Genomic DNA, 57,671 nt, shown 5'->3' on the forward strand with positions numbered 1-57,671 from the left:
CAACTTTACCTGGTGGGTCAATCAAAAAGATAGCGAAGGTAAAAATATTTTTGAAGGAGGATTTTTGGGTTTGGATAATATTTCATTAATAGACCGAAGCCATGCCCATCATTACAGTGGTAAACTTGAACAGGCTGATGCCACTTCTTGGATGGCTATGTTTTCACTTAACATGTTGCGAATTTCGCTGGATCTCTGTGAATTCAATAAATCTTACCAATATACAGCCATAAAATTCCTGGAACATTTTCTATATATCGCAGGGGCTATGAACAATATCGCAGGAGAAAGCATCAGCCTTTGGAACGATGAAGAAAATTTTTTCTTTGATGTCTTTCACTTACCCGGGAAGGAGCCTAAAGTGATGAAGGTTAAATCAATTGTCGGAATTATTCCTCTTTTTGCAGTAGAATCAATTCGCTTGGATATGTTTGACAGTCTTCCCGATTTTAAGAAAAGAATGGAGTTTTTTCTAAAGGAAAAACCAAAACTTGCTTCATTAGTATCAAGTTGGATCAAACCTGGTTTCGAAAAAAGAAGGTTGTTTTCCTTATTACGGGGACATAGGATGAAAAGCATCCTAAATAAAATGTTGGATCCAAATGAATTTTTGAGCGAATATGGGATTCGGTCTTTATCCAAATTCCATGAGAAAAAACCTTATAGTCTAAAAATTAACGGAGACACCTACACCATCAAATATACCCCTGGGGAATCTGACTCATTGATGTTTGGAGGAAACTCAAATTGGCGGGGCCCGATTTGGTTTCCGATCAACCATTTAATAATTGAATCCTTAAGAAAATTTTATTACTATTATGGGAATGAGTTTTCCATTGAATACCCAACTGGTTCAGGTAATTTTTTAACAATGGATTTAATCGCAAAGGAGCTTTCATTTAGATGCATAAAAATCTTCATGAAAGATGAAAATGGCAAAAGACCTGTCTATGGCAAAAATAAAAAAATGCAGGAAGACCCCCATTTCAAAGATCACATTCTTTTTTATGAATATTTCCATGGAGATAACGGAGATGGTTTAGGCGCTTCTCATCAAACGGGATGGACTGGATTGGTTGCAGAAATGATCCATAAGTATTATAAAAATATAGACGAACCAAAAGAAGATGCTGAGTCCATATTTAGAATCTACTAGAATAGAAGCCGGTTGTGACGAAGTAGGAAGAGGATGTCTTTGTGGCCCAGTGGTAGCTGCAGCAGTTATCTTGCCTGTAGATTACGCCAATGAATTCATCAATGATTCTAAAAAATTGAGCAAATTCAATCGAAATAGCCTTGTTAATGAAATAAAATCCAGTGCGATTTCCTGGTCGGTGGCTGAAGCAAGTGTTGAAGAGATTGACAAAATCAATATCCTCCATGCGTCCTTCCTTGCGATGACAAGGGCAGTGGAAAAACTCACTAAAAGACCGGATCATTTACTCATTGATGGAAATCGTTTCAAAAGTACCTTAACCATCCCTTATTCCTGTATTGTTAAAGGGGACTCAAAATTTGCCAGCATAGCCGCTGCCTCTATCTTGGCAAAAGTTTACCGTGATGAATTCATGGAAAAAATGGCACAAGATTACCCTGGCTATGGTTGGGAAAAAAACGCAGGATATCCAACGAAAATGCATAGAGACGGAATAAGAAAATTCGGGCTGACACCACTTCATAGGAAATCATTTAGATTGCTCCCTGAACAGATGAAACTTGAATTTTAAAAACGCATTAAAGTATATCCTTGAGGCACATATTTGGTCAGGGTAGTTAACATAGATAATGCTAATTCCGCACCTTGCCACATATCTGATGGCATCATATTCCTGGCAATCAAAGATTGGCCACAGATATAAAATTCAACACCGGAATTTTTGAGTGCTTCATAAACAGGTAAATTTGGATTTTTGACTCCATAAAATTTTTCATAATTGGAATCATCCAGGATAGAAAAAATTGCTCCTCCATGTACTGCTACTTTCACTTTAATATTTTCCTTTGGCACACCAGCAATTCCGTGAAGATTTACCATACGGGCAATATTATCGACCATTCGGTTTACCTGTTTTGGATCATCAGCAGCAGAAACAAGGTCGATGATGATTTTAAATTCCGTCTTGGGATCGGGTCTTTCTGTTGCCTCAGGGATTTCATAAATTCCACCAAAACCTTTTACAATAGGAAATTGTGGGGTTTGGCAATTTGCGGAAATTGATAATGCGGTAAGAATTACCGAAGCAAGGAACTTCTTTGCAGATAGAAACATGATTTTGAAATGGTTGATTCCGAAAAATTACATAAAAATCATTCCTTCTCAAACTGTTATTTGGATTGAAATCATCGGCTATTTCGATACCCGACACAAAATATCATTATAGCTTCCCAATATCAATACTTAAACTTTTTCAATTTTGAAAAATCCTGTACCCCTTTCAAGAGCTTGGAGCCGGACTTTCTTCGGCTTTTCCTTTGGGTCTAGGAACAAACCTGGGAACACGGGCCTGGTAAGCTTTATACGCATCATATTTTGAAGCGCTTATTTCCTCACTGAAATTGGAGCTTCCCTGAAATAAGATCAGTAACAACAGGCAACCAACCACTGACCAATTGAGCCATTGGCCTGATGCCACTACTGAGAAAAAGTAAAAAGAAACCCAAAATCCCTGTTCACCGAGGTAATTTGGATGCCTCGAAATTGCCCAAAGTCCTTTGTCCAAAAATCCTTTTGCAAAATCACCTGTCAGCAACTTCCCTTCTTTTATCAATCTCCATTTTTCCTTTTGGTAATTCCATTGTTGTTCATCGGCGACAGTTTCAATAGCCAAGAAAAATAAAACTATACTTGCCACCAAATAATCCACCAAGCCAATACTCCCATCATCAAACTGCATAGTGACAAGCATTGGCAGAGTAAATAACAAAATCAATACATTTTGATAGCCAGAAATGAAAAAGAGATTGAATAAAGTCCATTTCCATTTGGGCTGGAATTCTGGCTTATTTCGCAAAATTTCCCAACGGTAGTCTTCTTCCCCTTCCCAAAATCTCCACTTATAGGCACCTTTACGTGCAAAATTATAAGTCAGCCTTGCTCCCCAAGCAGTGACAAGCAGTGCAAGCAAAACCATCCTTAAAGAAAATTCGCCGAAATAAGCCATTACCCAAGCATAGATTATGGGCAATATACTCCAATATTTATCCACCTGACTATTATTACCGGTTAGCTCTCCCACCAAAAAACAATAGCTGATTGAAACCGCACAAATCTTTATCAGGATTCCAAGCGCCTCCCATTCACGTTCTCCTAAAGATATTCCGAAAAAATAGGTGAAAATTGGTACAACTAATAAGGTGAAAACCAAAAGAATCGCTGTTTGGAGTATTTTCATAAAACGATTTTTCTTTCTAAAATAGAAATAAATTCGAAAATTAAAAAAACTGACTTCTTTCTAAAATCCACTTTATAAAGACCTATAAAATAGAAAAAGCCCCAGAAAAGTCTGAGGCTTTGTGCGCACGAGAAGAGTCGAACTTCCACGCCCGAACGGGCACTACCCCCTCAAAGTAGCGTGTCTACCAATTTCACCACGTGCGCATTTTGGGGTCTGCAAAAGTAGAAAGAGTTGTTTTTCCCTGCAAGTGAAATCCAAAACTTTCAAAATTATTTTAACTACCAATCCTTTGGCTTAGACTTCAACCAACATGTTGACTTAAACCAAGGTTTTTATTTTATAAATTACGGATAAATTTTCCTTTCTGCTGCCAATAAGGTGTTATACAATAATGAAGCAATGGTCATTGGGCCTACCCCTCCAGGAACAGGAGTAATTGCTGAAGCTTTTATTGCCACTTCATTAAACTTAACATCCCCGATTAATTTAAATCCGGATTTTTTGCTGGCATCATCTACCCTATGGATTCCCACATCGATCACGACTGCCCCTTCTTTCACCATATCAGCAGTCACAAACTCAGGTTTACCTAATGCAACAATAAGAATATCTGCAGTCCGGGCGATTTCAGGAAGGTTTTTGGTCCTACTGTGCGTCAGAGTCACAGTGCAATTCCCAGGATAGTCATTTCTTGCCATAAGAATACTCATCGGAGAGCCTACAATATGGCTGCGACCAATTACCACACAATGCTTTCCAGATGTTTCTATATTATAGCGTTTCAACAATTCTACTATTCCGTAAGGTGTGGCAGCTACATAGGCCGGCCAGCCTAAAGTCATTCTCCCAACATTGGCAGGAGTGAAGCCATCCACATCCTTTTGAGGTTTAATCTTATTGGTGACTTTTTCAACAGAAATATGCTTGGGCAAAGGAAGCTGTACTATCAAACCATCTATAGATGGATTTTGGTTGATATCTTCTACTACTCTCAATAATTCTTCCTCTGAAACAGTTTCTTCCAATCTGACCAAAGTAGATTCAAACCCCACTTGTTCACAGGCTTTTACTTTAGCACCAACATAAGTTTGACTTGCCCCATCATTTCCAACCAAAACGGCCGCTAAGTGAGGTATTTTACCCCCTTCAGCTTTAATTTCCTCTACCCTTGCTGCAATTTCTGTCTTGATTTGTTCCGATGTCTTTTTTCCGTCTATAAGTGTTGGCATGGCAAGAGGAAGTAATTATTAGTTAAAGTTAAAGTGCTAAATGCTTAATGTTGTCTTTCAATAAAATATTCAAAAAACTATCTTGTTTCTTAAATATTTGATCATTCTAAACTCTTCAATCTTGTTACTCAGTACTTGGTACATTGTACTTGGTACTTGGTACTATTAATTTATTGTTTTGCCTTTGAATTCCACCTTCCGACTTTCGCCTTTCCTTAGGCATTGTCTCTTATTCCTAGCCTCAATAATCTCGCCTCTAGATTCTACAATCTTAATCCAACTTCAATACTGCCATAAACGCTTCCTGAGGCACTTCCACATTTCCTACTTGCCTCATACGCTTTTTTCCTTTTTTCTGCTTTTCAAGCAGTTTACGCTTTCTGGAAATGTCACCGCCATAACATTTTGCCAATACATTTTTACGCAAGGCTTTAACAGTTTCCCTAGCAATAATTTTAGTCCCAATAGCAGCCTGAATCGCAATTTCAAACATTTGCCTTGGAACCAGTTCCTTCAGTTTCTCACACAGCCTTTTGCCCCATTCATAGGCTTTGTCCCTATGGACAATGGCAGACAAAGCATCTACCACTTCACCGTTCAACATCACATCCAAACGAACCATATTGGATTGTTTAAAACCTATCAACTCATAATCCAAAGAAGCATATCCTCTTGAAATGGTCTTAAGTTTGTCGAAAAAGTCAAAAACTATTTCTACCAAAGGCATATCAAAAGATAATTCTACCCTTTCAGAAGTGAGATAAACCTGGTTTTTAATTTGCCCCCTTTTCTCCATACAGAGTTGGATCACGGGCCCCACATATTCAGAAGCTGTAATTATAGTGGCTTTGACAAAAGGCTCTTCAATATGCTTGAACAAATTGGGTTCCGGCATATCTGAAGGTGCATTGACAACTTTATATTCATTATTATTCATCAAAGCCCGAAACTGAACAGAAGGTACCGTCGTTATAACGGTCATATCAAATTCACGCTCCAATCGTTCCTGAATGATTTCCATATGGAGCATCCCAAGAAAACCACAACGGAAACCAAATCCCAATGCTGCTGAAGTCTCCGGTTCCCACACCAAGGAAGCATCATTGAGCTGCAACTTCTCCATGGAGGCCCTTAATTCTTCAAACTCTGTGGTATCTACGGGATAAATTCCCGCAAAAACCATAGGCTTAACGTTCTCAAAACCTTTTATGGCTGATGCACAAGGGCGTTTGATATGAGTAATGGTGTCTCCCACTTTCACTTCTTTGGCCACCTTGATGCCTGAAATTAAATAGCCAACATTGCCTGCTGCTAGAGTCTGCTGTGGTATCTGATTGATGCCCAAAACACCGATTTCATCTGCATCATATTCTCTTCCGGTATTGACAAATTTGATTTTATCCCCTTTGTTAATGGTACCATTAAAGATCCGGAAAATAACTTCTACTCCTCTGAACGGATTGTAGACAGAATCAAAAATCATGGCCTGAAGGGGTGCCTCCGTATCCCCCTTAGGTGCCGGAATCCTCTCCACTACAGCATTTAAAATATCCTCAATTCCAATTCCCTCTTTACCTGATGCCAGGATTATATCGTCATGATCGCAACCAATTAGGTCAATTACCTCATCTGCCACCACCTCAGGATCTGCACCTGGCAAATCTATTTTATTCAACACAGGAATGATTTCCAGATCATGCCCTATGGCTAGATAAAGGTTGGAAATAGTCTGTGCTTCAATACCCTGGGAAGCATCCACAATCAATAAAGCCCCCTCACAGGCAGCAATTGACCTGGAAACTTCATAGGAGAAATCCACGTGACCAGGGGTATCAATTAGATTAAGGATGTACTCTTCACCTTTATAATTATATTTCATTTGGATAGCATGTGACTTGATAGTAATACCCCTTTCCCTCTCCAAATCCATATTATCCAATAACTGGTCTTGCATTTCGCGATCACTTACCGTATTGGTAAACTGAAGCAAGCGATCTGCCAATGTACTCTTCCCATGATCAATATGGGCAATGATACAGAAGTTCCTAATTCTTTGCATGTTCATACTGGCCGCAAAAATAGATAAAATTGTGGGTTTTATTGATATACCTTTCAAGTATCAAAAGAATTTTACAGATACTGTCTCTAAGTATAAGGTCCTAACTCCTAAAATGCTTTGTGGAAGTCTATTGTTCAATTACAAAATAAAAGATTCATATAAACTTTTACCCTTAATCCTATTAAAGTTAACTAATTTTCAAACCTCTTCATTATTTTGAATTTAATTATCATTGATTGACATGAAAGCAATAGCAGATAAGAAAAAACAGCATAACATCGGTGAATACATCCTATATATGTACCAAATGGAAGACCTTCTGAGGGCATATGAATTAAATTTGGATGACATCAGACAATATGTTGTGTCCCACTATCCTATTTCAGAAAAAGAGAAAGAAGAAGCCATGAACTGGTTTGAAGAATTATGTGAAGACATGAAAAGTCAAAACATTACCGAAAGGGGACATTTACTAAATACCCAAAAATTAGTTTACCAATTGGCGGAATTACATTGGTCCTTACTAAAAAGAGATAAAGACTATTTTATAATCTATCAAAAAGCAAAACCATATGTTTTCCAGTTGGTAATGGAGGCAGGTACTTCGGTCCCTGGAAATGAAATCCAGATATGCATTAATGCAGTTTATGGACTTTTGTTGGCGAGATTAAAGGGAAGAGATGTACCACAAAGCATCCTGGAAGCAACAGATGCTTTTGGCAATGTCTTAAGTTACCTAAATTGGGTATATTTTAAGGAAAATAAGGATATGGTATAAGCAAGGAATTCAATCAAGAAACTCATAAATACTTCGGTAGCATCCATTAAGGTCTATATAATCCAGGAATGCATGATAAAAAGGATGAACACTCAATGTAGCACTGTCCCCAATTACTACCAGTTTTCTTTTTGCCCTGGTGAGCGCAACATTCATTCTCCTGGTATCAGCCAAAAAACCAATTTCCCCCTTTGAATTTGACCTGACCAAACTGATAATGATAATATCCCTTTCCTGCCCCTGGAATCCATCAATAGAATCAATAGTTAATAAATCCGAAAACGATCTTAGATTGGGAAAATTGTAGGTTTCGAATAAAAACTCATTAAATTTCCTCACCTGTGCTTTATACGGAGCAATAAGGCCAATATTCCAATCATTGGTTTTGATTTTTGCTATACCGGTTCTTTTGACTAATTCTTCGAGAAATTTTAAGGCAAAATTTGCTTCTTCTGAATTGAAAGTACTTAAGGACTCTTCCTCTAGCTGCTCCATGTAGCCACTTCCTGCGGTATCTATAAACTCCAAAACAGGTTCATCAGGGTTGAGATAATGTTCCTGCGTATTTTCCGCAGCCTTTAGTCCTCCTCGGTAGAAAAATTGATTGGAAAAACCCATGATCAATTCCGGCATCCTATATTGTAATGTCAGCATTTTGGAGGCATGAGGCTGTCTTTTTATTATTTTTTCAAATAAAGTTTCGCTTAAACCACCTTTGGCGGCTTCATAGGATTTTATGGTTGGTGGCAATTGGCAATGATCCCCTGCCATCACCACTTTTTCAGCTTTTTGAATGGGTATCCAAGTGGCAGCTTCCAGTCCCTGCGCAGCTTCATCGATGAAAACAACAGGGAATTTCATCCCTTTAAGGGCTGGATTTGATGCTCCCACCAAAGTAGAAGCAAAAACTTTTGTCTGCTGAAAAACATCATAGGTAATATATTCCTCAAGATGTTCTGCTTCTTCTTTACATCGGTTTGCCTCATCAAAAAGCCTTCTTCTTTGCATGCGTTCTTCCGGTCCAAAAGACCTTTTGTATTTCTGTCCAAGTTTGCGGTACTCATCTGCCTTCTTCTTCAGTTTTTTAAGATCCTTGTAACTTTCGTGCATGGCAATTTTGGCATCAAGGGTTTGACTTAAAATATGATCTTCTACCCTTGCCGGATGACCTATTCTTATTGTATTCACTCCTGACCCACTAATTTTTTCCACCAATAAATCCACTGCTGCATTGCTCGGGGCGCATACAAGGACTTGTTTAAATTTTTCCACAGCCCTTTTTATGGAGGCAACAAGCGTGGTTGTTTTACCTGTACCAGGAGGACCATGGATAATCGCAACATCTTTTGCTGATGACACCAACTGTAATGCTTCCTCCTGGCCTGGATTTAATTCTACAAATAGACTCTCCGATTTTTCAAAGAAAGAAGCTTCTTTTTCCCCTAATAAAATTTCTTTTAACTCTCCTAACCTACTTTTTTCAGATTTAATCACTGCTTTCAAAGCAGACTCCATTTCCCGGTAACTTGCCTCATCAAATAAGAGATCTATTCCAATTTTTCCTTTATGAAGCCATTCCGGCAAATCCTCAACCTGGAGCGTGATGGTCATTACATCTTTTTTCACCTGGTTAATGACTCCATTGATCCTGAATGATGGCGAAGAATGATTTTCAAAATTGGAAAAAACTGAAACAGATTTACCGGATTGGAACATGTGGCTTTGATTATGATCAAATCTTTCCAAATCTATAATCCACCTTTCACCAAAACCCAACTTTGATTTTTTTAATTGAACAGGGTACCAACATATCCCCTCTTCTTTTTTGTCTGATATTGAGGTGTATAAGAATTTCTTTTTAAATTGATTCAAATCCTCCTCCCATTCCTCTTTTAAAAGTTTTAAAGAATTTTTTAATTCCTCGTGGATATTTGGCATGTTTAATTAAATTTAACGGTGAATTTAATTATAAATCATCACCCCAAGTACTCTGTTTTAATAATACTGTGAATTATCTAGCACACGCGTATCTGTCTTTTGGTGAACCAAAAGTATTGGTCGGGAATTTTATTGGAGATTTTGTGAGAGGATCAATTGAAAAATCCTATGAGAAAGAAATTGTCGTTGGCATTAAACTTCACTGGGCAATAGATAAATATACCGACAACCATCCCGTAGTCAAGGAAGCCCAGGAAATTTTGAAACCTGAATATGGCAGATATTCCACTGTGATCACAGATATGTATTTCGATTATTTTTTAGCAAAATACTGGAAAAATTACCACCATTTACCCTTACAGGATTTTGTACAGGATGTCTATGAAACCATAGACAGTTTTAGGGATGTAGTCCCTGAAAAATTCCTAAAAACCTTTGCCTACATGAGATATTATAACTGGTTGGGAGGATATGGGGAACTGGATGGAATAAGGAGGGCTATGACAGGTATGGCAAAAAGGACTAAATTCCAATCTAATTTGGAAACAGCCCATATATTTTTAGATGAACATCATGAATTTCTGAGGATTCATTTCGGGGATTTCTTTGAGGACCTTGTAAGTCATTCAAGAAGTAAACTCATTGAGCTTAGATCAGAATTAAAGCCTGCATGATTTATTGTAGACCAAAAACCAAAACTTATTTAGCATTGGGACTGGTCGTTGTGGTTCTGATCAGTGGCTTGATTTATATACTCAACCATTTCGCTACACAAAGGAGTTTTGGCATAGCTTTTTATTTAATCGCATCAGTAATATTGACTTTAGCCATTTTACTTCTTTTAGTGAAAATGATGGCTTCCTATAAATTTATTTCAATAGGGAAAGAAAAAATTAATATACGACTCCCATTAAGGGGCAAAAGTGTTTCCTATGGATTGGAACAGGTAATGCTTTGGGATGAAGAAAAAGTAATTTCCAATAAAAGGGAATTCAAACAGCTTACTTTAGTTTTTGAAGATAAGGATTCCTTTACCCTTAGCAATCATGAGCATTCGAATTATGATGAATTTACCAATTATCTCTGGAAAAAAATTCCCAAAAAGCATGTGAATAAACTTAAAAAAATTAAAATCTTACAGCAAAAGCCCCAGTAATTGCGGTATTTCCTTTGCTGAATTTTGCAGCCGGCAAGGGGAAAATTGCTTCAGGACTTGCAAATTGGCGGATTTCTATTCGAAACAAAGAGTTTTTCGCCAATTGATAATCCAAATTAGCAGAAAATCCTGTGACCCTCATCCCCTCATTCACAATCACAGCATTTGGGTCTGAATAATATTCATACCTGCCGGCAAGAACAAATTTCTCCCCAATAGACCTTTTCACGGAGGCGGTAATTCCATACCATTCATTGAAATCAACAAATTCGGCTTCCTGAATACCATAATCCACACCCAAGGTTAAACCCCAATTATTTTTCTCATATTGGGTATAAAAATTATTATAAAATCTCAGTATTCTATTCAGATCAGCACCTTCATTTCCAAAATAATTAGCATAATGAATGACCATTCCTTCAAATGGTCTATGATCTATCCCTAAGCCCAATCCAATCCCTTTTTTCTTGTCCTGCCTTTGCACATTTTGCCATCCATTTGTTGCCCAAAAAACAATATCCAATTTAGGTTTAAATTCGTAAGTGATCCTTGCACCCGTCAGAAAATAGGGGGAATTATCGGCCAATATACTTCTTGACAAATGCCAACAATCCATACCATACCAGCTTTCAAACCCTATATGAGAAGGCATTATACCCATATCAAACCAAATTTTCTTATGCAATTTGATTCCTACGGATGCCTCATTTATTACCTGCCCCCAAGCAGGTTCGTTAGCCAGATTATATTGCGCATAATTTCCTCCCATTAAGGCCAAATTCGCTCTTATTTTCTCTGATTCATAATTAGCTTTAAGTAGGGCTAAATTGATATTGAACTCATTGTGTCTGGCATAATTATACAAAAAGTCAGGTCTCTGGTTATTTTCAGGTTGGTTAAAATCATAAGAATAATAAGTTTCAATATATCCACTAAAGGTTACTTTGCCCTGTTCATCTTTTTGGGCAGAACTGTAGAAGGGTATAATAAAAAATAATAGAATGAAAGTCCTTTTCATGTTGGCCGAAAAAATAGACCTGGCAAAAGCACCAGGACTATTTTTATTTCTTTGTTCTGAAGTTTAAATCATATAAATCAATACTTTCTTTGATAATTTTATAAGCCTCCTCTTTTCCTAGGAAATCCTCCACTTTCACTTCTTTACTTTCTAATTTTTTATAATCTTCAAAGAACCTGTGCACTTCCTTCATCAAATGTGGAGGCAATTCATCAATGTCATTGATATAATTGACCGATTGGTCATCTGCTGCAACTGCAATTATTTTATCGTCTGCCTCCCCCCCATCTATCATTCGCATCACACCTATTACTTTAGCTTTAACCAGAGTCATAGAGGGTATATCAATTTGTGAAATGATCAAAATATCCAAGGGGTCTTTATCATCACAAAAGGTCTGGGGAATGAACCCGTAATTCGCAGGATAATGAACAGCTGAAAACAGAACCCTGTCCAATAGCAGCATACCCGTCTTTTTGTCCAATTCATATTTCCCCTTGCTACCTTTGGGTATCTCTATAATCCCCATCACATATTCAGGGGCTTCCTTACCTATTTGCACATCGTGCCATGGATTTATCATAATAAAAAACTGTTAAGATTTTTTTGATTTATTATGCAAATTACTTCCAAATACCTTTTTAACAAAGAATGGTATCGTTTTTGAGAACTAAAGATGCTAAATAATTCACGCTACCCATTAACTGTCATTAAATGACTAAAATTAAACACCCAATTATATCCTCTTGAATAAGGATTACAAATTCCAATAATCATGAAGCAAGTATTTCAAAAATCTTTTTTTGGTAGTTTGGTAAACCTGTGAAATAAGAAAAAATGATTAATCCATATTCCTGAAAATCAAGTATCAAGTAAGATATTGTCTTATTAAAACCAAAAATCATAATGCAAATTCATAAATATTTCGATATTTGGGTTAATAGTTATCAAAAATGGCTCATTTGCCAACAAAATTCAACATTCACCCAACCAACTACGTTATAAATTAAGCAGCCAATGATGTCTGAGATGAATCAAAGAAAGATTAAAATTTTATATGTTGACGATGAAGAAATTAATCTCCAGGCATTCCGATCTACATTTAAGAAAATTTTTGATCTTTTTCTTGCCGGGTCAGCCAATGAAGCCAGAAAAATTTTGACCGATCATGAAGTTGATATAATAATCGCAGACCAAAGAATGCCATCTGAAACAGGATTAAATTTTTTCACCTCAATTAGTTCTAAATATCCTGAGCCCATACGCATCCTATTGACAGCCTACACTGATATGCACTTGGTTACAGAAGCAGTTGAAAAAAAACTCATTTACCATTATTTGACCAAACCCTGGGATGAGGCTTATTTCAAAAACATCATTGAAAATGCGTATGAATCATATTTTTTGCGGAGACAAAACAAGTTTTTAGAGAAGCAGCTAAAAGAAGCAAGGGAACAATTAGAAACGCTTTCCAAGCAAATTGAACTTTCTTAATATCTTGCTGCCAAAAGCAGCTGCAATTCTTTATGGTTCATTGAGAATTTCCTTGCCAAATAAGCATTGGTCAAGCTACCTCTGTAGGTATAAACACCTTTCATGAACCATTTATAATTAAAAATCATTTCCTCAGCACCTCTTAAATCTGCCATTTGAAGCAATATTGGTGTAAAAATATTGCTCAGAGCTGCAGAAGCTGTTCTTGCTACCCTTGAAGCAATATTGGGGACACAGTAATGTATCACACCATGTTTGAGGTAGGTCGGATTATCATGAGTGGTCATTTCTGCGGTCTCAATACATCCTCCTTGATCTATACTTACATCGATTATAATACTCCCATCCATCATGGCCGCCACCATTTCTTCACTGACCACAATCTTATTTTTACCTTTTTCGGCCCTTAAAGCCCCGATCACCACGTCTGCTTCCTTCAGTGCCTGCCCCAAGGTATAGTTATCAATAGTTGAGGTGTATACTTGTTGACCTAATAATTGTTTTATCCTCCTCAATTTGTAGATATGATTATCAAAAATTTTTATACTAGCCCCAAGGCCCAAAGCAGTCCTTGCTGCATATTCCGCTACTGTTCCTGCACCGACAATAACTACTTCTGTGGGAGGAACACCGGTAATCCCCCCTAGAATCAACCCTTTCCCATCTTTGACACTGCTCAGGTATTCCGCTGCAATCAACATGACGGTGCTCCCTGCAATTTCACTCATCGCCCTAACTACAGGCATACCACCCACTTTATCTTCCAGATTTTCAAAAGCTACAGCTGTAATCCTTTTTTTATTAAGGCCATGAATAAATTCTGAATTTTGCTTTCCCAATTGTAATGCTGAAATCAAACAGGACCCGGGTTTCATAAATTCAATTTCTTCATTGCTGGGAGGCTCAACTTTTAAAATCACATCGGCTTCAAAAGCCTCCTTGGCAGAATAAACAACTTTAGCTCCTGCATCTGAATAGTCTTTATCGCTGAATTTAGACTTTGCTCCTGCATTAGCCTCAACAATTACCTGTTGACCGTTATTTACCAATAAGCTAACAGCCTCAGGAGTCAGGACAATACGTTTTTCCTGCAAAGCAGTCTCTTTGGGAATTCCAATTGCCAGAGAATTTTTGGAAGTTTTCACCTTCGACAATGACTCTTTTGGATAAATCCCTATACTTTCTGTTAACTCAACCATTTCTCTTGCCGTTTACAACCTTTTCTAAGGTGATAGTTCTTAAATCACTTTCATCGACCTTGATGGAGATTAAAGCAAAATCAAGGGGTAAATATTCCGCGATTTTCTCAGCCCACTCCAACCAACATAAATGACCGCTATCTAAATATTCATCAATTCCGATTTCCAAAACCTCCTTAGGATCCTCAATTCTGTAAAAATCAAAATGATAAAATATTTCATTCTTAAAATTTCTATACTCATTAACAATGGAAAAGGTAGGACTTGAAACCAAATCCCCAATTCCAAAACACTTGGCGATGGCTTTGATCAAAGTTGTCTTCCCAGCTCCCATATCTCCTTTGAATACCCATAAATGTTCCCCAGTACAATAACCTATAATTTCTTTTGCCACCTCATCGATCTGATGGATGCCTACATTTTGGATAATTTTCAAAACCAATCAAATATTCTTTGGAACAAGATGCACAATTGGAACAATTATTTCTTCCAAAGATACTCCTCCGTGTTGAAAAGTATCTTTGTAGTAATTTACATAATAATTGTAATTGTTTGGATATGCAAAGAAATAATCTTCCACGGCAAATACATAACTGGTGGAAACATTAAATTTTGGAAGTTTGGCTTCTTCGGGTTTTAAAACTTCAAAAACCTTTCCGCTTTCATAATTCAGGTTCTTTCCCTGTTTGTATCTTAAGTTGGTAGTAACTGTTTTGTCCCCCACTATTTTATAGGGTCTATTCACCCTTTTTGTTCCATGATCGGTGGTCACGATCACCTCAGCATGGGCATCATTGATCTTTTTGAACAACTCAAAAAGAGTGGAATGTTCAAACCAGCTTTTTGTCAACGACCTATACGCAGATTCATTTGGGGCTAACTCTCTTATCATTTTCATATCCGTACGGGCATGTGACATCATATCGACAAAATTATACACCAGTACATTTAAATCATTGTTAAGAAGGTTTTGAAAATGATCCAATACGGCTTTACCTTGATAGGCTTGAAGTACCTTATGATAGCTGAATTTTACATTGAGCCTGTTTTTATGGAGGTTTTCACTTAAAAATTCTTCCTCCTTGTTGTTTTTTCCTTCTTCAGTATCTTCCCCCTCCCACAGTTCTGGATGAAATCTGGCCATCTCTGATGGCATCAATCCGCTGAAAAGTGCATTCCTTGCATAGGCCGTAGTAGTAGGAAGAATACTAAAGTAACAAGACTCATCCTTTATGTTAAAATAATCTGTAATCAAAGGCCTGATTACCTCCCATTGGTCCAACCTTAAATTATCAATTACTACAAAAAACAAAGGTTTCCCAGTATTTAAATTAGGGAATACCTTTGTTTTCATGAGTTTATGCGATAAAATAGGTGCATCTGATTTGGCATCGTTCAACCAATCCAAATAATTGTTCTTAATAAATTTGGCAAAACTGGAATTTGCCTCAGTTTTTTGGGTATCAAGCACTTCCTGCATGCTCTTGTTCTCAGTCTTGTCTATTTCAAGTTCCCAGTAGGTCAATCTTTTATAAATATCTGTCCAATCCTGGTAATTGGAGGCCTCATCACAGGCGGTACTGATATTCATAAAATCCTGCCTGTATGAAAGATTGGTTTTCTCTGATATCAACTGCTTATTCTGAAGTATCTTTTTTACCGAAAGTAGAATTTGATTGGGATTGATTGGTTTAATCAAATAATCCGCAATTTGTCCCCCAATGGCATCATCCATGATATGCTCTTCCTCACTTTTGGTAATCATGACAACAGGAATTTGAGGTTTGAGTTTTTTAATCTGCTGCAGGGTTTCAAGCCCCGTCATGCCCGGCATCATTTCATCCAAAAAAATAACATCAAAATTATGCTCCTCCACCATATCGATGGCATCTAAACCACTATTGACTGTGACAATTTCATAACCTCTTTGTGTCAAAAAAAGAATATGGGGTTTTAGCAAATCGATTTCATCATCCGCCCATAGTATTTTAGATTTTTGCATAATTTTCAGTTTAATTCTTTTAAAATTATAATTACTTTTGAAACCAATCAAATGTCAAAGGCATTGAAAAGCCACAAAATTATTAATGATCCGGTTTACGGATTTATTACGATTCCGAGCGAACTGATTTTTTCCATAATCGACCATCCCTACTTTCAAAGATTACGACGTATCAAGCAACTTGGTTTAACGGACTTCGTCTATCCCGGTGCATTACATACCCGCTTTCATCATGCGATCGGTGCAATGCACCTGATGAGTATAACATTGGATAACCTTCGAAATAAAGGAAATGACATCTCTGATCAAGAATATGAAGCAGCATTAATTGCCATTCTTCTACATGATGTAGGACATGGCCCTTTTTCCCATGCTTTGGAATTCAGCCTTTTGCAGAATATCCCCCATGAATCCTTATCCCTTTTAATCATCGAAGAACTAAACATACAATTTGGAGGCCAACTTGAACTTGCATTAAGAATATTTAAGAACCAATACGAAAGAAAGTTTTTCCATCAATTGGTTGCTAGTCAGTTGGACATCGACCGGTTGGACTACTTGCAAAGAGATTGTTTTTTCACAGGGGTTTCTGAGGGAACAATTGGTGCCGATAGGATTATAAAAATGATGAATATTAAAAATGATCTACTTGTCGTCGAAGAAAAGGGTCTCTACAGTATTGAGAATTTCCTGAGTGCCAGAAGACTGATGTATTGGCAGGTTTATCTCCATAAAACCACTGTTTCAGCTGAAAAAATGCTCATTAATTTAATCATGAGGGCCAAAGAAGTTCAACAAAGCAGGGGCAACCTGAAAGCCACAGACGAACTGCTTCATTTTTTAGAACATGATTTCAGGTTGTATGATTTTCAAAATTCAAGTGAGATTTTGCAAAAATTCCTAGCTCTGGATGATTTTGATATCTGGGGAGCCATAAAATTATGGAAAAATGAATCTGACTATATTCTAAGAAACATTTCCAAAATGTTTTTGACCAGACAACTTTTTAAAATAAATTTAAGAAACGAGGTATTCAGTGAAAGCGAAATTGAAAGCTCCAAAAAGAAATTACTTAAAAAATTATCCATAGCGGAACGGGATTTCCACTATTTCTTCACCCATGGATCAATCAGTAATCACGCCTATTTGACAAAAGAAAGAATTCTGATTTTGACAAAAAAAGGCAAAATTATTGATGTAGCACAGGCGGCTGATTTACCAAATATCAAAGCCATGAGTAAAATTGTAAAGAAGCATTATATATGCCAGGCTAAAAGTATAATTTTGTAAACTCATATCCCTAATCTCAAAAATGGAATTCAATTTAAACCAAATCGCAGGATTAATTCATGGAAAGGTAGAAGGTGATGGAAACCAAACGGTCAGCCGAATAGACAAAATTCAGGAAGGTCAGCCAGGTGGCATCAGTTTTTTATCCAATGAAAAATATGAAAACTTCATTTATGAAACCAAAGCTACAGCAGTTATAGTTTCTGAAGATTTTGTTCCAGCAAAACCCATTTCCTGTAATTTAATTAGGGTTAAAAATGCATATACTGGTTTTACTCAATTACTGGAAGCTTATTCCCAAATGACAAAAAAAAGTAGCTTTGGTGTTGAGCAACCTTCGTTTTTTGGGGAATACAGTATCCAAGGTGAAGGAGGATTTCGAGGAGCGTTCTCTTATATAGGGAAAAACTGTACCCTTGGAAAAAATGTCCAAATCCATCCTCATACTTATATTGGAAACAATGTAAAAATTGGAGATAACACCATCATTCATCCCGGTGTAAAAATCTGTAGCGATTCTGTGATAGGAAATAATTGTGAAATACATCCTGGTGCAGTAATTGGATCAGATGGTTTTGGCTTTGCTCCTCAGGAAGATGGAACCTACAAAGCTATTCCACAAATCGGAAATGTAATTATCGAAGATGATGTCAGCATTGGCGCAAACACCACTATTGACTGTGCCACTATGGGAAGTACTATCATCAAAAGAGGGGTGAAAATTGATAATTTAGTGCAAATTGCCCATAATGTAATTATTGGTGAAAATACCGTTATCGCCTCTCAGACAGGGATTTCCGGTTCAACTGAAATTGGTAAAAACTGTGTGCTCGCAGGTCAGGTAGGAATAGTTGGACATATAAAAATCGCAGATAAAACTATTATCGGAGCGAAAACAGGAATCTCTAGAAGTATTGATGTCTCGGGGAGAACCCTATTTGGCCTGATCGGATTTGACATTAAAGATTTTATGAAATCCTATTCCATATTTAAAAATTTGCCTCAACTCCAGGATAGAATCAAAGAACTGGAAAAAAAACTTTAACTTTGTGGGCTATTTACCAAAGAATTGATTGAAATCCGATGAGGGCAAAACAACATACAATTAAAAAACAAGTAACTGTATCAGGTGTAGGGCTTCATACAGGTGTAATTTCAAACCTGACCTTTTTACCTGCTCCCCCAAATCATGGTTTTAAATTCCAAAGAATCGATATTGAGGGGATGCCGACAATTGATGCAGATGTTGACAATGTAGTGGATGTTTCCAGAGGAACAACTTTGGAACAAGGTGGAGCCCGGGTTTTTACCGTAGAACATGTACTTGCCGCCCTTGTTGGTTTAGAAATAGACAATGTGTTGATGCAGATTGATGGACCGGAACCACCAATTTTGGACGGGTCTTCCATTCAATTTATCGATATCCTTGAAGAAGCCGGCGTAGAAGAACAAAATGCCTTAAGAAGGTTTTTTGAAGTGCCGGAAAGCATTACATACAGAGATCCTGCGAGGGAAGTCGAACTTGCAGCCCTTCCTCTGGACGACTATAGAATAACTGTCATGGTGGATTATAATTCTCCGGTACTGGGAAGTCAGCACGCCTCTATCACCAACATCAGTCAATTTAAATCTGAGATTGCTTCCTGCAGAACTTTCTGTTTTCTTCATGAATTGGAAATGCTTTACAATCAAAACCTGATCAAAGGTGGTGACTTGAACAATGCCATCGTAGTTGTAGACAGGATTGTCGAGGATTCAGAATTGGAGAATCTGGCAAAAATGTTCAATAAGGATAAGGTTGAGGTCAGGAAAGAAGGGATTTTGAATAATGTAGAGCTTAGGTACAAAAATGAACCTGCCAGGCATAAGCTATTGGATGTAGTGGGTGACCTAGCTTTGGTAGGAAGACCTTTAAAAGCACAGATTTTGGCTGCAAGACCCGGCCATGCCGCTAATGTAGCTTTCGCAAAAAAACTGAAAAGAGCTTGGGAAAAAATCGGACCAACCCATATCCCCCACTATGACCCAAAACTTCCTCCTGTAATGGATATTGGCCAAATTAGTAATATATTGCCACATAGATATCCTTTCCAACTGCTGGACAAAGTTATTTACCTAGATGATACAGTGGTGGCTGGGGTGAAGAATGTAACGATCAATGAACCATTTTTCATGGGGCACTTTCCAAATAATCCGGTAATGCCAGGAGTCCTACAGGTTGAAGCTATGGCGCAGACAGGAGGGATATTGGTTTTGAGCACGGTTCAGGACCCAGAAAATTATTGGACTTACTTCCTGGGGATAGAAAACTGCAAATTCAGAAAAATGGTGTTACCTGGTGATACTTTGGTTTTTAAATGTGAATTATTGGCTCCGATCAGAAGAGGTATTGCCAAAATGAAAGGTGAAGCTTTTGTGGGAAATACCCTTGTTTGTGAAGCCGTTATGACCGCCAGTATTGTAAGAAAAGAACTATGATAAGTAAATTATCCCATATCCACGAAAGTGCCTTACTTGGCAACGGTGTTCATGTAGACCCATTTACCATGATCCATGAAAATGTGGAAATTGGAGAGGGCTCCTGGATTGGTTCCAATGTAACCATTTATCCTGGAGCAAGAATTGGAAAAAATTGTAAAATATTTCCCGGAGCAGTGATATCAGCTATTCCACAGGATTTAAAGTTCCAAGGTGAAGATTCAACTGTTGAGGTAGGTGACAATACAACTATCCGTGAATGTGTTACCATCAGTAGAGGAACTATTGACAAAAGGACTACTAAAGTGGGAAGTAACTGTTTGTTGATGGCCTATGTACACATTGCTCATGATTGTATGGTTGGAAACAATGTTATTATTGCCAATGCAGTTCAGGTGGCTGGACATGTGTCGATTGATGATTGGGCAATTATAGGTGGAAGCAGTGCTATACACCAATTTGTTAAAATTGGAATGCATGCTATGATTTCAGGAGGCTCTTTGGTTAGAAAAGATGTTCCCCCATATACCAAAGCAGCTAGAGAGCCTCTAAGCTATGCTGGCGTTAACAGTTTAGGCTTGAGAAGACGAGGATTTTCAAGTGAAACCATAAGTCTAATTCAGGAAGTCTATAGATATCTTTTTCTTAACAGCCTGAATAATAGCCGTGCCCTGGAGGAAATAGAAATAAATTTACCGGCAACAAAAGAAAGAGACGAAATCATAAATTTCATCAGATCTTCCGAGCGGGGTGTTATGAAAGGTTATATCAGCTAATAATGATAGAAATCAAACTGAAAGGCCTTGGTAAACGCTTCCAGTATGATTGGATTTTTAAAAATCTAAACTATAACATTTCCAGCGGATCAACATCTGCCATCACCGGAAGTAATGGGTCAGGAAAATCCACTTTATTGAAATGTATTTCAGGTATTAATCCTTTTACAGAAGGACAAATAGAATATAACCTAAATGGGAAAGAGATTCCAGCTTCAGATATATTCAAATACCTGGTGATCAGTGCCCCATATCTAGAATTACCGGAAGAATTAAGTTTAACAGAATTATTAAAGTTCCATTTCAAATTCAAAGACCCCATCCATGACCTTGATTTTGGGGGAATGATGCGCAAAATGTACCTTGAAGAGCACAGGAATAAATCAATATATCAATTTAGCTCAGGGATGAAACAAAGGTTGAAGTTGGGGCTTTGCCTGTTTTCTGATGTACCCTTAGTACTATTGGATGAACCAACTTCTAATCTGGATGAGAAGGGCAGTAATTGGTATCTTGAAATGATCGGCGAATTTGGAAAAAACAAAACCATTTTGATCTGTTCCAATGATTCCAAAGAGTACAACTTTTGCAAACACCATATTCACCTTGAAGATTATAAGCTAATTCAAAAACTTTGATTTTTCTTTCTTATCACTAAATTTACAGTCAGGTTATATATTAATTTCTTATGAAAAAATTGTTTTTTAACATTCTCATTTTGTCTTTATCTTTTGCTTTTTTATCCGCTTGTGAAGAAAAAACAAGCGATCCGCCTTCCCAAAAAACCCCAGAGGAACTTGCCACAGAAGACTTGACCGGAGGATCTTCTCAAGCCTGGGTCGTGGCAGGAGGTGGTTCTGTTATCAGGGATGGGCGTTCCGAAACCAATATTTACCAAACTTTTGAAATTATTTTTGCTGCAAATGAAACCAGCCGTACCTATCAGACTTTTAATAACAATAGCCTGTTTGAAGGAAGTGGTAACTGGATCTTTGCAGGATCCAGTGTTGATAAAATAATTCTTTCCGGATCAGCTCCTGCTTCAGGACAGGAAATTTCCTTCACAAGAACAGGAAATGATTTGAGACTACAGTTTTCAATTCCGATGCCTACTTCGGCCACCGGTGCAGTTGCTGGAAACTATGTTTTCAACTTAAAACGAAAACAATGATGAATAAGGGCTAGGGATATACAAAAAAAACGTTCAATTGGTCCTTTTTTTACATTTTCAGGGTGATCAATGTAACCCCAGAACCACCCCTATCTGCATGTTCATCCTCAATTTTTGCCACTTGGTTCATACCTTTCAGTAGGTTTCTTGTGATTTCCCTGAGAATACCGTCTCCTTTACCATGGACAATTCTCAAGTCTTTCAGACCTAACATATAGCCATCATCCACAAAATTTTGGACGATGGGTAAGACTTCCTCCCCCCTTTTTCCCCTGATATCCAGGTTGGGCGAAAAATCCAACATCTTTGAATTGGTGTCGTAACCTGTTCTTTTTGCAAATGATTTTTTTTCTTTTTTCATTTCCCCTAAGGAGATTTTTTCCAACCTATTGCTTTTCACAGTTGACTTCAAATCACCAATACTGATTTCCGCCTCCTTTTTCTTTAAGGCGATCACCTGGGCAATTGCTCCGTTATCTTTCAACCTGACATAATCTCCTACTTGAATTTCCCCTCCCAAAACCTTCATTTCCGGAGTATGAATTACTTTTTTTTCGGGCTTAACCTGAATTTTAAGGTCTTCGATCTCCTCTCTGACCCTTTTGGAAACCTCTTTATCTGCCTTGCTTTCTTTGATTTCCCTTATCGAAGCCTCAATTTTCCTATTGACTTGATCCAACAATGCTTTCGCTTCAGCCTTTGCTTCTTGTATGTACTTTTTTTGGTTTTTCTCTACAGTTTCTTTAAGCTGATTATATTCTTTCAACCTTTGTTCGAGCAATCTCTCCTTTCTTAGATTTTCAGCAATCATTTGCTCATATTTGGTCTTTTCATTTTCAAGCTTAGTCAATAACCTGTCGTATTTGACTCTTTCCTCTCCAATATGCTCTTTGGCATAGCCAATTATATCCTTGGATATGCCAATTTTGGAAGCAATCTCTAAAGCAAAGGAACTCCCGGGCTTACCTATCTCCAATTGGTATAAAGGTTCTAGTTTGTCCACATCATAACGCATGGCCCCATTGACCAAGCCTTGGTTTTTTGAAGCTACTTGCTTTAAATTACCATAGTGGGTTGTAATGATCCCATATGCCCCGGTATTGTTTAAGGCCAACAAAATTCCCTCTGCAATGGCACCTCCAAATTGGGGTTCCGTTCCGGTTCCAAATTCATCGATAAATAAGATGGTTTTTTTGTCTGCAAATTGGGTGAAATACTTCATGCTCAACAAATGAGAACTGTAAGTACTCAGGTCATTTTCTATATTCTGCTCATCCCCAATGTCTATGAAGAAACTATCAAAAACACTACAAACAGAATGAGGATCAAGCGGAACCAATAAGCCGCACTGCAACATATATTGTATCAATGCAACAGTTTTAAGAGTGACTGATTTCCCACCGGCATTCGGCCCTGAAATGACCAGTAGCCTTCTGTTGTGGTCAAGTTGGATATTGAGGGGAACTATTTTTTTTCCCTGTTGTCTTAAGGCAAAATCCAACAATGGATGTTTGGCGTTAAACCAATTTAATTGCCGCGTTTTTTCAATCAAGGGCCGATTGGAACCCGTTTTAATGGCAAACCTTGCTTTTGCCCTGATAAAATCCACCATTCCTAAAAAATGAAAAGCTTTCCTCAATTCAGGGATATATGGCCTTAATTGGTCTGTAAGCTGGGTTAGAATCTTTTGGATTTCCCTTCGCTCCATGTACTCCAGGTCCTTGAGCTCATTGTTGATATCCAATACTTCAGCCGGTTCCAAAAAAACAGTCTGACCTGTCGAAGACTCATCATGAATAAAGCCCTTTATTTTTCGTTTATTCTCAGCCAATACAGGGATAACCATTCGTCCTGACCGAATGGTAATAGAAGCATCATCGGGAGTTAAACCTTTTGCTCTGGCATCTTTAAAAATTCTTTCAAGGACTTTTCTAAGCCTATTTTCCTCGTAAAGAATCTGCGATCTTATCAATGAGAGCTCTTTGGATGCATTGTTCCTTATTTTTCCTTTTTCATCAATTATCCTTTCAATGGCCCGTAGAAGATCATTGTTAAGGTTGACCAATCCGAGAAGTTGAAATAAATTTGGGTATTCCTGTTCATGATCCAGGAAAAATTCAATGCATCTACTCAATGTAAATAATGCAAGCTTAACTTCATGGAATTCATCCTCATAAAGAAAGGTTCCTTCGATTTTAGCTTTTTCAAGAAAAGGATGAATATTGGTGAAATTGGAAGAAGGAAAAAACTCCCTTGATTCTATAATTTTTCTAAACTCTTCGGTTTGGTCCAGTAGTCTGTTGATCAGTTTTGATTCTTTTGAGAAGCTCATTTTCTCAACGAAATCTTGGCCCAAGGAACTGGTACATTCCTCTTTGATCAATTCTCTTATTTTTAAGAAATTTATTTTTTCTTCCAGATTCTTTGGGTAAAGCATCATGCACTATTTATTTCCTGATTTTTCAACAACATGCAGGGAATCAATTGTCCGTGCATACATCCTATCCATAATTTTGGTGTCTTTCATGTAATACTCAAAGCTATTCCTAAAAACTGAATCAGGAATTTGATGTTTTCTAAAGACTTCTTTTTCAAATAAAGGATAAAGTACACGGGAAGAATCATAATGAATAGGAAATGTACTGACAAGGCCTTCAGCTAAATGAATATCAATCAGTATCTCAACCATTTTATCTTCATCTAAAATTCCCGGAGGTAGTTTTTCTCTCCCGCATGAAAAAAGATTGAGTAAAATAAAGATAAATACAAGTGTTTTTTTCACTTTACAAAAGTACTACTTATAAATGTAATTTGTAGATTCCACATGCATTAGAAACACCTGAAATCTTAAAATATCTTAAATAAAAGCGGTTGTTGAATTTGATAGGACTGCCTATCAAATACATTTTTTATTATTCCTTTGAGTCCATTAAATTAGGCTCCTGAAATTACACCTGATGAACCAACTGCTCAAAAAACTCCGCAAGTACGAAATCATGATCAGAAAAGTGGCCAACAACCACCTTCAAGGAGATTATCAGTCCATTTTTAAGGGGGCAGGTCTGGAATTTGATGACCTACGTCCATATCAGTACGGAGATGACGTAAGAACTATTGAGTGGAAGGTTTCAGCCAAAGGCCATGGAACCTTCGTAAAAACCTTTCGAGAAGATAAAGACCAGTCAGTTTATTTTCTGTTGGATATATCAGGTTCTCAGGACATTGGGGAAAAAGGAAGAAAAAAAATTGACCTTGGTAAAGAAATTGCAGGAGTATTAACATTGGCAGCCGTATTTGAAGGAAGTCAGGTTGGATTAATATCATTTTCTGATCAGAAAGAAAAAATAATTCTTCCTGGAAAAGGGCCTAAACAAGGAGTCAAAATTGTACAAGGTATATTTGGTCACCACAACAAATCGTTGAAAACAAACCTCAGGGAAATGTTCAATTTTGCTTTGAACCTTGTCAAAAAGAGAAGTATTATTATAGTGATTTCCGACTTTATAGATGAGGGTTATGAAAGACCGTTCAAAGCCCTTGCCGAAAAACATGATCTTGTTGCTATTCAGATTACTGATCCAAGAGAATCCATCCTGCCTTCACTTGGGATTATCCCGATATATGATAAAGAAGAAGGGCGGACTACTTGGGTGAACACTGCTTTTGGTTCATTTTCCAAGAAAATTTCAGAAACCTTTACCACCGAAAGAACACATTTGCAGGATATCTGCAAAAAAAATCAAATCAATTATTTAAACATCAATACCAAAGAGGATATCGTGTTACCTTTGATAGAATTGTTTAAGAAACGAAATAGAACGATGAAGCGTGGATAAAAAATTATTTTATATTGTTTATTTATTTCTGTTCAATCTTATCGGAACTGTCCATGGTCAGGATCGGAAAATTGAGGTGGAAGGTTATTTCCAACAGGATTCGGCCATGCTGGGAGAAAGGGTGGCATATGTTTTAAAAGTCCAATATGGAGAAGGCAGCAATATTATATTCCCGGATTCAACCTATGACTTCTCCCCTTTTGTTCTACTGGAGAAAAAAACATTTATGTCAAACACCTCAGAAGGTGTCACACTAGACAGTGCTGTATATTTCGTTTCCAACTTTTCACTTGATCCCATTAGTAATTTTTCTCTTCCTGTATATGAAGTATTTAAATATGACAGTTTGGTTCACCGACCCTTGGAGGTATCTTTGGCTCTTAAGTTGATAATTGACAATATTCCTGATGAACTTTCATTCAAGGATAACAATATTTATCAGCCTATTGAAACAGAGTTCAATTTTCCTTTGATGATTGCCATCATTCTTTCCTTTGCACTTATTGGGCTTGGAATTTTATTCTTTTTTGGAAAAAAAATCAAAAGACGTTGGGAAATTTGGTTGGAGAAAAGAAAGTATAAACTATTCGCTTTAAAATGGAAAAAAGCCGAAGAGGAATTTGCGGCCCATCCGGATATGAACCATGCAGATGAGCTTTTAGGACTATGGAAGACTTACATGGAACATTTAAAAGCTAAGCCTTTTAGGGAATGGACGACAATTGAAATATCTGATTTCCTTGAAAACAAGGATATTATCAAAGATTTTAGGGAAATTGAAATGGTATTATATGCTGGAAAGGCCGGAAATAATATCCCAAAAGCCTGTCAGAATTTGTGGAACATCTGTTCAGACACTTACCAACAAAAAATAACAGCTACAGATGAACGCAAATAGTATTGCTGATTTTTTTTCATTCTATTGGTTTTCCCCTGAAACTTTCAAAAGTTATGAATGGGAGAATCTCTGGGCTCTGCATTTAATTTGGATTCTTCCTTTATTGTTCAGCCTCAGGAAATTTATCAAATTCCTAAAAAATCCTGTTTTGGAATTGTCCCTTCCAGGAAGTATTTCGCAAAGTAACCCGTGGACTTATTTACGTTTGATTCCTGGTTTATTTTTTCTTTTGGCTATGTGGATGATTGTTATTGCTCTGGCAAGACCTCAGCGTACCAATGAAAGGGTGGAACAATACACCGAAGGGATAGATATTATGATTGTTATGGACATTTCAGAGTCTATGGATTTGCAGGACTTCCAACCTAATAGACTGGAAGCAGCTAAAGAAACGGCTATTGAATTTATCAATGGACGTTTTGGGGATAGAATTGGAATGGTGATATTTTCAGGAGAGGCCTATTCTTTGGCTCCTCTGACAACAGATTATACGCTGCTTTCAGACCTGATTAAGGACATTTCATTCAATATGATGGATGCCAAAGGGACGGCTATTGGAAGTGCCCTTGCTGCAGGAACAAACAGAATGAGAGAATCTGAATCCAAGTCCAAAGTGATGATTTTATTAAGTGATGGGGAAAATAATGCAGGAAATGTTGATCCTATTTTTGCCGCTCAACTTGCTTCAGCTTTAGATATTAAAATTTATACTATTGCTGTTGGAAAAGATGGAATGGTCCCCTATGGTGTTGATTTCTTTGGAAGACCACAAATGATAGAAAGTTACCTTGACGAAAGTACCTTAAGGGAAATTGCCGAAATTGGAGGAGGACAATTCTTCAGGGCAACTGAAGACAATGCACTGGAGAAGATTTTTGACCAAATTAACAACATGGAAAAAGCTGAAATAATTGAATCAAGGTATAAAGAAACTGTTGATTATTACAGGGTTTATCTTTTCTGGGGAATACTGTTTTTCTTTTGCTGGTTAGGGCTTAAAAGTACATTTTTCAATAATTTCTTATTGGATTAGGCTGTTTCTTCTTCAAACACCTCTTTGGTAATATCTTCAAAAACTAAATAGGTGGCATAAAATGTTATAGGGACAGAAATAAGTAATCCCAAGCCTAAGGTTAAAATGCCTAAGAGATTAATAATTACCAAAAGGAGTGTGAAAACAAGGAACTTCCACCACCTAACGGTAATCAGTTTTCTACTTTCTTCCAAAGCAGTCCAAAAATCAAAACCACCAAAAATGGCCATAAGTACGGAAAAACTATAAGCTACAACAAGATAAATCCCTGGTAGGATAAAAGCAAAAATCCCAATAGCTGTTATTATTTGTCCTATAAGCCATATTGCAAAAACAGACCAATAGTAATTAAATCCTTTGAAAAAATCAGGGTAAACCAATGTTTCCCCTCTTGAAATCTTGTTGGCCGCTAAATAAAACCCAGAGTAAAAGGGAGGAGCTAAAAATAAAGCAAACAGGAAAGCCATATCCCCTAAATAGAGTACGGATAATAGCTGAATAGAAAATATCAGCATGCTGTAAGCCATACTTAATAGGGGCTGGTGCAAAAACATTTTCCAGGCCCTTTCAAGGATGTTTTGAATATCAAAATCGTATCCTTTGGCCCTGATCGATTCTAACTTTAATTGACTCATTTGGTGATTGCCTCCAAAATATCATGCTTGGTGATAATATGGATCTGATGATTATCGTCCCGGACTAAAACTGCCTTTTCCTTGTCCACCATAGAAGACAATACATCCAAAGTACTGTCCAATGCGACAAACTTCATGGAATCCTCCATTACCGATGCAACATCGGCATCCTTTAAATCCGGGTTTTCAATGATTTTGCTCAGTAATTTATTGTCTGTAATACTACCGACAACTTGACCGTCTTCCATTACAGGAATCTGGGAAACACTTCTGCTATTCATCAAAGCAATTGCCTCTTTCACCTTATCTGATTTATGGGAAACTACCAGATTATAATTTCCATTTCTGGAAGCAATAATATCCCGTGCGGTACCATAAGATTTGTCTTCCAGGAAACCATGGTTTCGCATCCAATCATCATTATAGATTTTTCCTAAATACCTTGTTCCATGATCCGGAAGTATGATTACCATCCTGTCCCCTTCTTCCAAATGTTCTTTTGCGTATTCCAATGCACCATGGACAGCAGAACCACAAGACCAACCCACAAATAAACCTTCCTCCCTCGAAAGCCTTCTTGTCATCACAGCTGCATCCTTATCGGTCACTTTTATGAAATGATCAATCACAGAAAAATCAACGTTCTTCGGTAGAATGTCCTCGCCAATACCCTCTGTCAGGTAAGGGTAAATCTCATTTTCATCAAAAATCCCTGTTTCCTTATATTTTTTAAATACAGAGCCATAGGTATCAATACCCACAGTAATGATTTCTGGGTTTTGTTCTTTCAGGAATTTAGCTGTACCACACATGGATCCTCCCGTTCCGACACCCGCCGCATAGTGCGTGATTTTACCCTTTGTATCTTTCCATATCTCAGGACCTGTCGTCTCATAATGGGCCAGGGAATTGGAAAGATTGTCATATTGATTGGGATAAAAAGAATTCGGAATATCACTATTCAATTTTTTTGCGACAGAATAATAAGACCGCGGGTCTTCAGGAGCGACATTGGTAGGACAAACAATCACTTCCGCTCCAACTGCCTTAAGGATGTCAATTTTTTCTTTTGACTGTTTATCTGCCATTGTAAAAATGCATTTATATCCCTTGGCAATAGCGGCTAAAGCAAGCCCCATTCCGGTATTTCCACTTGTCCCCTCAATGATGGTACCTCCTGGCTTCAAAATACCTTCATTTTCTGCATCTTCAATCATTTTGACAGCCATTCGGTCTTTCATGGAGTTACCCGGGTTAAAATATTCAACTTTAACCAGAATTTCTCCTTTTATCCCCTTGTTGACCTTATTCAACCTTACAAGGGGAGTATTACCAATGGTTTCAATGATGGAATTATAAATCATAACTATTTGGGTCAATTTTTCCCGCAAGTTACAATTATTTTCAAAGTCAAAGGAATAATACCAAGCATTTCCCAAATATTATTCCGTGAAATGTAATGGCATTTAAATTGAATTGACAGGAATGGCATATTCATCCACCAAGGCAACAGCCCCGTGAATTGCTGTCTCATCCAAATCGGAAATAAGAATTTTTAGGTTAGAACTTATGGAAGGATATTTGAAAGTAGCAATATTACCTATCATACTCTCTTTAAAAAATGGATACGCCTTTCTTATTGATCCCCCCAACACTATAGCTTGCGGCGCTAATACGTATAGAATATTTTTGATCAATTCTCCCAAATGAAAGCCATATTCCCTAAATGCTTCCAATGCCTTTAAATCCCCTTCTGTAGCTTTTTTAAATAAAGTTTTAGGCTTAACACCATATTTGGTAATAAAAAATTTACTACTGCAGTAATATTCAAAATCCTGATCCAAATACGGGGCCGAACACCATTCCCCTGCCGCACAGTTGAAACCACAATATAAATGTCCGTTCACAATAATTCCTGCCCCTAGACCAGTTCCCAATGTAACCCCTACCACATGGTTATAAACTTTTGCTGCACCAAATTTATACTCCCCTAATGCAAAACAATTCGCATCATTATTGATATAAACAGGTTTGCCAAATCTATTCTGCAGAAAATCCCTTAAATGAACTTTTCTGAATGAAGGGATATTTTCAAGATTCAGAACAATACCATTATCTGTATCAATCAAGCCTGGTATCCCAATTCCTATTGCAAAAAAATCATGATGTAAATACTCGCCAATAAAAGTAGCAATGGTTTCAAGAATAATATCCTGACTTTCCAAAGAGGGTGTTGATATAGTCCGGATATCAAGGAGTTTTCCATTAATCAATACACCGGCTTTGATACTGGTGCCTCCAATATCCATTCCCAAAATAGGTCGATCGGCTTTGAGCATACAGGTTTAAGGTTTTTGCTTGAAAAAAGGAAAAGAAGAATGTAAAAAGTTCCACTCTTCTTTTCTTTATTTAAATGGTTTGATTATTATATCATCCCCTCAATGGATTTTTCCAATTCCCTAGCATGAGCCAAAAATTCTTCCACATTCATGTCTTTAAAGAATATCAACCCATGACTGGATCTGACTTTTGCCGTATCATGTAAGTAAAAATAATTTTTACCAAGTAGGAGTTGTACATCATTTAACTGATTCACCCAGATTCTTTTCGCTACTGTACTGAATTTACCATTGTGGGAATAGCTTGGGAAAGATGCATTGACCTGACTAAGATAACAGTTGGCAAATGAATCTTCCATCACTGACATGTCACCCAGGGATACCGGAATGACGACATTGGCTTCATGAGGTTCAAACTTGAACCAAACATTTCTATACCCAATGATTCTCAACTCACTCAAATCCTTTTCTTCACTCCATTGGCGTACTGCTTCAGCCGTAGCCTGTAATACTTTGTAATGGGTATCAGGTCCTGATCCCTCCGGATCCAATGTTAAACTGATTTTTGTTGGGTTAACTTTACGGAACAATTCCACAATTGGCTCTACATCCCTCTTCTTGTCCGGTTGCTCGGTGAAAATATCCCCAGTATAAAATCCCAATCTCAAATGGTGTACATTTTTGACCTGTACCCCAAAGTGTGCCCAGACAAGTTCTTCCTCAAATTCCCTGATCATTCCTTTTAAGGTCTGGATTTTTGAAGGGTTCTTTTCCCCATCATAACTATTTCGCAAAATGCTGATCACATCATTAATGGTCTCGCGGAGTTTTTGCTTGTTTTTAATTTCATAAATTATCACCAATGCTCTGACCACCCTGTGACAAAGCCCCCTTATTCTTCCATCCGGATCCTCTGCTGCAACCTTGGTGAGGTAGTGATAGACATCTTTATCTGTTTTAAGTTTGTAACCCACCTCAAAAAAGTCATCGTAGTTGACCATTTGGATCTCCCCTTCGTCCAATAATTTCTTAGTTTGAAGTAAAGTATCAATTACGAAAGTATTGGTTACTGCAGTAAATCCAGAGGTCAGAACAGAGAAATGTGCCTCATTCGAATTTTCCTGTAATTGGTTCGTGATATGTGGCAATATACCCAGAGAAATATCATCATGATGGGGACCGGTATGAAGTAATACCTGGTTCTTTTCTTTTGCTGTCCCTCTGTTAATTTTTTCCACCATACTTTTCATCACCAGGTTAACTGTATCTTCAGACAGATTGGGAATCATGGAGGTATATTTGTCATTTTTCAGGTCATCCAACTTAAGTCTATGCCCATATTTCTTCAGCTTCTTACATAAGTCCAAGACTGACCTTTCTGTTTTTTCCCAAGTCCACTCACCGCTTTTATAGTAGCTATCCACTGAATCAGTCAATCGAACAGCAGCACCTTTAGTAAGATAAAATCGTCCGTTTTTAAGTTTTTGCAAAGCCGTTGCCGGATAAACATTATTCAAAGGCTGTTCTAAAGAGTCTTTTACAATTTGGGCCTTAGCCTCTCCTGCCGCGATAATTATGGCCACAGCTTCAGGATTGTAGGTAATCGTCTCTAATCCAATGGTGATGACCAATCTATTGGCAGATACTTCAATACCTCCCAAATCTCCTGCAGCAACTGCCTGGGTTTCAAAATTTGTCTCTGTTAATCGGGTCGGTGAAAACAAATGGGATCCCCTGGTATTGAATGCAATATGTCCATCAGGACCTATACCTCCTAAAAAGAATCCTATTCCTCCCAAATCCCTTATCCTCTGTTCGTATTCTGCGCACCACTGATCGATCATATAAATGGAATCCTGCTGAAGCTTTTCCATGGCATTTTGAGGATCCCTGAAACGCAAAGAAAGGTCCACTTTTAAATCCGGAAAAATATCTTTGTAATGCTTTCCATTCGCCAGAGGAATTTCGTCTGAGTTGATCAGAATTGCATTTTCTTTGCTCAGACCAAATCCTTCCAGATAGAATTTATTCACATAGTGGTAAAAACTATTGTTCTGCTTTGAAGAAATCGGATAAAATTCATCAATTTGAACAAATGTCAAATCTTTTAAAACCGGTTTTTTGGTGTTGGCAAGATGATACCTTTCACGAATTTCTTTGCCCTTCTTGGTATCCCAGTTTTCCAAAAGATATTGACTCCATTTGATGAAATACTCCGGAGTTTTACCTGTAGGTAAACTTATCACGCCTTTTGGGTTTTCTGAAGCCCATTCCAGAAAACGGCAAGCAGTAATTAAACCCAACTTTGGAAAGTTATCCACTGTAAGATAAGGGATTTTTGTACTGATTTTGGTAATGCCTGATTCTGCAAGGAATGCTTTTTCAACTTCGGAAAGTGGATAATTGCTGAGCATAAGATGGATTTTTTTAGTGTTTATATTTCTTCGGAAAGTAGCCCACTTCAAAATCAAAGGAAGCGTTTACCAACCCTAATTCAAGACTTATAAGGTAATATCAACCTTAAAAAATAAACCCAAATGTGCACAACTTTATACACAAAACATCCTTCAGATAATTAATCAATCGACTTGGGTTTATTTTTATACAAAATAAAAAAACTTTTGTTTAAAATCATAGACTTTTATAAAAAATTTAAAAAAGATATTTTCAATTCATTAAAATATATTCTTAGTGAATTCTAATTTAATTTTCAATTGAAATTCTTTAATGACCTTGAAAATTTCTATTAACGTCACCAATTGAACTTTAGTTAGTTGTTTAACAGATACATAATTTACTGGGTTTTGGCCCTTTTCGATAATTTGAAGCGCCTGTTTTTCCAACCTTAGGGCCATCAGATAATAATAAGCATGATTTAATTCCTTTGCTTCTTTCTCAGTAAAAACGCCTAGTCCCCTCAGTTTTTCTATTCTTTTACCTGTATTGGTTTCGAAAACCCTATGCTTCAAAGCAAAGACTCTGGCCAGATCCACAATAGGCGACATGGTTTTTTTTATGTTGAAATGGGCCTCACCATCTATATCAAAGGTTTTGATATTTCTTTTCAAAAAAGTAAGAGGGGGTTCATATTGAAGGGCATTGACCCCTAAGTTAAGAAAAAACTTCTCTGTAGGGTGCTGGAGCTGAATATCCATAAACTCCTTCAACTCTTCCAAAAGACTGAATTCCCCATAAATTGCCCTGCAATCAAAAAATGTTGAATATTTCATTACAGGTTCAGGACCGGAATCCTGTATCCAACTTTCATAATTTCTTTTCCAATGGGATAATGAATGTGTCCATTTCGGGTTCTTGGCCATAAAACCACCTTTACAAAAAACAATTCCTATGGTATTCAGCGCGGAAGACACCCTATCTGCAAATTCCAGAAAATAGGACCTCACCAATTCTCTTTGTTCATTGGCCTTATCTTCATAGATTATCGCATTGTCCTGATCAGTTTTCAAAGTCTGTTCCCCTCTTCCTTCAGATCCCAGAACAAAGAAGACAAACTTGGCCGGGGGATCCCCTAATTCTTTTATAGTATTTTCAATTATCCTCAAAGTGATGGAATCACTTATTGTCGTAATGATCTGGTTGATTATCGCGGATCTAACACCCCTTTCAATTAACTGGTGAACCATTTGGGGAACAATTCTCCATTTTTGAACCAATTCATCCAAATCAATGGCTTGTTTAACGGACTGGATAAAAATAAATGGGCCCTGGTATTGCTCAGTCAGAATTTTATTACGGCTCAGCCATCCCACGAATTCTTCCCCTTCCCTTACCAAAAGATATCTGCTTTTAGTTTGGAACATCAATAATAACGCCTCATATAGATAGGAATCTTTATTGATAGCGTATATATTTTTGTCCATTATTTCCCTCACTTGTATGGAAGGCGATAGATTTTTTGCCAATACCTTATCCCTAAGGGTAATGTCAGTGACAAAACCTTTAATTTCTGGATCTCCAATAAATAGGCAGGAAATCTTTTCCTTGGCCATCAAGGAAGCTATTTTAAAAACAGGGGTTTCTCCGCTGCAAATAAATAGGCCACGATAATGTAAGTCCCCTACTTTTTTTGAGTAAAAATGGTCTGAATCAAAGCCTGATGGAAACTCCATAACAATTAAATATTAACAAGGTGAAAATAATTAATTTTCTTAACTTCGATTATGATATTCATAATTACAGGTGTTTCGGGAAGTGGAAAAACTACCATAGGTTCCCTTTTGTCAAAAAAGACGCATTTACCGTTTTTTGACGCAGATGATTTCCATCCTAAAGCCAACGTCGAAAAAATGACGCAAGGAATTCCCTTAGATGACCACGATCGGATGCCATGGTTAAAAACTTTGGCAGAAAAAATATCAGGATGGGAAAATCATGGCGGGGCAATTTTGGCCTGTTCAGCGCTAAAGGAAAATTACCGTCAAATCCTTCAATCTGTACCCGGAATAATTTGGATACACCTCAAAGGGGAAAAACCTTTGTTAGAAGAAAGGTTACTCAATAGAAAAAACCATTATATGAACCCGGGATTGCTGACTTCCCAGTTGGAGACCTGGGAAGAACCTGAATATGGTTTTCATTTAGATGTATCCGATACTCCCGAGGGCTTAGTGGATAAAATTTTTCAATATTTTGATTCATTGAATATACCTGCACATTTTGGCATCATTGGAATGGGAGTGATGGGAAAAAGTCTTGCCCTGAATATGGCAGAAAATGGTGTCCCCGTTGCAGTTTACAACAGGTTTGTGTCAGGTAAAGAAGAAAAAATAGCGACAACTTTTGCTGCAGACCATAAAGAGTTTCCATTACTAAAAGGTTTTGATGATATCCATTCATTTTTGTCCAACCTGCAACATCCTCGAAAAATTCTACTGATGATTCCAGCCGGAGCTGCCATAGACGTCCAAATCGATCAGCTTCTTTCTTTAATAAACCCAGGCGACATCATAATAGATGGAGGGAATTCTTTTTTCGAAGATTCCAATCGTCGGTCCGTGATTTTAGAAGCAAAAGGAATTCATTTTATACCCATGGGAGTTTCTGGAGGAGAAGAAGGTGCAAGAAATGGCCCTTCCCTAATGCCAGGAGGCAACTCAAATGCCTATGGATTGATATCTCCTTATTTGAAAAAAATTGCTGCAAAGGATAAACAAGGTAAAGCCTGTGTAACTTATGTTGGCTCCCAAGGGTCTGGGCATTTCATTAAAATGGTCCATAACAGCATAGAATATGGGGAAATGCAGACCATTGCAGAGGTGACTCACCTTATGAGAAAGGGGCTTAAACTTAACCCGTTGGAAATAGCGAATATTTTTCGGGAATGGCAGCAAGAAGGGCTTAAAAGTTACTTACTGGAGATTACTGCAGATATTCTGGAAGTAAGAGAAAATGATGGGTTTTTAGTGGACATGATCCTGGATGAAGCAGGACAAAAGGGTACTGGGGGATGGTCTTTAATTACTGCCATTCAAAACCATATCCCCTATAGCGCACTCTCAGAGGCAGTTACAGCGAGGCAGTTATCGTCAAAAAAATCAAATAGAGCGGAGTTAGCTAAACTTTATAACCATCAATTTAGGGCTTTCGCAGAAGATAAAGTTTTGATTTTATCCCACTTGAAAAAAGCCTATGCCCTAACGAGGATAATTAATCATGAAACAGGGTTCAACCTGATGAAAGAGATTTCCGATATTTTCAAGTGGGAACTAGATTTTTCTGAAATAGCAAGGATATGGACCAACGGGTGTATTATACGGTCCACGCTCATGGAGGAATTGGTTGACCTCTATAAAAACAATGATCAAATCCTAAAAGACAAAAAGATCATTCAAAGGGCCAAAGAATGGAAATCTGACCTGGCTTATATTGTTGGGTTGGGATTACAGCATGACTTCGCCATGCCTGTCATGTCCGCTGCAGCCAATTATTTCTTTGGAAAGATTATTGAAGATTCTTCAGCCAATATCATCCAGGCTCAAAGGGATTATTTCGGGGCGCATACCTATATTCGCAGAGATGACCCAGAAAAGAAATCACAACATACCGAATGGCTGTTTTACAAAAAGTGAAATTCACCCTATACTTATATGAAATATTTCAAAACATTGAACATCAAACACATCATTCTACTATCCTTATGGATAGCTTTGGCTATAACTGATGGCATTGCTCAGGAATACATTGTAAGCAACATCCATGTTTTGGACATGGAGAAAAAGGAGTTTATTCAAAACCAAAACATTCATGTCCGGAATGGGAAAATTATTGAACTGATACCTTCAGGTGAAACCTATCCTAAAGACCAGAATATACAGATTATAGATGGAAAAGGTGCTTATGCCTACCCTGGACTGGCTGAAATGCACTCCCATATCCCAATCACTGAAACTGAAGACTTTTCGTATGTACAGGATGTGATGTGGCTCTATTTGGCCAATGGGATACTTAATGTAAGAGGAATGATCGGACATGCCTCCCATTTGGAACTAAAAAAGAAAATAGCTTCAGGAGAAATCATCGGCCCAAGAATTTTTGCTGCAGGCCCCTCACTTAACGGAAATACCGTGGAAAGTCCTGAAATGGGCGAAAAAATGGTCAGAGATCAGCAAAAAGCCGGATTTGACCACCTCAAACTTCACCCAGGATTAGATATGCCACGATATGTGGCAATTGCATCCGCCGCCAAAGATGTCAACATTAAATTTGGAGGCCATGTATCCCTTGATGTTGGTTTGCAGAACTCCCTGAATTATGGCTATAGGTCTGTGGAACATATGGATGGCTATATTGAGGCCCTAATTGAGGATAAATCCAAGCTGGATCCCCAAATAGCAGGTCCTTTCAGTATGCTATTGGTAAAAGAAGCAGACCTCTCAAAATTACCTGAATTATTACAGTTAACTTTAGATAGAAAAGCTTGGATTGCACCCACACTGACATTGTTTGAACGATTTTTCGGATATATTCCAGCAGATGAATTCAGGTTGGAACCTGAAATGAAATACATGCCCGGGGTACAGGTTCAACAATGGGTGAATCAGAAAAAACTTCTTGAAAATCAAGGTGTATTAAAAGAAGAAAATGTAAAACCATACTTGGAGTTCAGAAAGCATTTACTGAAAACCTTATATGAAGGTGGGGTTCCAATAATTTTAAGTTCTGATTCCCCTCAGGTTTTCAATGTTCCCGGGTTTTCCATCCACAATGAAATCAAATCCATGCATGAAGCAGGAATTCCGCCATTTGAAATCCTAAAATCCGGATCTTCTAATGTTGCAAAATATTTTGAGATGGATGGCGAGTTCGGAATAATCAAAAAAGGTGCCGCTGCTGATTTTGTCCTAATTTCGGGAAATCCGCTGACAGACCTGAACCAATTAAAAAATATCCAAGGGGTCATGGTCAGGGGAAAATGGATTGGAAAAGAAAAATTGGATGAAGAACTCAAGAGAATTGAAATAAAAAATCTTAGAAAATAAAAAAAGCCCTAACGGGCTTTTTTTAATAACCTAATTAATACTATTTACTGTAACTTTTTAACATTTATAGCATTAGGACCTTTTTTGCCTTCTTTTACATCGTAGGTTACTTTGTCATTCTGTGCAACTTTGTCAACCAGCCCCGTGGCATGGACAAACACATCACTTTGGGATACATCATCGACAATAAAGCCGAATCCCTTAGCGTCATTGTAAAACTTTACTGTTCCGGTAAGCATGATAAATATTAAAATTATGTGGTTAAATGTAGTTTAAATGTAAATATACTTGTTGAAAAAACAAAAAATAATTTTGCTAAATTAGAAAAATGAAAAAGTTAATATTTATGCGGCATGCTAAATCCTCATGGGATGATCCTTATTTAAATGATCATAAAAGGCCTCTGGCAGACCGTGGATTAAGGGATGCACCTCGCATGGCAAACAGGTTAAAGAAAAGAGATATCAATGTCGATGCCATTATTTCTTCAGATGCCGAAAGAGCGAAAACCACCGCTCTTATCATAGCTGAAGCCTTACATTTCAACAAAGACAAAATAAAATTTACCGAAAATCTGTATATGGCCTCAGCCAATAGTATCCTTTCTGAAATCAAGAAAACCAAAAATTCCGTGGACACATTACTTGTATTTGGGCATAACCCCGGATTCAATGATATTATTGATAAACTAGGCGGTGAAATTGACAATTTACCCACGGCGGGTCAGTTTGGATTTAAGATAGACATCAAGGATTGGGAGGAAATCGGACCTAAAAAAGCAAAAGTTTGGTTTTTCGATTATCCAAAGAAAAAGGATGATTGACCTTTTAAAGAAAGGTTATGTTTCTAATTTTTAGAATTGATCCCAAAAAAATGGATCATCTAAGATTTTGTCACTCTGCCATTAAAATTTGACATTTACAGAAAGGATATGATTTCCTACGTCAACTTGAGCCGGAGGTACGAAGGCGAAAGATCCCATAATCTTCGAAGAAAGATACCCTTCACCAAGTTCAGGGTGACGTGGCTCTTGTTTCTGTCAATGGTACCTGAGTGACTTGGGGACTGAGTGACTAAATGACTAAGGGGTTTGGGATATTTAAAAGTAAGGATATTTGGAAAATTTCAATACTCCCTGACATCTTGTTGGACCGCTTCAAATCTTCCTGGATTTTTTATGAGTTCCAAAAGTTTCTCTGCTGTAAATTTCGGTGGACTGAGTTCATCATTTTCTTTCAAACCCACAAACTTACTAAGCGAAGAAAAAGCTCTTCTATCTGCTAACCGGATTTCAGCCTGCATGGAAGTATCTACCACCCCAGGAGCTACTGAAAAGATCCGTATACCGGTTTGATCCAATCCTGCCTCCACTGCTGCAGTCTCGCTCAACATATTAAGGGCCGATTTAGAAGCAGAATAGCAAGCCCAACCATCAATTGCTTTTTTTGCAGCCCCAGAACTTATGTTGACGATCAAACGATCTATATCCTTTTTGCTGCCATATTTATGAATAAATGCATTCATCAAAACTGCAGGCATTATGGTATTTAACATAAATACCTCTTCGATCTTTTTTGGATCAAGTTTACCCAAATGGTCAATAGGACCTAACATTCCTGCATTATTTACTAGCACAATCTTACCAAAATCACTTGTCGGCATCATTTCATCCAGTTTACCCAAAACAATCTGCAAATTTGTTAAATCCAAAGCCATGCCTTTAAATTTTGGATGCACCAATGACTGAGGTGAACGCGCGATTCCTATAACCTGATTCCCAGGATCTTCCAGTAATTGGTCAACCAAGGCCTTTCCAATTCCTTTACTTGAACCTGTTATGATAAATAATTCATTATTTGGCATTGTGTTGGTGTTCTGTTTGACAGCTAATCTAAGTGCTAGGATGGTTTTAACAAAATTCCTTGAAATGGTAAAATAAGTCCAATCTAATACAGCAAATCATTTTCGGTTGATTTTTAAACAGAAAATCCCATTTCCAAAATAGGAATTAAACCATTCTTATTTAACCAAAAATCCAGAAGGACCCCTTCCTACTGCTATAGTCTTCAATTGCTGCCCATTTTGATCCAAAACAATGACAGTTCCATTGCCCTGGAATCCATTATTATCCCCAACATAAATTTCTTTCAACTCTGGATGGTATCCTATTCCATAAAAACCTGAACCAGTGTACAGCGATTCGGTGATAACCTGTCTGTTGGAAAGGGAAACCCTTGCTATAGCATCCTTATAATCGGGCCAGCCAGTAGAAGTTATAATCAGCATTTCCCCTCCTTCCGTTAAAATAAACTTAGAGGTTGCATTTTTCAAGGGCAAAGTGTAGGTATTTTCAATATTTCCTGAAATTCTGTCCAAGAGATGGAAATAAACATTGGCCTCATCATAGGCATATAAATATAAGTTGCCTCCCAACTCAAAAAATCCATCAGGTACCCCTTCCACATCCTTTGAAAAAATCACTGACTCAGCGTCCAAGGAAATCACTTCAAGTTTTTTCCCTGAAGTAGTTCCAACAAAAATTTTATTGTCTGAAACAAACATCTTCTCGGGCCGGCTTGACACTTGGATCTTTTTGGAAATTATTCCACCATTTAAGTTATTTACTACAGCTATATAAGAATTGGGACTATTGAAATTATCATCATAGGGTCCCCAATCTGAAATAAATATTTTTTGATTGGCAGTCACCAAAGACCTGGTAATATCCAAGCCATCGATCACTGTTCCAATACTGCTGAAATCAATTGGGTCAACTATTTCTACTTTCCCGGTATTGGCCACTAAATAAAGTTTCTCTTCACTTAACACCAAATCCTGAATCAGGCCGGCAAAAGGTCTACCATTCGTTGCTTCAAAAATATTGCTTTTGATTTCCCCTGAATTGGGAGAATAGTAATATACTTCTCCATCATTCGAGCCAAAAGCACCTTCATTCATAATAAAAACCCCTCCTTCAAATTTTGCCCTGGAAATCTGATCGGATTCATCCAAACAAGAAAAAAGGCCAAACAGGAAAAAAATCCCTAAGACTATGGTTTTGATATTTTTCATAATGAGATGTGTATATTGATTTGATAATTTCTCCCAGGCATTGCCCTTAAGCGTAGGATCTGATAAGAAGTATCCATGATATTGTTTACCTGAAAGCCAATACTTCCCCTAATCCACGAATTTTTCAGCTCACCTACCTTTATTCCACAATCCCAAAGTTGGTATGCGGGTAAAAAATCCATGTTATCAGTTCCTACATATCTGTTTCCTGTAAACTGATAATTGAGATAGGTATTCCAAATCCCTCTATTAATTCCAAAAAGGCCCTGAGCTTTATGTGCCGGGGTATAAGGTAATTGTCTACCCGAACTACGGTCATTTTCGGAAATATCGGTTTGATTGATAGCTCTGGTCAAATTGTAATTTCCCTGCAACTCAAAAGACCAAAGACCAAAATTGTAGTCAAAATCAAAAAAATACTCTAAACCGTCATTCTTTACCTCCCTGATATTATCCGGGGACCAGAAGCTTCCTTGAGGAAGCCAAATGATCCAATTTTCAACCCACATGTTATAATAGGTCAGATTTTGATTGAACCTAAAATTCTTTTGTTTCAAGTCATGTGAAACTCCAAACTCTGCACTCCAGGAAGATTCAGGTAAAAGTTCAGGGTTTCCCCCTGGCTCCCAATACCTATCGTTAAGTGTTGGAATTTTAAAACTCCTTGCACCTGTTGTTTTTAGCTTGATTTCATTTTTTCTACCCGAGATAAGTCTCCATTCGGCTCCTAAACTGGGCGTAAAAGGAGCAAAATTTCCATCATATATAAATTGGCGGAGATTTAGAGAAAATTTTAAGTTATCTTGGATTCTCAGATTGGTACTTTGATACAATTCCAATCTTTTTTCTTTTGCATTATAATTACTGAGCCTTGCTTGAATATCCGTGTACCTTATCCCTGATTTAGAAGAAAGTAAAGATGAAATTTCCCAATCCAGATCAGCAATTAGGAAAAATTGTGAAGTCATGTTTTGAATGCAATTGAAGGAAAGCAGGTCATTAATTAGTCCTGTTTTGAAATTCCATGTCTTTTGTTCATGGAATCTAAAATAATCCACTACCCAGCGTAAATTTCTATCCAGTTGCTCATCCAAAGTATTGGAACCGATAATTGGTTGGATTTCCCTTTCGGTCTGATTGAACCAAAACGCACTACTCAAAAGTTGATCGTCGGAAAGTTGGAAAGCAAAATCCTGGGATAATCCAAGTTGTTGGACAGCTGCATTTTCCTGTATTTCAATAGGTGTACCTGGTTTGGAGAGGTTTTTAAAAGGAAAATTATTTTCAGCAATATTCTTATAAACCCGTGTTCTTGTGGCAGTTTTCCTATTGGAGAAACCATATTGGGCTTGTTGATTCCATTTACCAAAGCTTCCCAATAATGTAGCAAACTGGAATTGATGACCTTGATCGAATTTCAATCTCGAATTTAAATGGATCGTACCTCCAATAGCATCAGTTCCATAAAGTGCTCCCCCACTTCCAAAATGCAGAAATAGTTCATCAAATCCACCAATGGGTAAAACTGAAAAATCAGTCTGTCCCAGGGATGGGCTATTAATAGGTAATCCGTTCCAAAAAACGGCATTATGACCCGCTGAAGTTCCTCTCATGGTAAGGGAAGCCAGCATTCCTGGCCCATATTGCCTGAGAAACAAACCTGTCCTTTGTTGCAGAAAGTCGGACAAGGCCATGCCCTGAAACTCTGTAAATTCTCCAAAATGGATGCTTTTGATCTGATGTCCAAAACTGTATTTAGTGAGGGGAGCTGAAAATACTTCAACCTCCTTTAAGACTAAGGTATCTCCCTCTGCAAATGTTTGCAGGTAAGAATCAGCAATAGAGGGACTTTCTTTTTCAGTTCTTACCCCCTGGAAAACATCCATTTCCTGGGGAAACATCCCTTGAAATAACACTAATAACCAAACAACCAATGCCTCTAGAATTAAACAAAGTGAACCACTTATTTAATCCAAAGTCATTTCGTGCAAACTTTTGAGATAGAATAAAACGGGGATCTGTAATCCAAATGGGACTTCCAAACGAAAAAGACAGATTCTTCCAGAATATTACCTCAGCCTTTCACCCGAAAGCTTTGAATATGGAGAAAAAGGCAGGTCTCCTGGCTTCCCTGTACTTACCGGCCTTCTCATTCCGAGTATTCGGAACAATGGCATGGAGGAAAGTAAGTCACTATCCCGATAACAATCGGGATGGGGTTACAGTTGCGGGGACAGCTCCGGTATTTCACCGGATTCCCTTTTAATCCCGAGAGCCTGATTCAGGTTCGGGAACCTATTTTCAGTTACAAACTTATCAAAATTCTTGAAAGAAGCAGTTTCGAGCCTTGATTTTTATTATTGATTTATGAATCCCGGGAACAACAAGGAAAATGATTACTTCCCAATTAATAAAAGTCAACCGCTCCATGTCTACAATGATAGAATATCTTCTCATTTAAATTTGCCTTAGTATATTTGGGCGTTAATCAGAAAGTAAACATGAGGGTAAGCAAAACAGGAACAAGATTTATCTTATTTTTTCTTTTAACCCTTCATCATTTCTCATGCAAAAGACCTCATGAACAAAATGAACTTGATCTTGAAAAATTGCCCTTGGATTTTGCAGAGGGCTTTGAAGTGTATCAGGGTAATGGATATAAAATCATAAAAGTAATCAAAGCTTTTCCAGGTACCCACTCCCCTTTCAGGTACTTGGTAAAGGAAAATACAGACCTTAATCTGGAGGAAATTGAATTTGATGCAATTGTCCAAATCCCTGTTTCAAGGGTTGTGATGACATCCACTACCCAAATTCCCCACCTTGAGTATTTGGATTCAGAAGCTGCATTGATTGGTTTCCCAAACCTTGAGCTCATATCCTCCCAATCTGTCCGAAAAAGGATAGGTGATGGCAAAGTAACAGATTTGGGATCAGGACCTCAAGCCAATTTCGAAATGATCATAGACCTGGACCCTGACTGGATAATGATTTCCACTTTAGGAGATGATCTCCAAAATTTGGAGTTATTTCAACAGTCCGGATTTCCCGCCCTTATCAATGGTGAGTATATGGAGCAACACCCTTTAGGACGCGCAGAATGGATAAAGTTCACAGGGGCACTTTTGGGTAAATGGGATAAGGCATGTGCCGTTTTTGATAAAATCAGATCAGATTATGAACAGGCAACCGGCTTGATTGAATCTCAACAGCTTTCCAAACCAAGCATCTTATCCGGAGTAATGTATAAAGATATCTGGTATGTACCTGGAGCTGACAGTTGGGGCGCCCATTTGATCAATGCAGCAGGTGGGAATTACATTTTCGAAGAACAAAAAGGAACAGGAAGTGCCCAATTGAGTTATGAATATGTATTGGAAAAAGCTCAAGATGCTGACTTTTGGATCGGGGCAGCAGATTTCAATAATCTTGAAGAAATGAAAAATACCGATTCAAGATATTCACATTTCAAGGCCTTCCAATTGAACCAGGTTTATACTTATACCCATAAGAAGGGGGAGACCGGAGGAGTGGAATATTTTGAATTGGGTTATTTGAGGCCTGATTTGATTTTAAAAGATTTGATCAAAATAATGTATCCGGATTTATTACCCGGGTATAAACCCTATTTTTACACTAAACTGGATGAAAAATAGGCCAACATATCTCTTATTTGTCTTTGGGTCGGTACTTTGTCTACTCATTTTTTGGGCAAATCTTTCCATTGGCTCAGTATCTATCCCATTCCCTGAAATATTGAACAGGCTATTTGGAAAAGGGTTTTCTAGACCTTCATGGGAAATCATTATCATGGATTACCGCATGCCAAAAGCAATCACAGCTATTTTTGCAGGTATAGCTCTCTCTGTGAGTGGATTACAGATGCAAACATTCTTCAGGAATCCATTGGCAGGTCCTTATGTATTGGGGATCAGTTCAGGAGCCGGATTAGGCGTTGCGCTTCTCTTGATGGCAGGTTCTGCATTTGGATGGGTCATTTATAATGGTGCATGGGGTATTTGGGCTATTATTATTGCTGCAAGTTTAGGAGCAATTTTGGTCTTATTGTTGATGAGCCTTACTGCTTGGAAAGTAAGAGACAGTATGACCCTGCTAATTATTGGTTTAATGTTTGGTTCAGCAGTATCGGCTGTAATATCAGTTTTGGCTTATTTTTCAGAAGCCGAACAGCTTAAATTATTCACGTTGTGGTCTATGGGTAGTTTAGGGGGAACTTCTTTTACCCAACTCAAAGGATTTATTCTGGCAACAATACTGGGTTTAATTCCTGTCCTTTGGATGCTAAAATCATACAATGCCATGTTACTGGGAGAGGCATACGCGGAAAGTATGGGCGTAAATATCAAAAAACTGAGATGGGGAATGATATTTAGTACAGGAATATTAGCAGGAAGTGCCACCGCTTTTTGCGGGCCCATAGCCTTTATTGGGATCGCAGTTCCCCATATGGCCCGATTAGTTTTCAGAACCGGAGACCATAAAGTATTGCTTCCTGCATCGGCATTAACCGGGGCCATTATTTTGCTATTTTGCGATGGCATAAGCCAATTGCCAGGAAGTCCACAAACTTTACCGATTAATGCGGTCACTTCCTTAATAGGTGCACCCATGGTGATTTGGTTAATTTTACGTAGAAACTTCTCCAAGGAATTTTGATGGTTAACAAGGACTTGATATTAACTGCAGCGGATCTGACTTTAGGCTATCAAAAAGGCAGAACATCAAAAAATATAGCAGAAAATATCAGCTTTCATCTAGAAAGAGGGAAACTCACTTGTCTTTTGGGTCCCAATGGAGTGGGAAAATCCACTTTGATAAAAACCATTTTATGCCAACTTCCCCCCATCACAGGCAAAATCATACTGAATGGCAAAGAAATCAAGGAGTATGGGATCAAAGAAATTTCTCAAAAAATCGCTGTAGTCTTAACTGAAAAAATAAGGACAGGAACATTGACGGTAAGGCAATTGGTTGAACTAGGGAGAATTCCCCATACCGGATGGCTGGGTAAACTTTCAGAAAACGATGAAATGAAAGTCAGAAAAGCCATTGAAGCGACAAATATCCAATACCTTGTTGATACCCCACTCAGTGAACTCAGTGATGGGCAATTGCAAAAAGCCATGATTTCGAGGGCGCTGGCCCAAGATGGAGAGATACTCATTTTGGATGAGCCTACTGCCCATCTTGATCTGGTCAACCGATTTGAAATCATGCACCTGCTAAGAAAAATCTCCAAAGAGGAAAATAAGGCTGTGCTGGTAACAACCCATGACCTGGAAATAGCCATTGAAACCGCTGATGAATTCTGGTTGATGCAATGCGGACTTCCCTTAATCACCGGCCTTCCGGAAGATCTTATAATTCGTCAGCAACTGGATATTTTGTTACCAACTGAAAACCTAAAATTTAACAAGATCAGTGGAAAAGTTCAGGCTTTACATGAATCAAAAGAATTGGAAATGGAAGAATCCAACCCTTTGACCCAATGGCTTACTTTGGCATTGAGAAAAAGAAATCTTTTACCATTTCAAAAAGATATCCGCATCAAAATAAAGGAAGAACCTTTTATAATAGAATGGAAAAATGGGGATAATTTCAGACATTTTTTTTCAATTGAGTCCTTTTTAATTTTTCTAAAAACTAATAAAGAATAATCCAACAGTAAATTGGATATACGCAAAATTTTAAGTAAATTTTCTATTTAAATACAGTTTCAAGAACAATTTCTTTCTAATTTTTTGCTTTTTTTAAATTAATAAAATCCAATTATAATAATGGAAATTGACAGATTATCAAGAAATAATAAAATTCAAAAAACCATTATTACAATATTTATTTTTATTCTGATAGGTTTTGATACTGTATTTCAACCTGCACTTGGGCAAGATGAGATTCAAAGGTTAAGAAGAGAAATAAACCAAAGCAAAAAAGACACCAATAGAGTATGGATATATAGAGACCTTGCCTACTATTACTTGGAGGAAAATTTGGATTCTGCTTTATATTTCAGCGAATTGGGAATCCAACTTTCAAAAGAATTGGGATTCATTAAGGGCGAAATCTGGAATCTTTACCAAATGGCATTGGCAGAAGAATTTATGGACAGATTTGAGCCCTCAATTTCTACACTAAAACAGGCATTTGATCTTGCAGAAGCCCAACATGATACCTTGAGCATGGCCAAATTGCAAAATGCCTTAGGAGTAAATCTCTATTATCAAAGCAATTTTTCAGAAGCGATGAGCAATTATCAGGAAGCCCTTTTTCTTTCTGAAAAAATCGGATATCAGGAAGGAATTTCATACAGTTTAAATAACCTCGGAGTGATATACCGCAAAAGAAGAAACTTCAAAAAAGCATTGGAAATTTATGAACGTTCTCTGGTAATAAAAATCCAGGAAAATGATACAGTAGGCATTATTAATTCGAGGTATAATCTCGGTTTACTTTATTCCTACAGTAATAAATTTGAAAAAAGTCTCGAGGAGTTTTCCCAAGCTGAAAGGTTATCCGAAACCAAGGGAAAAAGTCCAAATATGGCAGAAATCAAAATAGGCAGGGGAATGGCATTGTATAACCTCGAGCATTTGGATGAAGCTGAAAAATATTTTACGGAGGGATTTGGTCAGCTCAAAGCTGATAAGATTTATGAGAAAATTGCTGCAATGGCCTATTTGGGAATCATTGAAGTCCGATCTGGAAATCCAGAGGAAGGCATGAAAAAATTACTGAATGCAAATGAAATGCTGGAAAATTCAGAAAGACTTGAATTAAAAAGACTGGTAAGCAGAGAAATGGCGAGGGCCTATGAAATTCTCAACCAACCGGTAAGGGCAGTGGAGTATTGGAAGTCTTATAACATTCTCAATGACAGTATCAATAATGAACAAAAACATTGGGCGATTGAGGAAATGCAGGCAAAGTATGAGGCCTTAGAAAAAGATAAACGTATTCAGATGCAGGAACTGGCTTTGTCCAAAGAAAAATTGAAAAAGAAAAGGAATACTATAATTCTATCCCTGCTGTTTATACTTACCCTTGCCTCTTTTTTTATCTATTTGAATAGATGGAGAAAGAACAACAAGCCTAAAGACTTAATCCAAATATTAAATGGAAAAAGCATTGACTTTGAAAAGGTGAATCAAAACCTTTTGAGTCCTATAACAAATCGGGAAAAGGAAATAATTGAACTGGTAGAAAAGGGATTTACCAACCACGAAATAGCCGAAAAGCTGTTTGTCAGTGAAAACACTGTCAAAACTCATCTTAAAAATATATTTTCAAAAACAGAAGCTCTTAACAGAACTGATTTGGTCCATAGATTAAAAAATTATTGACTTATCCACCCATCACATCATTTAATAAAAAATCTATAAGAAAATCACCCAATTGGGTGATAAGTAAAAGTTAGATGATTTAGAAATTTGTAAGATTATTAATTCTAATACCCCAGCAAACCTATGAAAAAGTTTCTTAAAGTATCAGCTTATATTGTGACTGCAATATTGGTAATCGTTGTAGGAGCCATAAGTTACATTTCCTTTGCCCTTCCCAATGTCGGTCCTCCTCCGGAAGATCTTAAAGTTGAAATTACACCTGAAAAAGTGGAACATGGGAAATACCTGGCTTATCACGTCATGATGTGTGTGGACTGCCATTCAGAAAGGGATTTCAGCTTGTTCTCCGGACCGCCTGTTCCGGGTACCGAAACAACCGGTGGTGAAAGGTTTGATCAGAGTATGGGCTTTCCGGGTGTTTTCTTTTCCCCCAATATCACTCCATTTGGAATAGGTGATTGGACAGATGGTGAACTTTTCAGATTGATAACCACCGGGGTGAGAAAAGATGGAACTCCAATTTTTCCAGTGATGCCATATGAAAAATATGGAAAAATCGACGCTGATGATATTGAAGCAGTTATTGCCTACATAAGATCATTAGAACCTGTTGAAGTTGTTCGTCCTCAGTCCAAAGCTGACTTTCCATTTAACCTCATATTGAGGACTATACCCACTGAGGCTTCTTTAACAAAAAAACCTGACCCCTCTGATCAGGTAGCTTATGGGGGATATATGGTCAATGCCGCAGCTTGTGGAGATTGCCATACCAAATTTGAAAATGGAAGTTACACAGGAGAACCATTTGCCGGAGGAAGGGAATTTGCACTTCCGAATGGAATTCTGACAACTCCTAACCTTACACCCCATGAAAGTGGCTTAGGCAATTGGACCAGTGATATGTTTGTACAAAGATTCAAAATGTACGGAGAACACTATGTTCCCGAAAAAGTGGGGCCAGAAGATATGCAGACCATCATGCCCTGGGTCATGTATGCAGGAATGAAAGAAGCTGACCTTCAAGCAATTTTTGCTTACCTTCAATCGCTACCTCCTGTAGAGAATTATGTAGAAAAATTCAAGCCAAATAGTTAAAAAAATAGAGGAGGACTTTTCAGTCCTCCTCTATTTTCATATGGAGAGAATCCAAATGTGCCAGGAGATGGTTTTTACTTGTTTGAAATTAACCGTTAAACCCTTACCAGGATTGTTCCTTTCCAAAAAGATCCTTGGGCCTATCTTCCTTAGACATAGGCCAGATACTATAAAGCTTCACCCCATTTCCTATTAGTTTATATCCAAAAATAACAATGATTTCATCACAGAATGAATATTCCAATGCTATAAACTTTTCTCCATCATCCCCTATCTTCCTATAAGTTTCAACTAGCCTAAAATCCCTGGAATTTCCGCAAATCTCCGAAATTGAATTTTTAAAATTCTCCAGATTTCTCAGTTTATTCTGATCTGCTAAAGCCTTGGGGATGTCTTCCGGCTCTACCATAGGATGTCTCATTAAAGCCTGAGGGTAATCAACATTGTTTAAAAACGACTCAGCATCTGCCTTGGCTTTTTTCTCTAAAATATTGGAATTACAACTGATTGAAAAAAGAAGTATCCCCAACAAAATTAGGCTGGTAAATATATTTTTCATGGAATGGATTTTAACCAAAGGTAAGAGGAAAACTCAATTATTACCTAATTTTCAGATGTTGCTCCCCTGACATTGGCAAAACCTAATAAAAAGCATCTTCAAACTGTCTGAAATTAACATTTCCATTCTTATCCTTATATACTCCTACTATATCAAAACGAATGTCATGATGCCAGTCTTTTTCATGGATATATTGGTCTGCCGCCTTCACAATCAACTTTCTTTTGGTATAATCTACAAATTCCTCTGCATACCCAAAACCTGTCCCACTCCGGTATTTTACCTCCACAAATATCAATAAACCTTTAAATTTAAATATCAGATCAATTTCTGCGTGTTTATAGCGGTAATTGGCATCCAAAAATTCATACCCTTTTCCTATGAGCCAATCTTTAGCCCATTCTTCCGCCTGCTTTCCTTTCTCATTATGTTCTGCCATAACAATTATTGTTTAATTTTGAAAAATTGAATAAAAAACTTAAAGCTTCTCTTTGCGAAAAAAAGAACCAAAGTTTAAAAAAAGGCGTTCCTTCAAAGCAATAAAGAAAAACCGTGAATCAAGTTATCAATAAAAAAGTAAAATTTCTAGATCTAGGGCAAAAGGATTACAAAGAAACCTGGGATTTTCAAGAGGGACTTTTTGCACAAATTGTAGAAAAGAAAATCCAAAACAGGAAATTGGCCCCCGAAGAGCAGCTGGTAACAGAAAATTATTTACTTTTTGTTGAACATCCACATGTGTATACTTTGGGAAAAAGCGGGGAATTATCCCATCTCTTACTCGATGAGGTGGGCCTAGCAGATAAGCAGGCTACTTTCTATAAAATCAACCGGGGAGGAGATATTACCTATCATGGTCCCGGCCAATTGGTTGGCTATCCTATTCTTGATCTGGAAAACTTTTTTACAGATATCCATAAATACCTTAGACTTTTGGAAGAAGCCATCATCCTGACTTTAGCTGAATATGGTATTGAAGCCGGAAGAATAGATGGACTAACCGGGGTATGGCTAGACCCGGTTGAACAAAAAAATCCCAGAAAAATATGCGCCATGGGGGTAAAATCAAGCAGATGGGTCACTATGCATGGCTTTGCTTTCAACATCAATACCAATATTGAGTATTTTAACAATATAGTACCCTGCGGAATTCCCGACAAAGCAGTAACCTCAATGCACCTGGAACTGGGAAGGCCTGTGGATGAAAATGAAGTAAAAGAAAAAGTTAAAATGAACATAGCCCGCCTATTTGAGATGGAGCTGGTGGATTGACTTGAATCAAATAGGGTTGAAATAAAGTAGAAATATTGGTGAATAGGAATATCAGCATTTTTAGGGGTTTAGAGCAGATATTATGGGTTATTTTTGATATTAAGATATTTATAAAATGGGTATAAGAACCATCAATCAAATTCTGGAATCTAGGTATTAGCATCAAAAAAAAATGAAAAAAGATATTGATTTTCATCCAGTCACCGGGGTAAAACTGGCCATAGCAAAAGAGATGGTAAACGGCATGGAGGAATGGGGCGTATATATCATTAACCTCAACCTGATTGAACTCAATACAGTAATGATTACTTCCAAGGGCTACGGAAACATAAACGGAGAAGAGAAAAAAACCTCCGTTCTAAGACACATGATCCAGGAACTCGGTGCTGAATCCATCGCCAAAATTGAACCTATTGATCCTGATCTTTTTTTACTGAACAATGAATTTTGGGTGAGTTACTATATTCTTGATCAGATTTTCGATAAAAAGTTTGTTTTCAAAGCAGGTATGGTAAAAAAGGAAAATTTGCTATGGATCCCTGAATTGGGTCTAGAGGGAATTTTAAGTCCATAAAAGTTATCCGTTTAATAGAAAGCATAAGTTTGGAAGATTTAGACATAAAAGATAACTTCATCCTTAAGGAAATTAACTGTCCTGAAATTTGATGGGGCATGAAATAAAATCGGATAAATTGCCATGTCAACTTCTTCAATTGAACTGGAAAACATACTCTTTTTGGACATTGAAACTGCCTCTTTAGAGTCGGATTTTAACCACTTACCTGAAAGACTGAAAGCGGAATGGCTTAAAAAAGAACTGCATATCCGACCAAAAGAGCAGGATAAATTAAAAGAAGGCAGTCTATTTTTCCAAAAAGCAGGGATTTATGCAGAATTCGGCAAAGTGATTTGCATAGGTGTAGGTTACTTCCATTTTGTGGCTGAAAATGAAAATCTTGAGTTCCGGACCAAAAGTTTTTTTGGAGATAGCGAATACGATACCTTGGAAGGTTTTGTGCAATTACTTCAAAAGAAACCTTGGGTTCTCTGTGCTCACAACGGAAAAGAATTTGATTTCCCTTACTTGAGCAGGAGAATTCTTATCAACAGGCTGCCCCTACCTGAGCCCTTGCAATTAGCTGGGAAAAAACCTTGGGAAATCAGGCATTTGGATACTCTGGAGTTGTGGAAATTCGGAGATTATAAACACTATACCCGACTGGAGTTATTGGCTTCCATTTTTGATATACCGACTTCTAAAGAAGACATTGATGGATCCATGGTCAATGAAACCTATTATCTCAAAAATGATATCAAAAGTATTCGGGAATACTGTTTAAGAGATGTTTTGGTTACAGCAAAAGTGTATTTGGCTTTTCAAGGGCTACCCCCGGAAATTGAGTTAGATATTGTTAATAAGGATGATGAATAGGAGCTAGCAATTTTAATATTGAGGTTACAATACCCTATTCCGCTATCAATTTCAGCGCATTTTCACTAAATTGGATTTACGTAACGAATATTCATTTTCCACAACTAAATATTTATTCTAATGGGAATATTTTCATTTATCAAAGGAGCAGGTGCCAAAATTTTCGGAGGAAAAGAAATGCAGGCACCGAAAGAAGAAATTCCTGTAATCAGGGCCAACGCACTTCTTGAACATGTAAAAGGTCTGAACCTACCTTTTAAAAGACTTCGAATCAGCGTTAAGGATAATTTTGTTACTGTTGAAGGTGAGGTTGATAAGCAGGAACAGGCAGAAAAAATTGTTCTGGCAATCGGAAATGTCGACGGAGTAGAACAAGTCGAAAACAAAATGGAAGTTGTGGAGCCTGCCCCTGAAGCCCAGTTTCATACAGTAGTGAGCGGGGACAACCTTTCCAAAATTTCGAAAAAGTTTTATGGAGACCCCAACAAATATAATGTCATTTTCGAGGCCAATAAACCCATGCTGACTCATCCTGATAAGATTTATCCAGGACAGGTATTACGGATACCACCCCTACCATAAGGAAAAGAAAAGCTCCGGAATTACGGGGCTTTTTTATTGACAATTCAAAATCAGCACTTTTTCAAGCAAACGATTAAACTACTTTTTTCTTTCGTAAACTTCTATCCAGCCCTGACTACTATCTTTGAATATCATTTTCTCATTTTCAAATTCAATACTTCTTACAAGATTGGTTTGCACTCCTGGAATTGGTTGGGTTGGGAAGATATGGATGCTATTTCCAACAAGTTTCCATGAAAACATCTGTGACATTTCGTAAAAATCCGAAGCTTTCATACGGAATTGCTGTGGGGTATTAGCCTCTTCTTCTGCATCTCTAAATCCCCTGATATCAAGCACATATTTTCCATCTGGATTGATAGCAGTCATATAATCTTTCCCTGTTAATTTTGAAAACACCTTCTCCCCATTTTCAACCTTATATTGTTCCTTTAAAATCCAGATTCCAATAATTTGTTCCCTCAATGCTCCGCTGGCATCCGGAAAAACTTTAGTGAGATCATAATCCAGATTTTTGGAAAGCCTTTTCATTTGAATTTCGCTTCCATCGGCCACAAATACCAAACTGAGCATTTGTTTATCCAAAGTTGCGGTTATTTCATGCTCACTTTCTTCTGAACCTATGACTCCTATTACTTTTTTATTCTCTTTCTTTCCTACAAAACCCTTTTGGTTGAATGATGCATCCAGCCAATCCCCCATCACCAATTCTCCCTGCTCTTTAATTTTCAAAACATAAGTATCCCCTTTCAGATTTCCGGAAAAAACACCTTCAAAAGTCTGGGCAAATCCAAAATGTAATGAAAAGAAAAATATCAAGGAAAATAATAATCGTTGCATATGATTAAACTTTAACTAAAAGTACGCATTAATTTCAAGTTGCCAAACCTACCTATTTGGTCCTTTGGAACTATTTTCTTTTGCTGATCCTTATAGAATTTAGAATAAAGTTTTTCAACTTTGGTAAGTTGTAAATGGGTAAAAACCCATTTTTTAAAGATTGAGTTATTTTATTAAGCAAAAATTGTCTGAGTAATTAAACAATTCAAAAATCAATGTTTGAATTTTTATTCTTTGAAAAAATAGAATCATTATATTATTGAAAAAATCAAATACTCATTTTTATGGGAAGAAAATTTAATAAAAGAGGGCAAGAAGGAAAGAAAAAAGGAGGAAAGGTAATGGATGCCGCCCAGTTGGCCCGAAAAATCCTCAACTTTTTGGACAATAATTTTGGGCAGGAATTCAATGCAAAGCAGATTATTAAAAAATTAGAAATCAGGGATTCCCTGACAAAAGGAGCTGTAGAGTCTGTCATGCATAAACTGGCAGCTGCGGGTTCGATTTCAAAAAGTCCAAGAAATTATTTTGCCTCCATCAAGGAACCTGAATTCATCGAAGGAGAGGTGGATTATGTCAATCCACGATTTGCCTATATCCGGCCAGATGCCAAATATGAAATGGAAGAAGACATACTTGTCAAAGAAGCAGATTTAAAGCATGCATTGGATGGGGACAAGGTCAGGGTCATGGTTTACCCAAGTAAAGGTAGTACTGGCAGAATTGAAGGAAAAGTCCTTGAAATCACCAAGAGGCTACGGGATGAATTTGTTGGTAGGGTGGAAATTTCCCCAAGATACGCCTTTGTGGTACCGGACTTCAGAAAAATGCACCATGATGTTTTTGTCCATAAAGGAGATTTGAACGGCGCAGAGCACAACCAAAAAGTAGTGGTAAAGATCAGTGAATGGCGGGATGAAGATAAAAACCCTACCGGAAAAGTGATCCGTGTTTTGGGAAAAGCAGGAGAACATGAGGTGGAAATTCACTCCATCATGGCTGAATTTGGTCTTCCATTTGAATATCCTAAGGATGTAGAAGAGGAAGCCAATGCTATCCCTGATGAAATCCCTTCCTCTGAGATCAAAAACAGGAAGGATATGCGTGATATCCCCACTTTCACCATAGACCCCGTCGATGCCAAGGATTTTGATGATGCGATTTCCTATCGTAAACTGGAGAATGGCAATTATGAAATAGGAGTACATATTGCAGACGTAACTTATTATGTCAAACCTAAAAGCGGTTTGGAAAGAGAAGCTTTTGACAGGGCCACATCGGTATATCTGGTGGACAGAACTATCCCTATGCTTCCTGAAAGGTTGAGCAACGGTTTATGTTCCCTCAGGCCGAATGAAGATAAGCTAACTTTCTCCTGTGTTTTTGAAATGGACGAAAATGCAGATGTTTTAAAACATTGGATCGGACGTACGGTAACCCATTCAAATAGAAGATTTGCGTATGAAGAAGCGCAGGAAAATATAGACAACCAAGAAGGGGACTTTTACCAGGAACTGACATTTTTGAATGAGCTGGCCAAAAAACTCCGAAAAAGAAGGTTTGACAAAGGGGCAGTCAATTTTGAAACGGTTGAAGTTAAATTCAAGCTAGATGAGAAAGGGACACCTCTGGGTTTGATGATCAAAGAAAGAAAAGATATTCATAAGTTGATCGAAGAATTTATGCTTCTCGCAAATAGGACTGTGGCTGAGTTTGTCTACAACCGCAATAAGGGTAAGGATACATTTGTGTATAGAATCCATGATAATCCAGATTCAGAAAAACTGGAAACCTTCGCCAATTTTGCCAAAAAATTCGGTCATGAATTAAAATTAGGAGAAGGAACAAGAGTTTCCACTGTCCTCAATAGGTTGATGGATGAAATAGTCGGTAAACCTGAACAAAATGTCCTGGAGCAATTGGCAATCCGAAGTATGGCAAAAGCTAAATATACTACGGAGCCAAAAGGTCATTTTGGCCTCGCATTTAAACATTATACCCACTTTACATCTCCTATACGAAGATATCCCGATATGATGGTGCACCGTCTTTTACAACATTATCTTGATGAAGGAAAATCTCCTGATGCGGAATCTTGGGAAGAAAAATGTCTGCATTCTTCGGATAGGGAAAAAAGAGCTGCAGATTCAGAAAGAGCTTCCATCAAATACAAACAAGTGGAATACATGGCCCTTGCCGAAGAAAAAGATTATGATGGTATTGTGACCGGAGTGACCGAGTGGGGAGTCTACGTTGAAATCACAGAAACCAAGTGTGAAGGTTTGGTAAAAGTCTCTGAAATGAATGATGATTATTATGACTTTGATGAAAAAAATATGCGTCTGATTGGGACAAGAAATAAAAAAATCATCACTTTGGGAGACAAAGTCATGGTCAGAGTAGTTAACACTGATATTGACAGAAGAACAATTGATCTGGAATTTGCCGACAATGAGCCAAAACAAAAAAGACGTAAATAAAATTTTACAGGATTTAGAAAACCATGTTCAGGGATACGAATACGGAAAATCACCTTTAGAACTATATGAGCCCATTTCCTACCTGATGAGTTTAGGTGGAAAACGAATCCGTCCACTTCTTACTCTGATGGCCTATTCCTTGTACAAGGAAGATTACCAACATATTTTAACACCGGCAATGGCGGTGGAAGTGTTCCACAACTTTACTCTGATGCATGATGACATCATGGATGATGCACCTTTGAGAAGGGGTAAAGCAACAGTGCATGAAAAATGGAATCCAAATACGGCTATTTTATCCGGTGACGTGATGTTGGTGAAAGCCTATGATATGCTTTTGGAGATTAGTTCTGCCAAACTCCCTGAATGCCTAAGGCTATTTAACAAAACTGCAGCAGAGGTATGTGAAGGGCAACAGCATGACATGAATTTTGAAACGCAGGATACCGTGACTGAAGAAGCCTATATTGATATGATTAGACAAAAGACTGCTGTCCTATTAGGTTTTGCACTGCAATTTGGGGCTGTATTGGCAGATGCACCCCAAGATGAAGTTCAACACCTGTATGATTTTGGAGTGAATATCGGCATTGGTTTCCAGTTGAAGGATGATTTATTGGATGTATATGCTGACAAAGCAAAATTCGGCAAACAGGTGGGCGGGGATATCATATCCAATAAAAAAACCTTCCTTTTGCTCAAAGCCAAAGAGATGGCCAATGGACATCATAAAACCGAATTGGAAAAATGGATTT

General features: G+C 37.6%; 53 protein-coding genes, 1 tRNA gene and 1 riboswitch (2 of these 55 running past the window's edge). Of the genes, 29 read left to right on the plus strand and 25 right to left on the minus strand.

Features of this window, described 5'->3' with window-relative positions:
* Window positions 1-1,156 carry the 3' portion of an MGH1-like glycoside hydrolase domain-containing protein gene (locus ACFSKV_RS18575; RefSeq protein WP_380806254.1) on the plus strand. 1,520 nt of this gene lie to the left of the window's left edge, so only the last 1,156 of its 2,676 coding nucleotides appear in the window; the start codon falls outside the window, past its left edge; its stop codon occupies window positions 1,154-1,156.
* Complete coding sequence (locus ACFSKV_RS18580) at window positions 1,128-1,727, plus strand: ribonuclease HII (protein ID WP_380806257.1); 600 nt, start codon at window positions 1,128-1,130, stop codon at window positions 1,725-1,727. The genes ACFSKV_RS18575 and ACFSKV_RS18580 overlap by 29 nt, the downstream gene beginning before the upstream one ends.
* On the opposite strand, the gene ACFSKV_RS18585 is transcribed toward ACFSKV_RS18580, so the two are convergent.
* From ACFSKV_RS18585 to lepA, 5 genes are all read right to left on the minus strand, one after another.
* A complete protein-coding gene (locus ACFSKV_RS18585) occupies window positions 1,724-2,269 on the minus strand; it encodes a DsrE family protein (protein WP_380806260.1) in 546 nt (181 codons plus the stop codon). The two genes, ACFSKV_RS18580 and ACFSKV_RS18585, sit on opposite strands and share 4 nt — an antisense overlap.
* A gap of 166 nt (window positions 2,270-2,435) precedes the next feature.
* The gene (locus ACFSKV_RS18590) at window positions 2,436-3,392 is read right to left on the minus strand and encodes a DUF1295 domain-containing protein (RefSeq protein WP_380806263.1); all 957 of its coding nucleotides are present in this window, start codon (window positions 3,390-3,392) and stop codon (window positions 2,436-2,438) included.
* A gap of 122 nt (window positions 3,393-3,514) precedes the next feature.
* A tRNA-Leu gene (locus ACFSKV_RS18595) sits at window positions 3,515-3,598 on the minus strand.
* A gap of 141 nt (window positions 3,599-3,739) precedes the next feature.
* The gene (locus ACFSKV_RS18600) at window positions 3,740-4,624 is read right to left on the minus strand and encodes a bifunctional 5,10-methylenetetrahydrofolate dehydrogenase/5,10-methenyltetrahydrofolate cyclohydrolase (RefSeq protein ID WP_380806265.1); all 885 of its coding nucleotides are present in this window, start codon (window positions 4,622-4,624) and stop codon (window positions 3,740-3,742) included.
* A gap of 271 nt (window positions 4,625-4,895) precedes the next feature.
* Window positions 4,896-6,689 (minus strand): translation elongation factor 4, encoded by a 1,794-nt coding sequence (gene lepA, locus ACFSKV_RS18605; protein WP_380806439.1) that lies wholly within the window; start codon window positions 6,687-6,689, stop codon window positions 4,896-4,898.
* Window positions 6,690-6,924: 235 nt separating this feature from the next.
* Here lepA and ACFSKV_RS18610 point away from each other — a divergent pair, with 235 nt between their 5' ends.
* A complete protein-coding gene (locus ACFSKV_RS18610) occupies window positions 6,925-7,461 on the plus strand; it encodes a DUF4924 family protein (protein ID WP_380806268.1) in 537 nt (178 codons plus the stop codon).
* Between the two features lie 9 nt (window positions 7,462-7,470).
* On the opposite strand, the gene ACFSKV_RS18615 is transcribed toward ACFSKV_RS18610, so the two are convergent.
* On the minus strand, window positions 7,471-9,399 hold the full coding sequence (locus tag ACFSKV_RS18615) for an AAA domain-containing protein (RefSeq protein ID WP_380806270.1): 1,929 nt from the start codon (window positions 9,397-9,399) through the stop codon (window positions 7,471-7,473).
* 68 nt (window positions 9,400-9,467) lie between these two features.
* Between ACFSKV_RS18615 and ACFSKV_RS18620 the strand changes: the two genes are divergently transcribed.
* The gene (locus ACFSKV_RS18620) at window positions 9,468-10,073 is read left to right on the plus strand and encodes an acyl carrier protein phosphodiesterase (RefSeq protein ID WP_380806273.1); all 606 of its coding nucleotides are present in this window, start codon (window positions 9,468-9,470) and stop codon (window positions 10,071-10,073) included.
* The gene (locus ACFSKV_RS18625) at window positions 10,070-10,555 is read left to right on the plus strand and encodes a hypothetical protein (RefSeq protein WP_380806276.1); all 486 of its coding nucleotides are present in this window, start codon (window positions 10,070-10,072) and stop codon (window positions 10,553-10,555) included. The genes ACFSKV_RS18620 and ACFSKV_RS18625 overlap by 4 nt, the downstream gene beginning before the upstream one ends.
* Here ACFSKV_RS18625 and ACFSKV_RS18630 read toward each other — a convergent pair.
* Together ACFSKV_RS18630 and ACFSKV_RS18635 are read right to left on the minus strand one after the other, a co-directional pair.
* Complete coding sequence (locus ACFSKV_RS18630; protein WP_380806278.1) at window positions 10,527-11,573, minus strand: porin; 1,047 nt, start codon at window positions 11,571-11,573, stop codon at window positions 10,527-10,529. The two genes, ACFSKV_RS18625 and ACFSKV_RS18630, sit on opposite strands and share 29 nt — an antisense overlap.
* Before the next feature lie 43 nt (window positions 11,574-11,616).
* A complete protein-coding gene (locus ACFSKV_RS18635) occupies window positions 11,617-12,156 on the minus strand; it encodes an inorganic diphosphatase (protein WP_380806281.1) in 540 nt (179 codons plus the stop codon).
* Window positions 12,157-12,590: 434 nt separating this feature from the next.
* On the opposite strand from ACFSKV_RS18635, the gene ACFSKV_RS18640 reads away from it, so the two are divergent.
* Window positions 12,591-13,067 (plus strand): response regulator, encoded by a 477-nt coding sequence (locus ACFSKV_RS18640; RefSeq protein ID WP_380806287.1) that lies wholly within the window; start codon window positions 12,591-12,593, stop codon window positions 13,065-13,067.
* Here the strand turns inward: ACFSKV_RS18640 and ACFSKV_RS18645 are convergent.
* The 3 genes from ACFSKV_RS18645 to porX are packed head-to-tail and all read right to left on the minus strand — an operon-like array spanning window position 13,064 to window position 16,268.
* The gene (locus ACFSKV_RS18645; protein WP_380806290.1) at window positions 13,064-14,266 is read right to left on the minus strand and encodes an alanine dehydrogenase; all 1,203 of its coding nucleotides are present in this window, start codon (window positions 14,264-14,266) and stop codon (window positions 13,064-13,066) included. The two genes, ACFSKV_RS18640 and ACFSKV_RS18645, sit on opposite strands and share 4 nt — an antisense overlap.
* Window positions 14,259-14,702, minus strand: a complete 444-nt coding sequence (gene tsaE, locus ACFSKV_RS18650; protein ID WP_380806292.1) for a tRNA (adenosine(37)-N6)-threonylcarbamoyltransferase complex ATPase subunit type 1 TsaE — start codon at window positions 14,700-14,702, stop codon at window positions 14,259-14,261. Before tsaE ends, ACFSKV_RS18645 begins: the two co-directional genes overlap by 8 nt.
* A gap of 6 nt (window positions 14,703-14,708) precedes the next feature.
* The gene (gene porX, locus ACFSKV_RS18655; protein WP_380806294.1) at window positions 14,709-16,268 is read right to left on the minus strand and encodes a T9SS response regulator signal transducer PorX; all 1,560 of its coding nucleotides are present in this window, start codon (window positions 16,266-16,268) and stop codon (window positions 14,709-14,711) included.
* 51 nt (window positions 16,269-16,319) lie between these two features.
* Here porX and ACFSKV_RS18660 point away from each other — a divergent pair, with 51 nt between their 5' ends.
* The 6 genes from ACFSKV_RS18660 to ACFSKV_RS18685 are packed head-to-tail and all read left to right on the plus strand — an operon-like array spanning window position 16,320 to window position 21,983.
* The gene (locus tag ACFSKV_RS18660) at window positions 16,320-17,558 is read left to right on the plus strand and encodes an HD domain-containing protein (protein WP_380806296.1); all 1,239 of its coding nucleotides are present in this window, start codon (window positions 16,320-16,322) and stop codon (window positions 17,556-17,558) included.
* 22 nt (window positions 17,559-17,580) lie between these two features.
* Window positions 17,581-18,603, plus strand: a complete 1,023-nt coding sequence (gene lpxD, locus ACFSKV_RS18665) for a UDP-3-O-(3-hydroxymyristoyl)glucosamine N-acyltransferase (protein WP_380806299.1) — start codon at window positions 17,581-17,583, stop codon at window positions 18,601-18,603.
* Between the two features lie 38 nt (window positions 18,604-18,641).
* Window positions 18,642-20,036 (plus strand): bifunctional UDP-3-O-[3-hydroxymyristoyl] N-acetylglucosamine deacetylase/3-hydroxyacyl-ACP dehydratase, encoded by a 1,395-nt coding sequence (locus ACFSKV_RS18670; protein WP_380806301.1) that lies wholly within the window; start codon window positions 18,642-18,644, stop codon window positions 20,034-20,036.
* Window positions 20,033-20,812, plus strand: coding sequence for an acyl-ACP--UDP-N-acetylglucosamine O-acyltransferase (lpxA, locus tag ACFSKV_RS18675; protein WP_380806304.1), 780 nt, complete (start codon window positions 20,033-20,035; stop codon window positions 20,810-20,812). Before ACFSKV_RS18670 ends, lpxA begins: the two co-directional genes overlap by 4 nt.
* Before the next feature lie 2 nt (window positions 20,813-20,814).
* Entirely contained in the window at window positions 20,815-21,450 is a 636-nt protein-coding gene (locus tag ACFSKV_RS18680) for an ABC transporter ATP-binding protein (RefSeq protein WP_380806306.1), read from the plus strand.
* 50 nt (window positions 21,451-21,500) lie between these two features.
* A complete protein-coding gene (locus tag ACFSKV_RS18685; protein ID WP_380806310.1) occupies window positions 21,501-21,983 on the plus strand; it encodes a hypothetical protein in 483 nt (160 codons plus the stop codon).
* 49 nt (window positions 21,984-22,032) lie between these two features.
* Here the strand turns inward: ACFSKV_RS18685 and ACFSKV_RS18690 are convergent, their stop codons facing one another.
* Window positions 22,033-24,420, minus strand: coding sequence for an endonuclease MutS2 (locus ACFSKV_RS18690; protein ID WP_380806441.1), 2,388 nt, complete (start codon window positions 24,418-24,420; stop codon window positions 22,033-22,035).
* Window positions 24,421-24,426: 6 nt separating this feature from the next.
* Window positions 24,427-24,765, minus strand: coding sequence for a DUF4296 domain-containing protein (locus ACFSKV_RS18695; protein WP_380806313.1), 339 nt, complete (start codon window positions 24,763-24,765; stop codon window positions 24,427-24,429).
* Between the two features lie 175 nt (window positions 24,766-24,940).
* Between ACFSKV_RS18695 and ACFSKV_RS18700 the strand changes: the two genes are divergently transcribed.
* From ACFSKV_RS18700 to ACFSKV_RS18710, 3 genes are read left to right on the plus strand one after another with little or no spacing between them, the layout of a single operon-like run.
* On the plus strand, window positions 24,941-25,819 hold the full coding sequence (locus tag ACFSKV_RS18700; protein ID WP_380806316.1) for a DUF58 domain-containing protein: 879 nt from the start codon (window positions 24,941-24,943) through the stop codon (window positions 25,817-25,819).
* Entirely contained in the window at window positions 25,812-26,717 is a 906-nt protein-coding gene (locus tag ACFSKV_RS18705; protein WP_380806319.1) for a LapA family protein, read from the plus strand. Before ACFSKV_RS18700 ends, ACFSKV_RS18705 begins: the two co-directional genes overlap by 8 nt.
* Window positions 26,704-27,750 carry a vWA domain-containing protein gene (locus tag ACFSKV_RS18710; RefSeq protein ID WP_380806321.1) on the plus strand — a complete coding sequence of 349 codons (1,047 nt, stop codon included), beginning with the start codon at window positions 26,704-26,706 and terminating at the stop codon, window positions 27,748-27,750. The genes ACFSKV_RS18705 and ACFSKV_RS18710 overlap by 14 nt, the downstream gene beginning before the upstream one ends.
* On the opposite strand, the gene ACFSKV_RS18715 is transcribed toward ACFSKV_RS18710, so the two are convergent.
* The 5 genes from ACFSKV_RS18715 to ACFSKV_RS18735 all read right to left on the minus strand — a co-directional run bounded on the left by ACFSKV_RS18715 (window position 27,747) and on the right by ACFSKV_RS18735 (window position 34,854).
* Window positions 27,747-28,385 (minus strand): DUF2189 domain-containing protein, encoded by a 639-nt coding sequence (locus ACFSKV_RS18715; protein WP_380806323.1) that lies wholly within the window; start codon window positions 28,383-28,385, stop codon window positions 27,747-27,749. The two genes, ACFSKV_RS18710 and ACFSKV_RS18715, sit on opposite strands and share 4 nt — an antisense overlap.
* Window positions 28,382-29,749, minus strand: coding sequence for a cystathionine beta-synthase (locus ACFSKV_RS18720; RefSeq protein ID WP_380806325.1), 1,368 nt, complete (start codon window positions 29,747-29,749; stop codon window positions 28,382-28,384). Before ACFSKV_RS18720 ends, ACFSKV_RS18715 begins: the two co-directional genes overlap by 4 nt.
* A gap of 102 nt (window positions 29,750-29,851) precedes the next feature.
* Window positions 29,852-30,724 (minus strand): ROK family protein, encoded by an 873-nt coding sequence (locus tag ACFSKV_RS18725; RefSeq protein WP_380806328.1) that lies wholly within the window; start codon window positions 30,722-30,724, stop codon window positions 29,852-29,854.
* A gap of 86 nt (window positions 30,725-30,810) precedes the next feature.
* On the minus strand, window positions 30,811-33,138 hold the full coding sequence (locus ACFSKV_RS18730; RefSeq protein WP_380806330.1) for a glucosamine-6-phosphate isomerase: 2,328 nt from the start codon (window positions 33,136-33,138) through the stop codon (window positions 30,811-30,813).
* A 261-nt stretch (window positions 33,139-33,399) separates the two neighbouring features.
* On the minus strand, window positions 33,400-34,854 hold the full coding sequence (locus ACFSKV_RS18735) for a DUF294 nucleotidyltransferase-like domain-containing protein (protein WP_380806333.1): 1,455 nt from the start codon (window positions 34,852-34,854) through the stop codon (window positions 33,400-33,402).
* Between the two features lie 51 nt (window positions 34,855-34,905).
* Here ACFSKV_RS18735 and gndA point away from each other — a divergent pair, with 51 nt between their 5' ends.
* On the plus strand, window positions 34,906-36,813 hold the full coding sequence (gndA, locus tag ACFSKV_RS18740; protein WP_380806336.1) for an NADP-dependent phosphogluconate dehydrogenase: 1,908 nt from the start codon (window positions 34,906-34,908) through the stop codon (window positions 36,811-36,813).
* 18 nt (window positions 36,814-36,831) lie between these two features.
* A complete protein-coding gene (locus ACFSKV_RS18745; protein WP_380806338.1) occupies window positions 36,832-38,223 on the plus strand; it encodes an amidohydrolase family protein in 1,392 nt (463 codons plus the stop codon).
* A 44-nt stretch (window positions 38,224-38,267) separates the two neighbouring features.
* On the opposite strand, the gene ACFSKV_RS18750 is transcribed toward ACFSKV_RS18745, so the two are convergent.
* Window positions 38,268-38,462: a cold-shock protein gene (locus ACFSKV_RS18750; protein ID WP_380806340.1), complete on the minus strand. Its 195-nt coding sequence runs from the start codon at window positions 38,460-38,462 to the stop codon at window positions 38,268-38,270.
* Window positions 38,463-38,551: 89 nt separating this feature from the next.
* On the opposite strand from ACFSKV_RS18750, the gene ACFSKV_RS18755 reads away from it, so the two are divergent.
* Window positions 38,552-39,046 (plus strand): SixA phosphatase family protein, encoded by a 495-nt coding sequence (locus ACFSKV_RS18755; RefSeq protein WP_380806342.1) that lies wholly within the window; start codon window positions 38,552-38,554, stop codon window positions 39,044-39,046.
* Between the two features lie 302 nt (window positions 39,047-39,348).
* Here ACFSKV_RS18755 and ACFSKV_RS18760 read toward each other — a convergent pair whose 3' ends face one another.
* From ACFSKV_RS18760 to ACFSKV_RS18770, 3 genes are all read right to left on the minus strand, one after another.
* Window positions 39,349-40,086 (minus strand): SDR family NAD(P)-dependent oxidoreductase, encoded by a 738-nt coding sequence (locus ACFSKV_RS18760; protein ID WP_380806344.1) that lies wholly within the window; start codon window positions 40,084-40,086, stop codon window positions 39,349-39,351.
* A 156-nt stretch (window positions 40,087-40,242) separates the two neighbouring features.
* Window positions 40,243-41,295: a YncE family protein gene (locus tag ACFSKV_RS18765; RefSeq protein WP_380806347.1), complete on the minus strand. Its 1,053-nt coding sequence runs from the start codon at window positions 41,293-41,295 to the stop codon at window positions 40,243-40,245.
* Entirely contained in the window at window positions 41,292-43,196 is a 1,905-nt protein-coding gene (locus ACFSKV_RS18770) for a TonB-dependent receptor (protein WP_380806351.1), read from the minus strand. The genes ACFSKV_RS18765 and ACFSKV_RS18770 overlap by 4 nt, the downstream gene beginning before the upstream one ends.
* Window positions 43,197-43,390: 194 nt before the next feature.
* A riboswitch (cobalamin riboswitch) is annotated at window positions 43,391-43,609 on the minus strand.
* Window positions 43,610-43,796: 187 nt separating this feature from the next.
* Here ACFSKV_RS18770 and ACFSKV_RS18775 point away from each other — a divergent pair.
* From ACFSKV_RS18775 to ACFSKV_RS18795, 5 genes are all read left to right on the plus strand, one after another.
* Window positions 43,797-44,951 (plus strand): ABC transporter substrate-binding protein, encoded by a 1,155-nt coding sequence (locus ACFSKV_RS18775; protein ID WP_380806353.1) that lies wholly within the window; start codon window positions 43,797-43,799, stop codon window positions 44,949-44,951.
* Window positions 44,941-45,972, plus strand: a complete 1,032-nt coding sequence (locus tag ACFSKV_RS18780; RefSeq protein ID WP_380806355.1) for an iron chelate uptake ABC transporter family permease subunit — start codon at window positions 44,941-44,943, stop codon at window positions 45,970-45,972. The genes ACFSKV_RS18775 and ACFSKV_RS18780 overlap by 11 nt, the downstream gene beginning before the upstream one ends.
* Window positions 45,972-46,973 carry an ABC transporter ATP-binding protein gene (locus tag ACFSKV_RS18785; RefSeq protein ID WP_380806357.1) on the plus strand — a complete coding sequence of 334 codons (1,002 nt, stop codon included), beginning with the start codon at window positions 45,972-45,974 and terminating at the stop codon, window positions 46,971-46,973. Before ACFSKV_RS18780 ends, ACFSKV_RS18785 begins: the two co-directional genes overlap by 1 nt.
* A gap of 120 nt (window positions 46,974-47,093) precedes the next feature.
* Window positions 47,094-48,656 (plus strand): tetratricopeptide repeat protein, encoded by a 1,563-nt coding sequence (locus ACFSKV_RS18790; protein ID WP_380806359.1) that lies wholly within the window; start codon window positions 47,094-47,096, stop codon window positions 48,654-48,656.
* A gap of 123 nt (window positions 48,657-48,779) precedes the next feature.
* A complete protein-coding gene (locus ACFSKV_RS18795; RefSeq protein ID WP_380806362.1) occupies window positions 48,780-49,751 on the plus strand; it encodes a c-type cytochrome in 972 nt (323 codons plus the stop codon).
* A 103-nt stretch (window positions 49,752-49,854) separates the two neighbouring features.
* Here ACFSKV_RS18795 and ACFSKV_RS18800 read toward each other — a convergent pair whose 3' ends face one another.
* Both ACFSKV_RS18800 and ACFSKV_RS18805 read right to left on the minus strand, forming a co-directional pair.
* Window positions 49,855-50,310 carry a hypothetical protein gene (locus ACFSKV_RS18800; RefSeq protein ID WP_380806364.1) on the minus strand — a complete coding sequence of 152 codons (456 nt, stop codon included), beginning with the start codon at window positions 50,308-50,310 and terminating at the stop codon, window positions 49,855-49,857.
* 82 nt (window positions 50,311-50,392) lie between these two features.
* A complete protein-coding gene (locus tag ACFSKV_RS18805; RefSeq protein WP_380806367.1) occupies window positions 50,393-50,749 on the minus strand; it encodes a YraN family protein in 357 nt (118 codons plus the stop codon).
* Between the two features lie 113 nt (window positions 50,750-50,862).
* Here ACFSKV_RS18805 and lipB point away from each other — a divergent pair, with 113 nt between their 5' ends.
* The 4 genes from lipB (at window position 50,863) to lysM (ending at window position 53,596) form a co-directional block, all read left to right on the plus strand.
* Complete coding sequence (lipB, locus tag ACFSKV_RS18810) at window positions 50,863-51,582, plus strand: lipoyl(octanoyl) transferase LipB (protein WP_380806370.1); 720 nt, start codon at window positions 50,863-50,865, stop codon at window positions 51,580-51,582.
* A gap of 172 nt (window positions 51,583-51,754) precedes the next feature.
* Window positions 51,755-52,156, plus strand: a complete 402-nt coding sequence (locus ACFSKV_RS18815; protein WP_380806372.1) for a hypothetical protein — start codon at window positions 51,755-51,757, stop codon at window positions 52,154-52,156.
* A gap of 123 nt (window positions 52,157-52,279) precedes the next feature.
* Window positions 52,280-53,014, plus strand: coding sequence for a 3'-5' exonuclease (locus ACFSKV_RS18820; protein ID WP_380806374.1), 735 nt, complete (start codon window positions 52,280-52,282; stop codon window positions 53,012-53,014).
* 120 nt (window positions 53,015-53,134) lie between these two features.
* The gene (gene lysM / locus ACFSKV_RS18825) at window positions 53,135-53,596 is read left to right on the plus strand and encodes a peptidoglycan-binding protein LysM (protein WP_380806377.1); all 462 of its coding nucleotides are present in this window, start codon (window positions 53,135-53,137) and stop codon (window positions 53,594-53,596) included.
* 78 nt (window positions 53,597-53,674) lie between these two features.
* On the opposite strand, the gene ACFSKV_RS18830 is transcribed toward lysM, so the two are convergent.
* Window positions 53,675-54,436, minus strand: a complete 762-nt coding sequence (locus ACFSKV_RS18830) for a hypothetical protein (protein WP_380806379.1) — start codon at window positions 54,434-54,436, stop codon at window positions 53,675-53,677.
* 284 nt (window positions 54,437-54,720) lie between these two features.
* On the opposite strand from ACFSKV_RS18830, the gene rnr reads away from it, so the two are divergent.
* Together rnr and ACFSKV_RS18840 are read left to right on the plus strand one after the other, a co-directional pair.
* Window positions 54,721-56,916: a ribonuclease R gene (rnr, locus tag ACFSKV_RS18835; RefSeq protein ID WP_380806382.1), complete on the plus strand. Its 2,196-nt coding sequence runs from the start codon at window positions 54,721-54,723 to the stop codon at window positions 56,914-56,916.
* Window positions 56,888-57,671: the 5' portion of a polyprenyl synthetase family protein gene (locus ACFSKV_RS18840; RefSeq protein ID WP_380806384.1), read on the plus strand. It continues 206 nt past the right edge of the window; only the first 784 of its 990 coding nucleotides appear in the window; its start codon is at window positions 56,888-56,890; its stop codon lies off the right edge, out of view. Before rnr ends, ACFSKV_RS18840 begins: the two co-directional genes overlap by 29 nt.

It is taken from the genome of Shivajiella indica (assembly GCF_042683085.1).
In the GTDB taxonomy this organism is placed as follows: Bacteria; Bacteroidota; Bacteroidia; order Cytophagales; family Cyclobacteriaceae; genus Shivajiella; species Shivajiella indica.

Coding starts and splice junctions, on each gene's coding strand:
- ACFSKV_RS18830 (WP_380806379.1), bottom strand. CDS start 54,436: ATGCAACGATTATTATTTTCCTTGATATTTTTCTTTTCATTACATTTT.
- ACFSKV_RS18745 (WP_380806338.1), top strand. CDS start 36,832: ATGAAATATTTCAAAACATTGAACATCAAACACATCATTCTACTATCC.
- ACFSKV_RS18795 (WP_380806362.1), top strand. CDS start 48,780: ATGAAAAAGTTTCTTAAAGTATCAGCTTATATTGTGACTGCAATATTG.
- ACFSKV_RS18630 (WP_380806278.1), bottom strand. CDS start 11,573: ATGAAAAGGACTTTCATTCTATTATTTTTTATTATACCCTTCTACAGT.
- ACFSKV_RS18755 (WP_380806342.1), top strand. CDS start 38,552: ATGAAAAAGTTAATATTTATGCGGCATGCTAAATCCTCATGGGATGAT.
- rnr (WP_380806382.1), top strand. CDS start 54,721: ATGGGAAGAAAATTTAATAAAAGAGGGCAAGAAGGAAAGAAAAAAGGA.
- ACFSKV_RS18780 (WP_380806355.1), top strand. CDS start 44,941: ATGAAAAATAGGCCAACATATCTCTTATTTGTCTTTGGGTCGGTACTT.
- ACFSKV_RS18715 (WP_380806323.1), bottom strand. CDS start 28,385: ATGAGTCAATTAAAGTTAGAATCGATCAGGGCCAAAGGATACGATTTT.
- ACFSKV_RS18725 (WP_380806328.1), bottom strand. CDS start 30,724: ATGCTCAAAGCCGATCGACCTATTTTGGGAATGGATATTGGAGGCACC.
- ACFSKV_RS18645 (WP_380806290.1), bottom strand. CDS start 14,266: ATGGTTGAGTTAACAGAAAGTATAGGGATTTATCCAAAAGAGTCATTG.
- ACFSKV_RS18640 (WP_380806287.1), top strand. CDS start 12,591: ATGATGTCTGAGATGAATCAAAGAAAGATTAAAATTTTATATGTTGAC.
- ACFSKV_RS18735 (WP_380806333.1), bottom strand. CDS start 34,854: ATGGAGTTTCCATCAGGCTTTGATTCAGACCATTTTTACTCAAAAAAA.
- lpxA (WP_380806304.1), top strand. CDS start 20,033: ATGATAAGTAAATTATCCCATATCCACGAAAGTGCCTTACTTGGCAAC.
- ACFSKV_RS18815 (WP_380806372.1), top strand. CDS start 51,755: ATGAAAAAAGATATTGATTTTCATCCAGTCACCGGGGTAAAACTGGCC.
- ACFSKV_RS18625 (WP_380806276.1), top strand. CDS start 10,070: ATGATTTATTGTAGACCAAAAACCAAAACTTATTTAGCATTGGGACTG.
- ACFSKV_RS18820 (WP_380806374.1), top strand. CDS start 52,280: ATGTCAACTTCTTCAATTGAACTGGAAAACATACTCTTTTTGGACATT.
- ACFSKV_RS18700 (WP_380806316.1), top strand. CDS start 24,941: ATGAACCAACTGCTCAAAAAACTCCGCAAGTACGAAATCATGATCAGA.
- ACFSKV_RS18710 (WP_380806321.1), top strand. CDS start 26,704: ATGAACGCAAATAGTATTGCTGATTTTTTTTCATTCTATTGGTTTTCC.
- ACFSKV_RS18660 (WP_380806296.1), top strand. CDS start 16,320: ATGTCAAAGGCATTGAAAAGCCACAAAATTATTAATGATCCGGTTTAC.
- ACFSKV_RS18685 (WP_380806310.1), top strand. CDS start 21,501: ATGAAAAAATTGTTTTTTAACATTCTCATTTTGTCTTTATCTTTTGCT.
- ACFSKV_RS18600 (WP_380806265.1), bottom strand. CDS start 4,624: ATGCCAACACTTATAGACGGAAAAAAGACATCGGAACAAATCAAGACA.
- ACFSKV_RS18635 (WP_380806281.1), bottom strand. CDS start 12,156: ATGATAAATCCATGGCACGATGTGCAAATAGGTAAGGAAGCCCCTGAA.
- ACFSKV_RS18670 (WP_380806301.1), top strand. CDS start 18,642: ATGAGGGCAAAACAACATACAATTAAAAAACAAGTAACTGTATCAGGT.
- gndA (WP_380806336.1), top strand. CDS start 34,906: ATGATATTCATAATTACAGGTGTTTCGGGAAGTGGAAAAACTACCATA.
- ACFSKV_RS18730 (WP_380806330.1), bottom strand. CDS start 33,138: ATGCTCAGCAATTATCCACTTTCCGAAGTTGAAAAAGCATTCCTTGCA.
- ACFSKV_RS18680 (WP_380806306.1), top strand. CDS start 20,815: ATGATAGAAATCAAACTGAAAGGCCTTGGTAAACGCTTCCAGTATGAT.
- ACFSKV_RS18590 (WP_380806263.1), bottom strand. CDS start 3,392: ATGAAAATACTCCAAACAGCGATTCTTTTGGTTTTCACCTTATTAGTT.
- lepA (WP_380806439.1), bottom strand. CDS start 6,689: ATGAACATGCAAAGAATTAGGAACTTCTGTATCATTGCCCATATTGAT.
- lpxD (WP_380806299.1), top strand. CDS start 17,581: ATGGAATTCAATTTAAACCAAATCGCAGGATTAATTCATGGAAAGGTA.
- ACFSKV_RS18775 (WP_380806353.1), top strand. CDS start 43,797: ATGAGGGTAAGCAAAACAGGAACAAGATTTATCTTATTTTTTCTTTTA.
- ACFSKV_RS18790 (WP_380806359.1), top strand. CDS start 47,094: ATGGAAATTGACAGATTATCAAGAAATAATAAAATTCAAAAAACCATT.
- ACFSKV_RS18610 (WP_380806268.1), top strand. CDS start 6,925: ATGAAAGCAATAGCAGATAAGAAAAAACAGCATAACATCGGTGAATAC.
- ACFSKV_RS18580 (WP_380806257.1), top strand. CDS start 1,128: ATGCTGAGTCCATATTTAGAATCTACTAGAATAGAAGCCGGTTGTGAC.
- ACFSKV_RS18750 (WP_380806340.1), bottom strand. CDS start 38,462: ATGCTTACCGGAACAGTAAAGTTTTACAATGACGCTAAGGGATTCGGC.
- ACFSKV_RS18615 (WP_380806270.1), bottom strand. CDS start 9,399: ATGCCAAATATCCACGAGGAATTAAAAAATTCTTTAAAACTTTTAAAA.
- ACFSKV_RS18760 (WP_380806344.1), bottom strand. CDS start 40,086: ATGCCAAATAATGAATTATTTATCATAACAGGTTCAAGTAAAGGAATT.
- ACFSKV_RS18720 (WP_380806325.1), bottom strand. CDS start 29,749: ATGATTTATAATTCCATCATTGAAACCATTGGTAATACTCCCCTTGTA.
- ACFSKV_RS18800 (WP_380806364.1), bottom strand. CDS start 50,310: ATGAAAAATATATTTACCAGCCTAATTTTGTTGGGGATACTTCTTTTT.
- ACFSKV_RS18765 (WP_380806347.1), bottom strand. CDS start 41,295: ATGAAAAATATCAAAACCATAGTCTTAGGGATTTTTTTCCTGTTTGGC.
- ACFSKV_RS18585 (WP_380806260.1), bottom strand. CDS start 2,269: ATGTTTCTATCTGCAAAGAAGTTCCTTGCTTCGGTAATTCTTACCGCA.
- ACFSKV_RS18690 (WP_380806441.1), bottom strand. CDS start 24,420: ATGCTTTACCCAAAGAATCTGGAAGAAAAAATAAATTTCTTAAAAATA.
- ACFSKV_RS18805 (WP_380806367.1), bottom strand. CDS start 50,749: ATGGCAGAACATAATGAGAAAGGAAAGCAGGCGGAAGAATGGGCTAAA.
- ACFSKV_RS18770 (WP_380806351.1), bottom strand. CDS start 43,196: ATGTTTCCCCAGGAAATGGATGTTTTCCAGGGGGTAAGAACTGAAAAA.
- porX (WP_380806294.1), bottom strand. CDS start 16,268: ATGCAAAAATCTAAAATACTATGGGCGGATGATGAAATCGATTTGCTA.
- lysM (WP_380806377.1), top strand. CDS start 53,135: ATGGGAATATTTTCATTTATCAAAGGAGCAGGTGCCAAAATTTTCGGA.
- ACFSKV_RS18785 (WP_380806357.1), top strand. CDS start 45,972: ATGGTTAACAAGGACTTGATATTAACTGCAGCGGATCTGACTTTAGGC.